The 55,440-nt window shown below is 57.4% G+C and carries 61 protein-coding genes, 6 tRNA genes and 1 riboswitch (1 of these 68 only partly in view); of the genes, 56 read left to right on the top strand and 11 right to left on the bottom strand.

The genetic code is table 11. The features are described 5' to 3' along the window. The 3 genes from B9A13_RS12470 to B9A13_RS12460 all read left to right on the top strand — a co-directional run. Positions 1–396 carry the 3' end of an aldo/keto reductase gene (locus B9A13_RS12470; RefSeq protein WP_084235488.1) on the top strand. Its footprint begins 720 nt before the window's first position, so only the last 396 of its 1,116 coding nucleotides appear in the window; its start codon lies off the left edge, out of view; it ends in the stop codon at positions 394–396. A 34-nt stretch (positions 397–430) separates the two neighbouring features. Continuing rightward, entirely contained in the window at positions 431–814 is a 384-nt protein-coding gene (locus B9A13_RS12465) for a MerR family transcriptional regulator (protein ID WP_084235487.1), read from the top strand. Positions 815–1,260: 446 nt separating this feature from the next. Continuing rightward, complete coding sequence (locus B9A13_RS12460; protein WP_084235486.1) at positions 1,261–1,869, top strand: carboxymuconolactone decarboxylase family protein; 609 nt, start codon at positions 1,261–1,263, stop codon at positions 1,867–1,869. A 204-nt stretch (positions 1,870–2,073) separates the two neighbouring features. Here B9A13_RS12460 and B9A13_RS12455 read toward each other — a convergent pair whose 3' ends face one another. Further along, positions 2,074–2,718, bottom strand: coding sequence for an HAD family hydrolase (locus tag B9A13_RS12455; RefSeq protein ID WP_084235485.1), 645 nt, complete (start codon positions 2,716–2,718; stop codon positions 2,074–2,076). Positions 2,719–2,742: 24 nt separating this feature from the next. Then, on the bottom strand, positions 2,743–3,783 hold the full coding sequence (locus B9A13_RS12450; RefSeq protein WP_084235484.1) for a DUF697 domain-containing protein: 1,041 nt from the start codon (positions 3,781–3,783) through the stop codon (positions 2,743–2,745). 320 nt (positions 3,784–4,103) lie between these two features. On the opposite strand from B9A13_RS12450, the gene acrC reads away from it, so the two are divergent. The 3 genes from acrC (at position 4,104) to B9A13_RS12435 (ending at position 6,656) form a co-directional block, all read left to right on the top strand. Further along, positions 4,104–5,246, top strand: coding sequence for an acryloyl-CoA reductase (acrC, locus tag B9A13_RS12445; RefSeq protein ID WP_084235483.1), 1,143 nt, complete (start codon positions 4,104–4,106; stop codon positions 5,244–5,246). 56 nt (positions 5,247–5,302) lie between these two features. Further along, positions 5,303–6,187, top strand: a complete 885-nt coding sequence (locus tag B9A13_RS12440; RefSeq protein WP_084235482.1) for a MaoC/PaaZ C-terminal domain-containing protein — start codon at positions 5,303–5,305, stop codon at positions 6,185–6,187. Positions 6,188–6,398: 211 nt separating this feature from the next. Beyond that, positions 6,399–6,656: a DUF5104 domain-containing protein gene (locus B9A13_RS12435; RefSeq protein WP_084235481.1), complete on the top strand. Its 258-nt coding sequence runs from the start codon at positions 6,399–6,401 to the stop codon at positions 6,654–6,656. Between the two features lie 386 nt (positions 6,657–7,042). Here the strand turns inward: B9A13_RS12435 and B9A13_RS12430 are convergent. From B9A13_RS12430 to B9A13_RS12420, 3 genes are all read right to left on the bottom strand, one after another. After that, positions 7,043–7,119: transfer RNA gene (locus B9A13_RS12430), tRNA-Pro, on the bottom strand. 170 nt (positions 7,120–7,289) lie between these two features. After that, a complete protein-coding gene (locus tag B9A13_RS12425; RefSeq protein WP_084235480.1) occupies positions 7,290–8,576 on the bottom strand; it encodes an adenylosuccinate synthase in 1,287 nt (428 codons plus the stop codon). A gap of 253 nt (positions 8,577–8,829) precedes the next feature. Further along, positions 8,830–9,546: a DUF3298 and DUF4163 domain-containing protein gene (locus tag B9A13_RS12420; protein WP_084235479.1), complete on the bottom strand. Its 717-nt coding sequence runs from the start codon at positions 9,544–9,546 to the stop codon at positions 8,830–8,832. Positions 9,547–9,687: 141 nt separating this feature from the next. Between B9A13_RS12420 and B9A13_RS12415 the strand changes: the two genes are divergently transcribed. The 13 genes from B9A13_RS12415 (at position 9,688) to B9A13_RS14165 (ending at position 15,847) form a co-directional block, all read left to right on the top strand. Next, positions 9,688–9,975, top strand: a complete 288-nt coding sequence (locus B9A13_RS12415) for a YerC/YecD family TrpR-related protein (RefSeq protein ID WP_084235478.1) — start codon at positions 9,688–9,690, stop codon at positions 9,973–9,975. After that, positions 9,972–10,733: a class I SAM-dependent DNA methyltransferase gene (locus B9A13_RS12410; RefSeq protein WP_084235477.1), complete on the top strand. Its 762-nt coding sequence runs from the start codon at positions 9,972–9,974 to the stop codon at positions 10,731–10,733. The genes B9A13_RS12415 and B9A13_RS12410 overlap by 4 nt, the downstream gene beginning before the upstream one ends. Beyond that, positions 10,723–11,631, top strand: coding sequence for an Hsp33 family molecular chaperone HslO (hslO, locus tag B9A13_RS12405; RefSeq protein WP_084235476.1), 909 nt, complete (start codon positions 10,723–10,725; stop codon positions 11,629–11,631). The genes B9A13_RS12410 and hslO overlap by 11 nt, the downstream gene beginning before the upstream one ends. Before the next feature lie 84 nt (positions 11,632–11,715). Continuing rightward, positions 11,716–11,791, top strand: a tRNA-Val gene (locus tag B9A13_RS12400). Positions 11,792–11,794: 3 nt separating this feature from the next. After that, a tRNA-Asp gene (locus B9A13_RS12395) sits at positions 11,795–11,871 on the top strand. A 4-nt stretch (positions 11,872–11,875) separates the two neighbouring features. Next, positions 11,876–11,951: transfer RNA gene (locus B9A13_RS12390), tRNA-Phe, on the top strand. Between the two features lie 6 nt (positions 11,952–11,957). Further along, positions 11,958–12,033: transfer RNA gene (locus tag B9A13_RS12385), tRNA-Gly, on the top strand. 58 nt (positions 12,034–12,091) lie between these two features. After that, positions 12,092–12,166 (top strand) — tRNA-Cys (locus B9A13_RS12380). A gap of 299 nt (positions 12,167–12,465) precedes the next feature. Then, the gene (locus B9A13_RS13995) at positions 12,466–12,759 is read left to right on the top strand and encodes a hypothetical protein (RefSeq protein WP_143807021.1); all 294 of its coding nucleotides are present in this window, start codon (positions 12,466–12,468) and stop codon (positions 12,757–12,759) included. Between the two features lie 128 nt (positions 12,760–12,887). Then, positions 12,888–13,568, top strand: coding sequence for a metal-dependent hydrolase (locus tag B9A13_RS12370; RefSeq protein ID WP_084235474.1), 681 nt, complete (start codon positions 12,888–12,890; stop codon positions 13,566–13,568). A gap of 237 nt (positions 13,569–13,805) precedes the next feature. Next, positions 13,806–14,726, top strand: coding sequence for an ABC transporter ATP-binding protein (locus B9A13_RS12365; RefSeq protein WP_084235473.1), 921 nt, complete (start codon positions 13,806–13,808; stop codon positions 14,724–14,726). Position 14,727: 1 nt separating this feature from the next. After that, the gene (locus B9A13_RS12360; protein WP_084235472.1) at positions 14,728–15,603 is read left to right on the top strand and encodes an ABC transporter permease; all 876 of its coding nucleotides are present in this window, start codon (positions 14,728–14,730) and stop codon (positions 15,601–15,603) included. Between the two features lie 73 nt (positions 15,604–15,676). Then, a complete protein-coding gene (locus B9A13_RS14165; RefSeq protein ID WP_159448136.1) occupies positions 15,677–15,847 on the top strand; it encodes a hypothetical protein in 171 nt (56 codons plus the stop codon). Positions 15,848–15,979: 132 nt separating this feature from the next. Here the strand turns inward: B9A13_RS14165 and B9A13_RS12355 are convergent, their stop codons facing one another. The 3 genes from B9A13_RS12355 to B9A13_RS12345 all read right to left on the bottom strand — a co-directional run bounded on the left by B9A13_RS12355 (position 15,980) and on the right by B9A13_RS12345 (position 17,480). Continuing rightward, positions 15,980–16,495, bottom strand: coding sequence for a DUF1003 domain-containing protein (locus tag B9A13_RS12355; protein WP_084235471.1), 516 nt, complete (start codon positions 16,493–16,495; stop codon positions 15,980–15,982). A gap of 111 nt (positions 16,496–16,606) precedes the next feature. Beyond that, positions 16,607–17,122, bottom strand: a complete 516-nt coding sequence (locus tag B9A13_RS12350; protein WP_084235470.1) for a hypothetical protein — start codon at positions 17,120–17,122, stop codon at positions 16,607–16,609. Between the two features lie 73 nt (positions 17,123–17,195). Beyond that, positions 17,196–17,480 carry a GNAT family N-acetyltransferase gene (locus B9A13_RS12345; RefSeq protein ID WP_084235469.1) on the bottom strand — a complete coding sequence of 95 codons (285 nt, stop codon included), beginning with the start codon at positions 17,478–17,480 and terminating at the stop codon, positions 17,196–17,198. 335 nt (positions 17,481–17,815) lie between these two features. Here B9A13_RS12345 and spoIIIAA point away from each other — a divergent pair, with 335 nt between their 5' ends. The 24 genes from spoIIIAA to B9A13_RS12225 all read left to right on the top strand — a co-directional run bounded on the left by spoIIIAA (position 17,816) and on the right by B9A13_RS12225 (position 38,324). Next, positions 17,816–18,751 (top strand): stage III sporulation protein AA, encoded by a 936-nt coding sequence (gene spoIIIAA / locus B9A13_RS12340; protein WP_242942860.1) that lies wholly within the window; start codon positions 17,816–17,818, stop codon positions 18,749–18,751. Continuing rightward, positions 18,739–19,245 carry a stage III sporulation protein AB gene (locus B9A13_RS12335; protein ID WP_084235467.1) on the top strand — a complete coding sequence of 169 codons (507 nt, stop codon included), beginning with the start codon at positions 18,739–18,741 and terminating at the stop codon, positions 19,243–19,245. Before spoIIIAA ends, B9A13_RS12335 begins: the two co-directional genes overlap by 13 nt. 15 nt (positions 19,246–19,260) lie before the next feature. Then, positions 19,261–19,455: a stage III sporulation protein AC gene (gene spoIIIAC, locus B9A13_RS12330; RefSeq protein WP_084235466.1), complete on the top strand. Its 195-nt coding sequence runs from the start codon at positions 19,261–19,263 to the stop codon at positions 19,453–19,455. Between the two features lie 4 nt (positions 19,456–19,459). Beyond that, positions 19,460–19,849, top strand: coding sequence for a stage III sporulation AC/AD family protein (locus tag B9A13_RS12325; protein ID WP_084235465.1), 390 nt, complete (start codon positions 19,460–19,462; stop codon positions 19,847–19,849). Between the two features lie 18 nt (positions 19,850–19,867). After that, positions 19,868–20,980, top strand: coding sequence for a stage III sporulation protein AE (locus tag B9A13_RS12320; RefSeq protein ID WP_084235464.1), 1,113 nt, complete (start codon positions 19,868–19,870; stop codon positions 20,978–20,980). Further along, the gene (locus tag B9A13_RS12315; RefSeq protein WP_084235463.1) at positions 20,977–21,459 is read left to right on the top strand and encodes a stage III sporulation protein AF; all 483 of its coding nucleotides are present in this window, start codon (positions 20,977–20,979) and stop codon (positions 21,457–21,459) included. Before B9A13_RS12320 ends, B9A13_RS12315 begins: the two co-directional genes overlap by 4 nt. Before the next feature lie 2 nt (positions 21,460–21,461). Next, on the top strand, positions 21,462–21,995 hold the full coding sequence (locus B9A13_RS12310) for a hypothetical protein (protein WP_084235462.1): 534 nt from the start codon (positions 21,462–21,464) through the stop codon (positions 21,993–21,995). A 94-nt stretch (positions 21,996–22,089) separates the two neighbouring features. Beyond that, complete coding sequence (locus B9A13_RS12305) at positions 22,090–22,641, top strand: SpoIIIAH-like family protein (protein WP_084235461.1); 552 nt, start codon at positions 22,090–22,092, stop codon at positions 22,639–22,641. A gap of 99 nt (positions 22,642–22,740) precedes the next feature. Then, complete coding sequence (locus B9A13_RS12300) at positions 22,741–23,127, top strand: Asp23/Gls24 family envelope stress response protein (protein ID WP_084235460.1); 387 nt, start codon at positions 22,741–22,743, stop codon at positions 23,125–23,127. A 544-nt stretch (positions 23,128–23,671) separates the two neighbouring features. Continuing rightward, positions 23,672–24,145 (top strand): transcription antitermination factor NusB, encoded by a 474-nt coding sequence (gene nusB / locus B9A13_RS12295; protein WP_084235459.1) that lies wholly within the window; start codon positions 23,672–23,674, stop codon positions 24,143–24,145. After that, positions 24,142–25,074: a tRNA (adenosine(37)-N6)-threonylcarbamoyltransferase complex transferase subunit TsaD gene (locus B9A13_RS12290; protein ID WP_084235458.1), complete on the top strand. Its 933-nt coding sequence runs from the start codon at positions 24,142–24,144 to the stop codon at positions 25,072–25,074. Before nusB ends, B9A13_RS12290 begins: the two co-directional genes overlap by 4 nt. 54 nt (positions 25,075–25,128) lie before the next feature. After that, positions 25,129–26,334, top strand: a complete 1,206-nt coding sequence (gene xseA / locus B9A13_RS12285; protein ID WP_084235457.1) for an exodeoxyribonuclease VII large subunit — start codon at positions 25,129–25,131, stop codon at positions 26,332–26,334. A 15-nt stretch (positions 26,335–26,349) separates the two neighbouring features. Further along, the gene (locus tag B9A13_RS12280; RefSeq protein ID WP_084235456.1) at positions 26,350–26,586 is read left to right on the top strand and encodes an exodeoxyribonuclease VII small subunit; all 237 of its coding nucleotides are present in this window, start codon (positions 26,350–26,352) and stop codon (positions 26,584–26,586) included. A 22-nt stretch (positions 26,587–26,608) separates the two neighbouring features. Then, the gene (locus tag B9A13_RS12275) at positions 26,609–27,493 is read left to right on the top strand and encodes a polyprenyl synthetase family protein (protein WP_084235455.1); all 885 of its coding nucleotides are present in this window, start codon (positions 26,609–26,611) and stop codon (positions 27,491–27,493) included. 11 nt (positions 27,494–27,504) lie between these two features. Continuing rightward, positions 27,505–27,948, top strand: coding sequence for a divergent PAP2 family protein (locus B9A13_RS12270; protein ID WP_084235454.1), 444 nt, complete (start codon positions 27,505–27,507; stop codon positions 27,946–27,948). 906 nt (positions 27,949–28,854) lie between these two features. Then, positions 28,855–29,460 carry a hypothetical protein gene (locus B9A13_RS12265; RefSeq protein WP_242942859.1) on the top strand — a complete coding sequence of 202 codons (606 nt, stop codon included), beginning with the start codon at positions 28,855–28,857 and terminating at the stop codon, positions 29,458–29,460. A gap of 125 nt (positions 29,461–29,585) precedes the next feature. Next, on the top strand, positions 29,586–31,445 hold the full coding sequence (dxs, locus tag B9A13_RS12260; RefSeq protein WP_341456035.1) for a 1-deoxy-D-xylulose-5-phosphate synthase: 1,860 nt from the start codon (positions 29,586–29,588) through the stop codon (positions 31,443–31,445). Then, on the top strand, positions 31,435–32,250 hold the full coding sequence (locus B9A13_RS12255; RefSeq protein ID WP_084235452.1) for a TlyA family RNA methyltransferase: 816 nt from the start codon (positions 31,435–31,437) through the stop codon (positions 32,248–32,250). Before dxs ends, B9A13_RS12255 begins: the two co-directional genes overlap by 11 nt. Before the next feature lie 46 nt (positions 32,251–32,296). Continuing rightward, positions 32,297–33,181 (top strand): NAD(+)/NADH kinase, encoded by an 885-nt coding sequence (locus tag B9A13_RS12250; protein ID WP_084235451.1) that lies wholly within the window; start codon positions 32,297–32,299, stop codon positions 33,179–33,181. Beyond that, positions 33,178–33,630: an arginine repressor gene (locus tag B9A13_RS12245; protein WP_084235450.1), complete on the top strand. Its 453-nt coding sequence runs from the start codon at positions 33,178–33,180 to the stop codon at positions 33,628–33,630. Before B9A13_RS12250 ends, B9A13_RS12245 begins: the two co-directional genes overlap by 4 nt. A gap of 71 nt (positions 33,631–33,701) precedes the next feature. Further along, positions 33,702–35,393 (top strand): DNA repair protein RecN, encoded by a 1,692-nt coding sequence (gene recN / locus B9A13_RS12240; RefSeq protein ID WP_084235449.1) that lies wholly within the window; start codon positions 33,702–33,704, stop codon positions 35,391–35,393. Beyond that, a complete protein-coding gene (gene tyrS, locus B9A13_RS12235; RefSeq protein ID WP_084235448.1) occupies positions 35,390–36,616 on the top strand; it encodes a tyrosine--tRNA ligase in 1,227 nt (408 codons plus the stop codon). Before recN ends, tyrS begins: the two co-directional genes overlap by 4 nt. 378 nt (positions 36,617–36,994) lie before the next feature. Further along, positions 36,995–37,405, top strand: a complete 411-nt coding sequence (locus B9A13_RS12230) for a hypothetical protein (protein WP_084235447.1) — start codon at positions 36,995–36,997, stop codon at positions 37,403–37,405. A gap of 547 nt (positions 37,406–37,952) precedes the next feature. Then, the gene (locus tag B9A13_RS12225; protein WP_084235446.1) at positions 37,953–38,324 is read left to right on the top strand and encodes a hypothetical protein; all 372 of its coding nucleotides are present in this window, start codon (positions 37,953–37,955) and stop codon (positions 38,322–38,324) included. A gap of 977 nt (positions 38,325–39,301) precedes the next feature. On the opposite strand, the gene dapB is transcribed toward B9A13_RS12225, so the two are convergent. The 3 genes from dapB to asd all read right to left on the bottom strand — a co-directional run bounded on the left by dapB (position 39,302) and on the right by asd (position 42,129). Continuing rightward, on the bottom strand, positions 39,302–40,063 hold the full coding sequence (gene dapB, locus B9A13_RS12220) for a 4-hydroxy-tetrahydrodipicolinate reductase (protein ID WP_084235445.1): 762 nt from the start codon (positions 40,061–40,063) through the stop codon (positions 39,302–39,304). An 86-nt stretch (positions 40,064–40,149) separates the two neighbouring features. Beyond that, on the bottom strand, positions 40,150–41,037 hold the full coding sequence (gene dapA, locus B9A13_RS12215; RefSeq protein ID WP_084235444.1) for a 4-hydroxy-tetrahydrodipicolinate synthase: 888 nt from the start codon (positions 41,035–41,037) through the stop codon (positions 40,150–40,152). Positions 41,038–41,043: 6 nt separating this feature from the next. Further along, positions 41,044–42,129 carry an aspartate-semialdehyde dehydrogenase gene (asd, locus tag B9A13_RS12210; protein ID WP_084235443.1) on the bottom strand — a complete coding sequence of 362 codons (1,086 nt, stop codon included), beginning with the start codon at positions 42,127–42,129 and terminating at the stop codon, positions 41,044–41,046. Positions 42,130–42,324: 195 nt separating this feature from the next. After that, a riboswitch (Lysine riboswitch) is annotated at positions 42,325–42,503 on the bottom strand. 91 nt (positions 42,504–42,594) lie between these two features. Here asd and B9A13_RS12205 point away from each other — a divergent pair. The 13 genes from B9A13_RS12205 to ruvB all read left to right on the top strand — a co-directional run bounded on the left by B9A13_RS12205 (position 42,595) and on the right by ruvB (position 55,196). Beyond that, positions 42,595–44,253, top strand: coding sequence for a SpoIID/LytB domain-containing protein (locus B9A13_RS12205; protein ID WP_084235442.1), 1,659 nt, complete (start codon positions 42,595–42,597; stop codon positions 44,251–44,253). Positions 44,254–44,445: 192 nt separating this feature from the next. Next, positions 44,446–45,471, top strand: coding sequence for a tRNA preQ1(34) S-adenosylmethionine ribosyltransferase-isomerase QueA (gene queA, locus B9A13_RS12200; protein ID WP_084235441.1), 1,026 nt, complete (start codon positions 44,446–44,448; stop codon positions 45,469–45,471). Positions 45,472–45,499: 28 nt separating this feature from the next. Beyond that, the gene (gene tgt / locus B9A13_RS12195) at positions 45,500–46,639 is read left to right on the top strand and encodes a tRNA guanosine(34) transglycosylase Tgt (protein WP_084235440.1); all 1,140 of its coding nucleotides are present in this window, start codon (positions 45,500–45,502) and stop codon (positions 46,637–46,639) included. A gap of 165 nt (positions 46,640–46,804) precedes the next feature. Next, positions 46,805–47,122: a preprotein translocase subunit YajC gene (yajC, locus tag B9A13_RS12190; protein ID WP_242942858.1), complete on the top strand. Its 318-nt coding sequence runs from the start codon at positions 46,805–46,807 to the stop codon at positions 47,120–47,122. Between the two features lie 81 nt (positions 47,123–47,203). Continuing rightward, a complete protein-coding gene (locus B9A13_RS12185; RefSeq protein ID WP_084235439.1) occupies positions 47,204–47,626 on the top strand; it encodes a TIGR04086 family membrane protein in 423 nt (140 codons plus the stop codon). 115 nt (positions 47,627–47,741) lie between these two features. Next, positions 47,742–47,888, top strand: coding sequence for a six-cysteine ranthipeptide SCIFF (gene scfA / locus B9A13_RS12180; RefSeq protein WP_084235511.1), 147 nt, complete (start codon positions 47,742–47,744; stop codon positions 47,886–47,888). Positions 47,889–48,055: 167 nt separating this feature from the next. Continuing rightward, positions 48,056–49,411, top strand: coding sequence for a thioether cross-link-forming SCIFF peptide maturase (gene scfB / locus B9A13_RS12175; protein WP_084235510.1), 1,356 nt, complete (start codon positions 48,056–48,058; stop codon positions 49,409–49,411). 286 nt (positions 49,412–49,697) lie between these two features. Further along, positions 49,698–50,498, top strand: a complete 801-nt coding sequence (proC, locus tag B9A13_RS12170) for a pyrroline-5-carboxylate reductase (protein WP_143807018.1) — start codon at positions 49,698–49,700, stop codon at positions 50,496–50,498. Between the two features lie 134 nt (positions 50,499–50,632). Next, entirely contained in the window at positions 50,633–51,274 is a 642-nt protein-coding gene (locus B9A13_RS12165; RefSeq protein WP_084235437.1) for a stage II sporulation protein M, read from the top strand. Between the two features lie 296 nt (positions 51,275–51,570). Beyond that, entirely contained in the window at positions 51,571–52,458 is an 888-nt protein-coding gene (gene xerD, locus B9A13_RS12160; RefSeq protein ID WP_084235436.1) for a site-specific tyrosine recombinase XerD, read from the top strand. Positions 52,459–52,893: 435 nt separating this feature from the next. Then, positions 52,894–53,406, top strand: coding sequence for a crossover junction endodeoxyribonuclease RuvC (ruvC, locus tag B9A13_RS12150; protein WP_084235434.1), 513 nt, complete (start codon positions 52,894–52,896; stop codon positions 53,404–53,406). Positions 53,407–53,455: 49 nt separating this feature from the next. Next, positions 53,456–54,058: a Holliday junction branch migration protein RuvA gene (ruvA, locus tag B9A13_RS12145; RefSeq protein WP_084235433.1), complete on the top strand. Its 603-nt coding sequence runs from the start codon at positions 53,456–53,458 to the stop codon at positions 54,056–54,058. A gap of 106 nt (positions 54,059–54,164) precedes the next feature. After that, positions 54,165–55,196, top strand: coding sequence for a Holliday junction branch migration DNA helicase RuvB (gene ruvB / locus B9A13_RS12140; protein ID WP_084235432.1), 1,032 nt, complete (start codon positions 54,165–54,167; stop codon positions 55,194–55,196). The last annotated feature ends 244 nt before the right edge of the window (positions 55,197–55,440 follow it).

Here is a 55,440-nt window from a genome sequence, read left to right as displayed (position 1 = left end):
ATGGTGCTCTCCGGCATGTCCAATCTGGAGCAGATGCTGGACAACACCGCCACGATGCAGGATTTCCAGCCCCTTTCTCCGGAGGAGAGCGAGGTATTGAACCGGGCGAAGGAGATCATCAACCGGTCCATCACCGTCCCATGCACCGCGTGCCAGTACTGCGTCGATGGGTGCCCGAAGAATATTCCGATCCCCAAGTACTTTGCGCTGTACAATACGGAAAAGCAGTGGAATTCCAGGCTTTTCTCCATCCACGCGGCGTATTATTCCAATCTCGCCCAGGCGTACGGCAAGGCGTCCGACTGCATCGAGTGCCGCAAGTGCGAGAAGACCTGCCCGCAGCATATTGAGATCACCAAATACCTCAAGGACGTAGCGGCAACCTTCGAGAAATAGAACGAATTTCGGCCGGAGCCGGGGAGGAAATCCAATGACCATTGCGGAAGTGAGCAAGCAATACGACCTCACCCAGGACACGCTGCGCTATTACGAGCGGGTGGGCATGATCCCCCCGGTGAACAGGACCTCCGGAGGCCTGCGGGATTACACCGAGGGCGACCTCAGATGGGTGGAGCTGGCCAAGTGCCTGCGCAGCGCCGGGCTCCCGGTGGAGGTGATGATCGAGTATCTGAAGCTGACCCAGGAGGGAAACGAAACCATCCCGGCCCGGCGGGAGCTCCTTCTGAAACAGCGGGAGCAGCTTCTGGAGCAGAAGCGGGCTATCGAAAGCACCCTGGAGCGCCTGGATTACAAGATCGGCAGGTATGAAAAGGCCATGGAGACCGGCGTTTTATCCTGGCGGGACGAGGAATAATTTTCAGCCCCTTAAGGAAAACAGCAACAGCGCTCCCTTGGGGGAGCGCTGTTTTGTTGTGTAATGCAGAAAACCACCCGCTAAGCTCGTGGAAGAAAATAGAAAGCGATCCAGCAAGAATGTTATTTCACGAATTAGAATCCCACCACCGCTGAAGCGGTCCCCATCCCTTTGACAAGGGAGGCAAGGACGTAAATAACCTATTTATGGGCGGGTGGGACACGTTTGCATGAGTTGGAGTTCATGTATGGGCTTTCAGACTCGCCGATTTTGATTTCAGGCAGGAAATATACGCCGTAAGGATTATTTTCTCCCCCGGCAGAAATGCGGCGGGAGCGGGAGAGAACCGGCCCCGTTGATTTCAGCTTTTCCGGGTGGTATTATTAGGATGAACCATGACTCATGGTTTTGGCCCGCGTCACGGCGGAAGGAAAGGAAGACCCGGAATGACCGCGAAACAGAACAGCGCCGGACGGAAGCTCTATTCCGTAGGCGAAGCGTATATGATCTTTTTCCGGGCGATGTACACCATCCCGGGGCTTCGGAAAGGACGCAGGGACGGCATGCTGTCGGGCGATTTCATGGAGCGGCTGATGCTTGCCGTGACCGAGGTCAATCAATGCGCCCTTTGCTCATACGCCCATACGAAGATGGCGCTGGAGAGCGGGATGAGCCGGGAGGAAATCGAAGCTTTGCTCTCCGGCGATCCATCCGGCGTCAAACCGGAGGAAATGACAGCGTACCTCTTCGCGCAGCACTACGCGGACAGCCGGGGTAGGCCCTCGGAAGAGGCCTGGAATTCCGTCGTGAGGCAGTACGGCAAAGAAAAAAGCGCCGCCATACTGGGGGCGATCCGCATGATCATGATGGGAAACGCCTACGGGATCCCTCTGGGGAGCTTTCTGGCCCGTTTTTCGGGAAAGGCATCGGATCCGCGCAGCAGCATCTGGTATGAAATCGCGATGCTTGCCACGTTCGCCGTGTTTATCCCCTGCGTGATCGTAAACGCGCTGGTGGCCGCCCTGCTGCGGCTGCCGTTGATCGCTTTCAGCTGACAGAAGGCGGGGAGGGAAGCCGCCGCTAAACCGAACAGGTTTATTTCGTTATAAAAAAACACTCCAGACGCTGCGGCATCGGGAGTGCTTTTTATAAGAAAAGCGCGATTGGGAGCGGGAACGGGATCCACGGTAGACGCAGAAGGGAAAACCGCGGGGCGATGCCTATAAGCGAAAAAAGCGGCAAAACAGCTCCGGCGAAATTTACAGGGATTCGGATAGGTCCCGCAAAACGGCGGGCAGATCCCCCAAGCGGGAGATCGACGGGATACCCGATCCCATGTCCGGGAGCCCCGACTCCCACGCGAACCGGAGCACTTGGATCCCCATTTCCCGGGCCGGCAGGAGATTTTTCATCCTGTCGTCGATAAACAAACAGGCCTCCGGCCGGCAGGCGAGTTTTTCAAGAGCATATTGATATATCCCTGCGTCGGGCTTCCGGATCCCCACGTCGCCGCTGATGACCGAACACTCCAAAAGAGCGTCAAGACCGGATTTTTTCCGCAGATACGCGGACCACGGGCCGATGTCGTTGGAGAGCATGGCCAGGCGGAAGCCGCTTTGCCGGAGGGTTTCGGCCAGGGGAAAGAACGCTTTGTCCGGAGCCGGAAAAGAGGAGAGATAGGATTCCTCCAGGGCTTCCGGGGCGGCTCCGGGGATGCGGCATTTCCACCAGAAGGTTTCCGGGGAGATGAGGCCCAGGCTGGCATCGGAATACAGGGCGTTAATTTCTTCTGAGGTTATATCCGGGTTCCGTGCCTGCACAAAGGGCACCAGAATGTCGTTGGTATCGTCCCCCACGGGGAAGATGACGCCCATGGCGTCGAAGAGGATACATTCCACACGCATGTCTGCTTTCTCTCTTTCATACGATTATACGGACGGCTTTGCGCGCTCGGAAAACTTCTTCTCAAAGGCCTCGGAGATCTTGTTTTTCCCCTTGACGAAGGGACTGATGGTGGCATTTCGCATCGCTTTGAGCAGAGCGTTCGTGATCCGCTTAGAGTTTTCCAGCACGATATCTCCCAGCATAGCGCAGGCCTGCACGGTCGCCGTTTTCCCCAGGGTCTTCGGCTCGGCCTTTACCATGCTGCGGCAGTATTTCTGGGCGATCAGGCCCACTCTCAGGGTGAGGAGAGTATTCAGTCCGCCCTCCAATATGCAGTCGGCCACGAAGGAGCCGATATAGCTGACGCCGGGAACCATGTTTCCCACCGTCCCGCCCAGAAACGCGGACAAAACGGGTTCCAGCTGTTCGGCCATGATGTCGATGTCGTCAATCTGCCGGGCAAGAAGGGCCGTGGCAAACACATTGGAATAGAGCTTTATCAGCTCCCGGACGGCGGGGCGCTGACGATACAGCATGGATACCTGCCATATCAGCTTTATTATGGTGATAAACACGAAAACGCCGTCCAAAGATCCGTTTTGCGAAACGGCTGTGGTGATGAACACGGCGGAGCTGTATTTTTTGATGATGCTCTGGCTTTTCCGGTCCAATTGCCCCAGCGCCTCGTCGACGGATTCCAGATCGGATTTCGCGCCATCCCAGACATAATTCTGGCTTTTGAGATATTTGTTTTTCATAAGCCGCTTTTTCAGTTGGGACAAATAGAGGGAATATGCCGCTTGATCTGTTTCATCCGGTATGGCGAGAGGCTTGTCCAGCTTCAGCAAAATCAGAAGAGTACCCAGCACGGCCGTCAGGGCAAGAAGAAGAAAGAAGATGAATAAGGCCTTCCCGAAAACAGAGTGGACGGACATGGCCAAAGACACAAGCTGGGCTGCCTGATTGATCATGATAATTGCAAAGGAAATGAGGAGAATGGCCGCCACTGCGGTGAGCAGACTGATATAGGGCTTCTTGTCAAAAAGGCCGGCCGTGTCTTCGGCGGTATCTATTTTTTTTGACATAATACGTCACCTTCTTCCTGAATGATTGAAATTTTGACGAAATTTTTCCACATTCCAATCTAATCATACAGGATTCGCCCCGGGAAGGCAAACAACTGGTGCGTTTTTCAGCGGCAGTTTTGTAAAGCGAGTCTTGTAAAGGCCCGGCAGTATAAGATAAAATCAAAGGGAAGACGCGGCACCATTTTCCAAAGGCAGACAGCAAAGCGGCGGATCCGCCGGACCGAACACGGACCGAACGCGTATTTCCGTCTGTAGCGAGGACACACCGGTCTGCAAGAAGCTGTAACCAACGCCCAATATGGAAAGGAGAAAAGAGAATGAACTTCAGTTTGACCGAGGACCAGCTGGCCATTCGGGAGATGGCGAGGGAATTTGCGGAAAAAGAGGTAGCGGTGCGCGCCGCGGCGATCGACAAGGAAAGCGCATTCCCCCAGGATCTGTTCGACCTGATGGTCCGGATGGGGTTTACGGGCCTGTGCGTTCCCGAGAAATACGGCGGGAGCGGCGGGAATCAGCTGGATAAGGTGATCGTGGTGGAGGAGATCGCCAAAAAGTGCGCCGCCACCGCGGCCGTCCTTTCCATTCACATGCTCTTTGCCTTTCTCCTTCTCAAATTCGGAAGCGAGGAACAAAAGAAAAAATATCTGCCCGAGGTGACGTCCGGCGGCTGCCTTGCGGCCTTTGCCCTCACCGAGCCCGGAGCGGGTTCCGACGCCGGCTCCGCCAGAACCACCGCGATTTTGGATGAGGCGTCCGGCGAATATGTCATCAACGGGACGAAATGCTTTATCTCGGGGGGAGGAAGAGCAAAATACGTCGCCCTCATCGCCCTGACCCAGCCGGAGAAAGGGCTGAAGGGTTTCTCCTGTATTCTGGTGGAGCGGGGGACTCCGGGGTTTTCCGTCGGGAAAACGGAGGAAAAGATGGGCCTTCACGGCTCGGAAACGGTAGAGCTGATTTTCGAAAACTGCCGCGTTCCCAGGGAAAATCTTCTGGGAGAGGAAGGAAAGGGTTTCAAGTACGCCATGATCGGCCTGGACGCCGCACGCATCGGCATCGCCGCCCAGGCTCTGGGGATCGCGGAGGGCGCGCTGGAGGAAGCGGTCAAATACATGCACCAGCGGGTGCAGTTCGGGAAGCCCATCGCCGAGCTGCAGGGGCTGCAGTGGTATATCGCGGACATGGCAACCAAGATGGAAGCGGCAAAGTGGCTGACGTACTACGCGGCCTACCTGGAATCGGCGGGACTGCCCCACACGAAGGAGGCGGCCATGGCGAAGTTGAACGCTTCGGAAAACGCCCGCTTCGTGACCAATCTCGCCCTCCAGATCCACGGGGGCTACGGCTACATGAAGGACTATCCGCTGGAGAGAATGTACCGGGACGCCAAGATCACGGAGATTTACGAGGGAACCTCGGAAATCCACAAGGTGGTCATCTCGAGAGCCGTTCTCGGCTGAACCGGGGTTTCCGCGCATCCGACGGAGAAAGCATAAAGAAAAGGGGACGCTACAACATGAGCAGACGGAATTTATCGGAACTTCTCGCGGGCAAAAAGATGGAGCCGCGGTATCTGGAGTACAACTGGCGCGACGTCGCGCTGTACGCGCTGGCCGTGGGAGCCAAGCGGGAGGATCTCATTTATACGTACGAAAAATATATCAAGGCCATCCCCACTTACGGGGCCGTACCCTACTGGGGGACCGTGAACGTGCGGCCTTACCAGTGGATGCCCCTGCCCGCGTCCATGCTGGCGGACGAAATCATCCAGCCCACCGTTTCCTTCCTGAACATGGACCATGAGATCGTCATGCATCGTCCCATCGATCCCATCAAGGGCACCTTCCAGTGGCAGGACGCGATTACCGACGTCTATGACCGCGGAGAAGGGAAGGGGGCGGTGGTGAAAACCCGGGTGATCGTCCGGGACGAGGCGGGAAACAACGTCTGCACCAACTATTCCACCACCTTCTTTCACGAGGCGGGGGGCTTCGGCGGGCCGCCCATGCCCAAAAGCACGGTGGAGATCCCAGACCGCTCACCGGACTATGAAGCCGACGACTACATCAGTCCCGTACAAAACCTGCTGTACCGTCTCACTGGAGATACGAACCTGGTGCACGCGGACCCCGAATATGCCAGGCGGATGGGGTTTGAGACCTCCTTCATGCAGGGCCTGTGTTCCTTCGGCTTTTCCTGCCGCATGGCCATCGCGGCCCTCATCCCCGGCGAGCCCGAGCGCATGACGCGCATGGCGGCGCAGATGAGCTCGGTGCTCTTTCCGGATACTCCGGTGCGCCTGCAGCTGTGGAAAATGGGGGAGGGCACCGCGTATTTCCGGTTTATGAATCTCACAAACGGAAAGCCCGTCCTGAACCGCGGCGTGTTCGAATGGAAATAGGCCGGGAAACGCGCGGAACACAGGGGACAGTTCCATTGATTCATTTTGCTATAATCATAGAATAAAAAAATACGATTCTTCCGGTTCGGGATAAATGTGACCGGAAGAATCGTTTTTTATAGATAACAATGTAAAATAATGGGGAGTTCGTGTATTATATAAGATATAATGGAGGATAGGAAATAGTATTTTCGTTAATTTATAACAGCAGATAAAGTGGATAGAAATAGACAGTTGGTCTTCTGACGGATCAATACAAAACGGGAACAAGTCCCTGATGATTCGTCCAGGTTTTAAAGTCAAAACCAATGAAGAAGAGTATTCATTTTTCGTAATAGATTATAATGTGGACACCATAGACCCTGATAATGAGGGTGTTTATATGTTAGAAGTATCAAAAACATCATATAGTGGCGAATGGGGATCTTGGCAAGATAGAATGCGTGCAGGGATATTTATAGTGGAGTGAATCCATGACACGTTCCGTGAAACTCCTCCCTGTGACACCCGATTACTATGGGACAACTTATATAGATCAAAGTGGTGGAGAAACGAATATAAACCCTTCTGCCCTAATTATTGTACTAATGCCGGATTTCGTTCCAAGCCCCATTCCGGCTCCTGCACCAATTCCTGTTCCAGTATTTCCGTAATATAAGGAGAAGTACAGTTACGGAAAAGAATAGACTTAATGTTAAGGGGGACAAAAATGAAATATTACATGGGTGAATATTGGGCGATGATGAACTCTGGTGATCTAGAAAAAGTGGAAGAAGGAAAGAGTTTATGCCTTCCAAACAAAAATAAAAAGTACCGAAACAGACATAAAAAAGTCCATTTCGATACTTTTTCGATTGGTCCGAGTGACTGGATTCGAACCAGCGGCCTCTTGAACCCCATTCAAGCGCGATACCAAACTTCGCCACACCCGGTTATCAGCCTAAATAGAATACCACAGATTATACCGGGATGCAAGTGGGAAAACTCATAAATTAATCAAAAAGGGAAGGGCAGAGGGGAGACACAATAAAAAGGCGCCGGTAAAAATCCAGGGGATTTTCACCGGCGCCTTTGATGATCGGTTTGTCTGCCTGCGGAGGAGTCAGGAACCGTGCCTGTCGCGGATGATCTCATGGCGCTTCGGGCCGGTGGAGACCAGGATAATGGGGACTTTGATCTGGGATTCTATAAAGTCCACGTAATCCTTAGCTTCCTTGGGCAGCTCTTTGTAGCTGGTGACGCCGCGAATGTTGGTTTTCCAGCCGGGAAGAACGGTATAAACGGGCTTGGCGCGGTTTAAAAGGGGAGTGACGGGGAAGTCTTCGGTGACCTTTCCGTCGATCTCATATCCGGTGCAGACCTTAATCTCGTCCAGGTATCCCAGAACGTCGATGGCCGTGAGGACCACGCCGGTTGCGCCCTGGACACGGCAGCCGTACCGGGAGGCGACGGCGTCAAACCAGCCCACGCGGCGGGGCCGACCGGTGGTTGCTCCGTATTCTCCGGCGTCTCCGCCCCGGCTGCGCAGCTCCTGAGCTTCGTCGCCGAACAATTCGCTGACAAAATCACCGGCTCCAACGGCGCTGGAATAGGCCTTGGTGACCGCTATCACCTCGCTGATATCGCCGGGGGCGACGCCCGCGCCGATGCAGCCGAAGCCCGCCAGGGTGGAGGAGGAGGTGGTGAAAGGATAGATGCCGAAATCCGGGTCCTTCAAAGAGCCCAGCTGGCCCTCCAGAAGGACGCTTTTCCCTTCGGCAAGGGCGTTTTTCACAAAACCAAGGGCATCTCCCACGTAGGGGGCGATCTGATCCCGGGAAACCATCAGCTCGTCAAAGAGCTTGATGGGGTCGAGAAGAGGTTTGTGATACAAATGCTCCAGGAGGACGTTTTTAATACCGCAGACCGTTTTCAGCCGTTCCCGGAGGAGGGCTTCGTCAAACAGCTCGCAGACCTGGATGCCCACCTTGGCGTATTTATCCGAATAGAAGGGGGCGATACCGGATTTGGTGGAACCAAACTGGCGGTCACTCAGGCGCTCCTCTTCGTAGGTGTCCAGCTGGACGTGATAGGGCATCAGAATCTGGCAGCGCTCGGACACGATAAGGCGGGGAGCGGGGACTCCCGCGGCCTTCAGGGTGCTCAGTTCCTTAATGAGAGCGGAGATATTGAGGGCCACGCCGTTTCCGATGATATTGGTGATATGCGGGAAAAAAGCGCCCGAGGGCAGGAGATGAAGGGCAAACTTTCCATAGTCGTTGATGATGGTATGCCCCGCGTTGGCCCCGCCCTGAAAGCGGATGACCACGTCGGAGGTTTCGGCAAACATGTCGGTGATTTTCCCCTTGCCCTCATCGCCCCAGTTTGCTCCAACAATCGCTTTTACCATGTGTGATTCCTCCAAGAAAGCAAAGTCCCGGGCCCTCCGGCAGCTGCGGCAGGAAAGCCTGTCCGGGCGGCGGGAGCGGTCCGACGTCCGAAATGGATTTTCACCGGACGCAAACAACAGAACTATTATATCGTATTTTATCCTCCGGCGCAAGAAATCCGGCAATAAATTAAACCGGCCGAAGGCCGTCGGAGGTTTCAAGCTTCGGAGAGGCTTACAAAAACGGAAAAAAGGGGGAGAGCCTGCCCGAGTTTCAGAGGTCCGCCCGGGCATTTTCCCGGGGACAACGGGGGTGGAAGGGGCCCTCGCTCTCGTCAAAGGGCATGACAAAGGAGACGATGCCCTCCACATAGGGCGCTATGGTATACAGCTGATAGTAAACGGCCAGGCCTTCTGACACGAGATAATAGTTCTGGGAGTTAAAATGCTTGACAAGGAGCTTTTTATAGTCGTCAAAATACATGGATTCGCCGGAGGCGATCCCCGCCTCCGCCTGTTTCGCGGCGCCGGCAATCAACCGTTTGCGCCAGGGCGCGCCATGGGGAAAGAAGGCGGTAATCGGAAGAGGGTAGCCTGTATTCAGATCCCATGTGTCCGCGTAACGGACGGTGTTCCCGTGGGCGCCGTCGGTATACTCGTAACTGTCGGTATAGAGGCTCAGGACGCAATCCTGGTTCCAGGTGACGGTATAGGTAAAGACGGCGTCGAATTTCCGGAAGGGGAAGCTGTTTGCCAGAGCACCTTCGAACTCCTCCACAGCGAGCTTGAACAAGTAGGTTTCGCAGTAATGCAAAAACACTTTACATGCATGCTGATAATAACGGTTGATGCGTTTTGCCGCGGCGGGGCGCACAGGACGGACGATCCTGGGGACGCTTACGGAGACGGAGAGGACGGGAATCCCCTCATGGGTCATCTCGCGCTTGAGGGAAACCGTTTCCAGCTCCACCGAGGTCTGGTTTCTCAGCAAACCGATCAGCTCCTTTCGCGGCTATGGGCTATAACAGTGTATGCGCGCGAGAGGGGATTGTGAAGGGAAAAGGATTTTTTATTCCGCTATTTACTTCCATACTGTAGTGTGTTAAAATACGGGTATCGGGAGGTGCCGGACATGCCTAAAGATTTGAAAAAGCCAAGAAACGAGCAGCTGTACGAAGCGATTCTCAAGCTCGAGACCCTGGAGGAATGCCATCGTTTTTTCGACGACCTGTGCACCGTGGCGGAACTGCGGGCCATGGAGCAGCGGTTTGAGGTGGCCCTGTTGCTGGACGAGGGGATGATCTACAACGACATCCTCAAGAAAACGGGGGCCAGCAGCGCCACCATCAGCCGGGTGAACCGGTCGCTCAATTACGGCGCAAACGGTTACCGGGTGGTTTTTGACCGGATCCGGAAATGAACACATACCGAGGCCTTGCCCGGCACTACGACACTCTGACGGCGGACGTGGACTATCCCGGATGGGCGGACTTCCTGGAAAAGCTGTTCAAACGGAGCGCAATTCCGGTACACACCGTGCTGGACCTTGCGTGCGGAACGGGAAGCCTTACGGCGATCCTGGCCGAGCGGGGGTACGAGACCATCGGAGCGGACGCTTCTGCGGAGATGCTGGCGCAGGCTGCGGGGAAGACCCTGGGGATCACGGGCATCCGTCCGCTTTTTATCCGGCAGGGCATGACGGAGCTGGACCTTTACGGGACGGTGGACGCAGTTGTCTGCTGCCTGGACAGCGTCAATCATCTGAAAGGACCGGGGGAGCTTTCGAGTATGTTCTCCCGGGTAAAGCTGTTTTTGGCGCCCGGAGGGGTCTTTATTTTTGACGTCAATTCGGCGGAAAAACTCAAGGGGCTGGACGGAGAGCTGTTTTTGGACGAGCGGGAGGACCTCTTCTGCGCGTGGCGGGGAGAGTACTCTAAAAGCAGCAGAACCTGCCGCCTCTGGTATGATATTTTCGAGCGGGACGGGGAATGCTGGATCAGGAGCGACGATACCGTCGAGGAATACGCTTTCGAGGTTCCGGAGATTACAGGAGCCCTTGCTGCGGCGGGCTTCGAAGACGTCCGCACTTACGGGGACCGGAAGATGCGGCCGCCGAAGCCCGGGGAGGACAGAATTTTTTATTGTTCCAAAAGGGGAAACAACTTCAATGGCAGATAAAATCGTTAAAGCAATCGCCGGAGACGGATATGTAAAGGCAATTGCCATTACATCTACCGAGCTTACGGAGCGGGCGAGAAAAATCCACAATACGACCCCCCTTGCCACCGCGGCCCTGGGAAGGGCACTGGCGGCTGTGTCCATGCTGGGCAGCATGCTGAAGGAGGAGGCAGGATCCGTCACCCTGCGCATCAACGGAGGAGGACCCCTGGGGACCATTCTGACGGTATCCGATTCCGGAGGCAACGTCCGGGGCTACCTGCAGAATCCGGATGCGGAGCTTCCCCTGAAGCGAAACGGCAAGCTGGACGTGGGCGGGGGAGTGGGAACCGACGGGTCCGTCACGATTTCCCGGGATCTGGGGCTGAAAGAGCCTTACGTGGGAAGCGTACCCCTGGTCAGCGGGGAGATCGCCGAGGACGTGGCGGCGTATTTCGCGGAAAGCGAGCAGACGCCCACAGTGTGCGCCCTGGGTGTTCTGGTGGACGTGGATCACCATGTGCTGGCGGCGGGAGGATATCTCATCCAACTCCTGCCGGGCGCGGAGGAAGACCTCATCGACACAATTGAGCAGGCGGTTCGGGAAGCAGGACCGGTGACCTCCATCCTGACCAACGGGGGCAGCGCGGAGACGCTTCTGGAGCGGGCGCTGGCGGGACTCAATCCGGAAATCCTGGAGTCATTTCCGATGGAGTACCGATGCTACTGCACCAGGGACCGGGTGACCCGGGCGCTCATCAGCATGGGGAGACAGGAACTTTATGACCTGGCGGAAGAACAGGGGGGCGCGGAGCTCACCTGCCAGTTCTGCGACAGGGTGTACGACTATACCAAGGAGGAAATCCTGGGACTCGCCGATTCCGCAAGGCTGAAATCCCGAAGAAATGAGGCTCCGTAAAAAAGTTCAATTTTCATTTTTTTGATGTTGACAGACGCAAAGTCGTTTAGTATAATTAACTTCGCTGCTTGAGGGAGCGATGACGGGAGCATAGCTCAGCTGGGAGAGCGCATGCCTTACAAGCATGATGTCACAGGTTCGAGCCCTGTTGTTCCCACCATGTGGCCCAGTAGTTCAGTTGGTTAGAACGCTAGCCTGTCACGCTAGAGGTCGACGGTTCGAGCCCGTTCTGGGTCGCCAACATGCCTCTGTAGCTCAGTCGGTAGAGCAGAGGACTGAAAATCCTCGTGTCGTTGGTTCGATTCCGACCGGAGGCACCATTTTATGCGGGCGTAGCTCATCTGGTAGAGCGCCACCTTGCCAAGGTGGAGGTAGCGAGTTCGAGCCTCGTCGCCCGCTCCACTAAAGAAATAGGAGCGCATATTGCGCTCCTATTTCCACAGGAGCAAGCTCCGGCCGCGGCGCCATAGCCAAGTGGTAAGGCATAGGTCTGCAAAACCTTGATTCCCCAGTTCGAATCTGGGTGGCGCCTCCAAAAAGAAAGAACAGGCATTTGCCTGTTCTTTCTTTTTGGGTTCCGCCGCCCTGTGGGCGGCTCCACCCGAATTAATTGGATCGCGACGGCGGGAGTGAATCCCGCCTGCGGCAATTCTCCGCTACGCTGCGAATTGACGGCGCACTCGCGCCGCCCCGCCGGAGGCGGGGTTTAAGAACAGGCAAATGCCTGTTCTTTCTTTTTGGGTTTCGCCGCCCTGTGGGCGGCTCCACCCGGCTTGATTAAATCGCGACGGCGGACTACAATTGATATAAATTGAATTTTCAGGAGGTAATTCGATGAACAAGCAGCTGCTCTGCCTGCGATGCAGTGAAACAATGCGGTATGTGAAGAACGAAAAATTGCAGCTGGGTCAGGCAGGCTGGATTCTGGGGACTCTGCCCAATCTGCTGTCGGGGGCAATGGAGGTTGCGGTTTATGTGTGTCCGGTTTGCGGAAAAATTGAGTTATTCCAATCCCAAAGCGATAATTGCTCAGAAGGGATCGCACAGAAAAAATGCCCCGTATGTGGTAAAAGTCACGATCTGGATGATCCTGTCTGTCCTTTTTGCAGGCATAAATATTACGAATAACAGATGCCTTTTGCGGGGAAATACGGTATACTGAAGACAAGACACGCGGGACCGTAGGAATTTTGAAAAACGGGAACCCTTGATTCCAGATACGAGCGGGCACCAAAGAAAAAGGAGGGATCCGAAACATGAAAATCACGTATTACGGACAGTCTGCATTTCTTCTGGAGACGGGGCCTGAGTTCCGGGCTCTCATCGATCCGTTTTTAACGGGCAATCCGCTGTGTCCTGTCTCCGCAAAAAGCATCAGCGGCATTACCCATATCTTCGTGACCCACGGACACGGCGACCACCTGGGGGACACGGCGCCTATTGCCAAGCGGTGCGGCAGCCTGGTGGTCACCAATCATGAACTGGGCGACTTTCTGGCAAAGCAGGGGGTAAGGGTGCACACGATGCATATCGGCGGCAGGGTGCGTATGGATTTCGGCAGGGTTAAGATGACTCCCGCCCTCCACGGCTCCGGAATTTCCACGGCGGAGGGAATGAAAGAGGGAGGAAACCCGTGCGGCTTTCTCATCGAGACGGGAGGAAAGAAGATTTACCACGCGGGGGACACCGGCCTTACCATGGACATGAAGCTTCTGGAGGCGGAGAGTGTGGATCTTGCCATGCTTCCCATCGGGGGGAATTTTACCATGGACATCGACGACGCGGTGCGGGCCGTCTCTTTTATCCGGCCGAAGCTGGTGGTCCCCATGCACTATAATACGTTTGACGTGATCCGTGCGGACCCGGAGGAATTTAAAGCGAAAGTTCAGGACGCTCAGGTATTAGTTCTGAAGCCGGGCGAATCCATGGAGCTGTAATCGGCAATTTGCATGATAGATTATAAGAGCGTCTCAGATGTCAATGACATCTGAGACGCTTTTAATCATACGATTCCCACGGGCAATGGTTTTCCGGGAAGGTTCGTTTTCCATTAAATTTACATTAAATTCCCGGGAGGACGATTTACAGGAAGAAGGAGTGTGGTATTATGGGAAAGTGAATCCTGTATTTTCCAATCCCAAATGAGCGGAAAAGATTTTACGCGGAGGTGGAACATGGAACCGATAATCCGGGTGGAAGGACTCGTGAAAAAATATGGGGAGCTGACCGCGGTGGACGGCGTGAGCTTCCAGGTGCGGCAGGGAGATTTTTTTGCCTTTCTTGGGCCCAACGGAGCGGGAAAGTCCACGACAATCAGCATTTTATGCACGCTGCTTGTTAAAACGGCGGGCAGCGTCACGGTGGCGGGGTTCGACGTGGACAGCGGAGGAAGGGGGGTGCGCGAGGCCATCGGCATCGTATTTCAGGATAACGTTCTCGACCCGCTTCTGACCGTAAAAGAAAACCTTCTGACCCGGGGCGGCCTTTACGAAAAAGACCGGAAGGCCCTGAAGTTCCGGCTGGACGAGGTGACACGGACCATAGGACTCGGAGAATACCTGAGCCGGCCCTTCGGAAAGCTATCAGGCGGACAGAAGCGGCGGGCGGAAGTCGCGCGGGCCCTCATGAGCAGACCGAAGCTGCTCATCCTGGACGAACCCACCACCGGGCTGGATCCTCAGACCAGAAAGACCGTGTGGGAAGTGATCGCGAAACTGCAAAAAGAAGAAAAGCTCACGGTGTTCTTCACCACGCATTATATGGAGGAAGCGGCCGGGGCGGATATGGTGGCGGTGATCGACCGGGGGAAAATCGTGGCCTCCGGGACGCCCAACGAGCTCAAGGAACGCTACTCCAGCGACATCCTGCGCCTGGCGCCCAGGCACATGGGGGCCGCGGAGCGGTTCCTGTCCGGCCGCGGGTACGCTTTTGAAAAGACGGCGGATATGCTGACCGTCCGGCTTCCCACCACGCTGGAGGCCTATGGGCTTTTAAAGGAGATGGAGGGCGGATTCGACGCTTTCGAGGTGATTCGGGGGACCATGGACGACGTGTTTGTGAACATCACGGGGCGTTCCATCCGGGAGGGCGACTGATATGACGGCTGTTACGACGATGATAGAAAGAAACATCAAGGTCTTTTTCCGGAACAGGGCCAGCGTGTTCTTTTCCCTTTTATCCATGCTCATCATCATCATGCTCTACGCGCTCTTTCTCGGGGATCTGAACGTACAGTCCATACAGGCGACCACCGGAGATGTGGAGGGAATCCGCTGGTTGGTGGACACCTGGATCATGGCGGGGATCCTGGTGGTGAATTCGGTGACCGTGTCCATGGGCGTTTTCGGGATCATGGTGCAGGACAGGGAAGAAAAGCGGCTCCAGGCCTTTCTGGTTTCCCCGGTTTCCAGGGGCAGGATCGTTCTGGGGTATGTTCTGTCGGCATGGATCATCGGGGCAATCATGACGACCATCACTTTTCTCGCGGCAATTGCCTACATCGTGGCGGGCGGGGGAGAGGTTCCGGACGCCTTTACGGCGGCGCGGATCTTCGGACTCATTCTGCTGAACGTCTTTTCGGGAACGTGCTTCGTGTTTTTCCTCGTGAATTTCGCCCGCTCGTCCAACGCGCTGGGGGCTATGGCGACCATTCTGGGCACTATGATCGGTTTTGTCACGGGAATTTATATCCCCATCGGCGTACTGCCCGAGGGAGTGCAGACGTTTACCAAGCTGATTCCCGCGACCCACGGGACCACGCTCATGCGGCAGGTGTTTACGCAGGCAGCGGCGGACAAGGTGTTCGCAGGCGCTCCCCAGGCCGTGCGGGAGGCGTTTTTCAAGGAAATGGGCATCACCATGTACTGGGGAGGAAGCCCGGTGCCGGACTGGATCATGCTGTTGGTACTGGCAGGTTCGGGCCTTCTGTTTTTGGGCCTATCCGTGCTGGTGCTTCGGAAGAAGCGGGACTGATACATACTCCGGCGAGAGCCGGTGCATATACAGACAGTCGCTTTTTTCCCAAAAGCGGGAAAGATACGAGGCAATGAAAAAGCGCCGCCCGAACCGGTTTACCGGCTTGAGCGGCGCTTTGAACCGTCGAAAAACCCTGTTTTCCGACGGGAACGGGGGGAAGGACCGCGCCTTTGCGAAGGCGCGCAAAGTATGCCTTGCGGAAAGTGAATTCCCGCAAGGCATTGGTATTTCAGCTTTTTGAATTTTGGTCACGGAACGCAACACAAAATCCAAAAATCTTTTCGCCGTTGGCGAAAAGGACAATGGCATTTTTTTGACAAGCTGAAGCGCCGCCCAAACCGGCTTTCCGGTTTGAGCGGCGCTCATGGTTTTATTATTCCGACGGGGGAGAAGCCGGTGTCCGGGGGTCTGCGGCAGCAGTATTCTTCTGCTGGTTTTCCAGGATCTGGTCCAGCTTTGCGTGCAGATCCTGAATGATGATCTCCGCCTTGAGATTGACTTTGTAGTCGTTTTCGGCCCGCTCCCGGTCCTTGGCCTCCTGGCGGTTCTGGCTCATCATGATGAGAGGGGCCTGGATCGCGGCGATGCAGGAGAGCACGAGATTTAAAAGAATGAAAGGATAGGAGTCAAAGGCGCGGGTCGCCAGAATTACGTTTATGACAATCCAGGTGCACAGGACAACGGAAAACCCGATGATAAAGGTCCAGCTTCCGGCGAAGGAGGCGAAAGCATCCGCTGCCTTCTGCCCGGGGGTGCTGCTGCTTTTCTGCTGCGGTTTCTGCGAGATCTTTTTTTCCAGCACAAGATGTATGATTTCCTCGTCCAGGAGTTCGTCGTCCATGTCGTCGATGATGTTTTTTACAATGTCCGACTTTGTCAGTTTTTCCATTCAGATCATCTCCCGATTCCCATCAGATTTATAAGGGAGGAAAGACCGCCGTGCCGGCGTGGCGGGAATAAACCAGGGCCGCGCGGTACATTTTTTCCGAGAGCATAAAGCTTATACCAGATCCAGAATCTCTTTCAGAACGGCGGTGCGGGGGAAGGACTCCTCCTGATCGGTGACGGTCAGCGCGCTGATGGTGATGGTAAAGGTGCCGGTGGCGCCGGTGGGGCCAAACTGGGTGAGAACGTCCTTGTTTTCGGTCAGAACGGGGTCCAGAACGACTTCTATATCCGACTCAGAAAGAGCAGGAATTTTGGCCATGGAGTCCTCGTCCAGATTCAGGGTGATGTATTCCCCCATGAGCCCCGAGGAGTCGGAGGACCAGGTTCCGCTGATGGTGACCTCTCCTGAAAATTTCACGGAGGTATAGTCCTCCGACTTTTCCACCGAGGAAACGGTCATTGCTCCGTACTGTTCGCCCTCCCGAACGGTGTCCATGGAGAACAGGTTTTCCGGCAGGGGTTCTCCCGTGGGAGAGGGAGAGGCTGTGGGCGCGGAAGAAGAGTTGCAGCCCGAGACCAGGACGAAGAGAAGGGCGGCGCTCATGACGAGGCAGGCGATTTTTTTCATTCGATTTTCAACTCCGATTCGGATTCCGGTTCGCGGCGGAGGGCCGGATTGCCGGGAATGACCTGCACTGGTTTCAGCAGCGGGACTCGGAACACAGATCGCTGTGCTCCGGGTGCTGGGAAAACCAGCGCACGGCGTACGAGCAGGTGGGGTAAGCCTTCTTTCCCTCGGCCCTGAGCTTTTCCACCAGAGCGAGGAGGAGCCTGTCCGCCACCTTTTGCCCCCTCAGCGAGGGAGACACATAAGTGTGGCAGATATTCACCATATTGTTTTCCATCGCGGGGAAATCCACTTCCGCCACGGTCTGTCCTTTTTCGTCCCGCAGCGTTATCGCATCGTTTGAAACATGAAAATCCAAAAAAACGACCTCCCTAATCTGCGCCCAACCTTCGTATGTGAAACCGGAAAGGGGGGGCGCTCTTTATTCTATCAAGGATAGCTTGCCCATTTTGCGTTCGCCGAACCGCATACGCGGCTGAGACGGAGCCAAAGGCTTTGGCTTTGCGGATATTATAGCACGAAGCCATTCTTCCGGCAATGGGTATCGAATCGGCGGCCGGAAAGTACAATTTTTCCGGCGGATAGGGAATAACCGTGGACAACCGTTAATACAATGAGGTAGACATGCCGGGAAGGCGGAGCCGGAACAGACCGGCAAAGCCGAGGCCCCGGACGGGGAGGGGGAGCGGACCGTTGTCCTGTGAAGAGTACGAAGCCAGGCGCTATGAGCTGGCCGCGGAGCTTCTGCCCCGGCGTCTGCGAAACGTGGCCCTGGGGCTCGACCCCGCGCGGCGGGGCACGGCCGAGGAATTCCGGCTGCGGGCCGGGCGGCCCCTCACCGCCGTATTTCCGGAAGGGGAGGAGGAACTACCCGGGGGAGCGGAAAGAGTGGTGCAGGGCAGCGACCTGAACCTTACCCTGGACATTGCCACCCAGCTTTCCGCCTATTCCAGCGTGGAGACCCTGCGAGCGGGGTATATCACGGTGCCCGGGGGATTTCGCATCGGCGTGTGCGGCACGGCGGTACTCAAGGACAGGGAGGTGAGCAACATCAAAAACGTCTCCTCTCTGGCCCTCCGGATTTCCCGGGAGCGAAAGGGAACGGCGGAGGAAGTGCTGGGGGCGCTGCGGGAAAACGGGCGGTTTCAAAGCACTTTGATCCTGTCTCCTCCGGGAGGGGGAAAGACCACCCTCCTGCGGGACCTGGTGCGGCTTCTCTCCGACGGGAGCACGGGAATGCCCGGATACCGGGTGGCCGTGGCGGACGAGCGGGGGGAAATCGCAGTATGCTACAACGGGACGCCACAAATGGATGTGGGAGCGCGGACGGACGTGCTGGATGCCTGCCCCAAGGCGGCGGGAATGATGATGCTCCTGCGGGCCATGAACCCCCAGATCATCGCAGCAGACGAGATCACGGCGCCCGAAGACATCAAGGCACTGGAGGCTGCGGCAAACTGCGGGGTGAAGCTGGCCGCCACAGCCCACGCCGAGGGGATACCGGACCTTCTGAGCAGGCCGGTGTACCGGAGCCTTTTATCGCTGGGCATCTTCAAAAAAGCGGTGGTGATCCGCATGGTGGAGGGGAAACGGCTCTTTACCGTGGAGGACGTGCCATGCTGCGGCTGATGGGAGCGGCCCTGGTGGCGGGGGGCGGCGCCATGGCGGGGTTTCTCGCCGTTTCGCGGCTGCGGGAACGGGTGCGGACCATTTCCTCGTTTCTGGGAGCGCTGGAGCTCATGGAGTCCGAAATCCGGTTCCGGCTGACGCCCATCCCGGAGCTGATGGAATTTCTGGCACAAAAAACGGGCGAGCCCGCCGCCTCTTTTTTCCGCACCTGCCGGCGGGAATGGGAGAAGCGGGAAGAGGAGAGCTTTTCCCGGATCTGGCAGAAGGGTCTGGAAACCCTGCTCCCGGCGGCGCCGGAAAGGGAAGTGCTGGACCAACTGGGAGAAATCCTGGGGCGGTACGACGTGGAAGGGCAGAGGCAGGCCATCGGATATGTCCGGCGCCGGCTGGAGGGCCTTCTCCGGCAGGCGGAGGAAGAGAGGAAGACCCGGGGCAGGGCCTATTTTGCCTCCGGATTTGCCGTGGGACTGTGTCTGGCCGTGATTTTACTGTAGTTGGGGATGGATTCGATGGATGTTGATCTGATTTTTCAAATCGCAGCAATCGGAATTCTGGTTTCGGTGCTCAATCAGGTGCTGATCCGCTCGGGGCGGGAGGAGCAGGCCATGATGACCACCCTGGCGGGTCTCGTGGTGGTGCTCATGATGCTGGTGCAGCAGATCAACCAGCTGTTCGGCATGGTGAAGACCCTGTTCGGATTTTAAGGATATGGAAGAAGTCCTGAAGGTGGCGGCAATCGGGGTCGCCGGCGCAATCTGCGCACTGGTGCTGAAACGGAACAGCCCGGAACTGGGGCTTGCCGTTACCCTGGCGGTGGGGGTGGTCATTCTCCTGGCGGCCCTGTCGGTGATCATGGGGATCGTGGAGTTCATCGAGGTGCTGGCGGACACGGCGGAGCTGGACAGCGATATCCTCGCGCCCCTCATGAAGACGGTGGGCATTGCCATCATCACCAAGGTGGCGGCAGAAATCTGCCGGGACGCCAAGGAAAACGCCATCGCATCCTTTGTGGAGACGGCGGGAAGCGCCGCCGCCATCTTTGTCGCCCTGCCGCTTTTAAAGTCGGTGCTGGAAATGATCACGTCGCTGATATCCTGAAATACATAGGTGAAGAAGATGAAACAGCTCATTGCGATTTTCGCCGTCCTCTGCCTGCTCACCACGGCGGCAGCCGCGGAGGGTTTCGACGATGCGGCCCGGCAGTCCGGAGCGCTGGACACCGGGACGCTGGAGGAGGCGGTGCCCTCCGGGGCGCAGGATCTTATGGACGGCGCGGAGATCGACCAGGGAGAGGACCTGGGCGGAGGCATCGCGGGGATCCTCCAAAACGCGGGGCGGGAACTGGAGAGCATTCTGAAGGGGAGCCTGCGCAGCGGGGTGCTCCTTTTATCGGTGGTGCTTCTGTGCGCGGTGGCCGGGAGCCTCTACGAGGGGACGGCTTCCAAAACGGCGGCCAATTTCGTGCCCACGGCGGGGACCCTGGCGGTGACCGCCATCGCGGTGGGAGATATCCACACTCTTATCGGACTGGGTTTGGAGACCATTTCCCAGATTGAAAACTTCTCCAAGGTGCTGCTTCCCACCCTGGCGGCGGCCACGGCGGCCAGCGGCAGTGTGGGCGGGGCGGCGGCGCGGCAGATGGCAACGGTTCTGTTCTCCGACGTGGTCTTAACGGCCATCGACCGGCTTCTCATGCCCCTGGTGTACGCCTATATCGCCGCCCAGGCGGCCAACGCGGCCATAGAAAATAACCTTCTGGGCCGGGTGGCGGGGATGCTTAAATGGGCGGTGACCACCATCCTAACCATGCTGCTGATCTGCTTTACCGGATATCTTACGGTGAGCGGAGCCATCGCGGGGACGGCGGACGCCGTGACCATCAAGGCGGCGAAGTTCGCCATGTCGGGGGCCGTCCCGGTGGTGGGGGGCATCATATCGGACGCCGCGGAAACGGTATTGGTGGGCGCGGGGGTCCTGCGAAACACCGTGGGCGTATTCGGGATGCTGACCATCCTCGCCATCTGCATCATCCCCTTTCTGCGGCTGGGCGTGCAGTACCTGATGTACAAGCTCACCGCCGCCATGGCCGGCACCGTGGGAGACGACCGGGTGGTACGGCTCATCGACGGGATCGGGGGCGCCTTCGGGCTGGTACTGGGAATGACGGGGGCCTGCGCCCTGATCCTGCTTATTTCCATTGTTTCCTCCGTGAAGGCGGTGACAGGATGACGGAGCTCCTTAGAAGCTGGTTGCTGGGGATCACCTGCGCCGCCGTGATACTGGCCCTGGCAAACGGGATCATGCCCGAGGGGGGCGTGAAAAAGATGGCCAGACTCACGGGAGGGCTTATTCTGATGCTGGCCATCTTAAAACCCGTTCTCACCCTGAAAACCGGAAGCCTGCCGGAGTATTTTCAAAATTACCAGGAGACGATGCAGGAATACGAGCTGGAGCTGGAGGAAGGGAACAGCATTCTTCTCGCCGACATCATAGAAGAGAAGACCGAAGCATATATATTGAAAAAAGCGGATGAGCTGGGGGTCGCCTGTGAGGTGAGGGTCCGGACGGAAACGGGAGAAGACGGGATCCCCTATCCCTACCGGGCGGAAATCGACGGGGACTGGAACGAGGCGCTCTCCGAAAGCATCGAGCAGGAGCTGAATATCCCGGCCTCCCGTCAGACGTGGAGCGGGAAAAAGGATGGTTGAACATGAAGCGGTTTAACTGGGGAGAGGGGCAGAAGCAGTTCGCCCGCCTCTTCGATAAGCTCAAATATGTCCTTCTGGTAATACTGGCGGGCGTTATTCTGATGATCGTGCCCTTCGGGAGCGGAGGAGACACGAAAAAGACGCAGGATTCCCAGGAGGAGAGTTTTTCCCTGGAGGAGACCGAACGGCGGATCGAGAAAGCCCTCTCCCAGATCCAGGGGGCCGGGGAGGTGACTTTGGTTCTTACAGTAAAATCGGGAACCGAGCGGGTGCTGGCCCAGGACGAGGAGATCTCCTATCAGGAGACGGGGGAGGACAAGGAGCTCAAGTCCTCCGTTACCAACGTGATCGTATCCCAGGGGTCTGGGGCGGAAGACACGGTGGTCACCAAGAGCATCCATCCGGAATACCAGGGAGCGCTGGCGGTGTGCCGGGGGGCGGGGGACGCGAAGGTCCGCCTTCAGGTGACCGCGGCCATCGCGGCCCTCACAGGCCTGGGGACGGACAAAATATCGGTGGTCCAAATGGAAGGGTAAGCAGGATAAAGGGTAAGCCCCGGCGGGTGTTCCGGGCGGGGATGGGCCGAAGAATAAAATTAGCCGGCCAATCCGGCGGAATGGAGAGAGAAGTATGTTCACAATCTGGAAACGAAACGCAGTGGTGATCACCGTTCTGGTCTTCGTGTGCGTGGCGGTCTATCTCAACTGGTCTTATACGCGGCTGGGGGATTCCCAGACGGGAAAGACGCTGGGCGAGGCGACACTGGTGGACGGAGAGGACGCGGGAGGCGCGGTGGACGAAGCCGACGTCTACGCCGACACCGACCTGGCCGACTATTTCGCCACCGCGCGGCTGACCCGGCAGCAGGCCCGGGACAGCGCCCTGGCGCTCCTCAACGAAACCGCCGCGGCGGATAACGCGGCCCAGAGCGTCCGTGACGAAGCCAACGAGAGCATCCAGGCCATGGCGGCATACACCCTGGCGGAGGCGCAGATCGAGAACCTTGTGACTGCCAAGGGATATGCCGACTGCATCGCCTTCATCAGCACGGACGGCATCAGCGTGGTGGTGGCACCGCCGGAGGGAGGGCTCACCACGGCGGACGTGGCCAAAATCACCGATATCATCACCGATCAGACCAGCTTTGCCACCGAGCAGATTAAGATTGTGGCGGCCAGCTGACGCAAGTTTCAGTCGGAAGGGCATAATATTCGCCGGGGGATTGTTTTTTGGGGAAGGTGTGGTAAAATAGGGGTACTGACGAAAGGAGCGTGGTCTCAGGTGGCCGACAACAAGGAATATATCTCCCAGCCAGTGGAAATGGGAAGTATCAATATATCTGAAGACGTAGTGGCGACCATCGCGGCGGCAGCCGCGGCGGAGGTGGAAGGCGTGAGCGGGCTTGCCGCCAACATCGGGAGCGATCTGGCGGAGCTCCTGGGGAAGAAGAACCTGTCCCGGGGGATCAAGCTTCAGATCACGGAAAACACCGTTTCCATCGATGTGCACGTGCTGGTGAAGTACGGGCAGATCATCCCCACCATTGCCAAAAGCATTCAGGACGCCGTGATGAGCAGCGTGGAGGCCATGACGGGCCTTACCGTTTCCGGCGTCAACGTGCACGTGGGCGGCGTCACCTTCGACAAGGAAAAACGTTCCGGCGACTGAGTCCCGATTGGCCGTACAACCCCTTTGCCCCGGGGCAAAGGGGTTTCCTGTTGCCATACGGAACCGTGATTTCACACGGGGCGGACGGCGCGGCGCACAGAAGGTTTTTGACATTCCGGGCCGGATTTTGTCAATCCGGAGGTTTATTTTTGCCGGAATATTGTTTATAATAATGTCTGATGGCTAAACCGCTCTGCGGTTTAGCCATGGGGCATAAGCTCCAGATTTCTCCGTACGCAGCGGCAAAGCGCCGTATACGGAGAAAATCGGGCATCGGTATCCATGCGTATCCGCCCTGAAGGCTCCTGCCCTTAAGGGGACGTGCAGGATTTTTGAACGAAAACGCTCAAGATTCCTGCGAATGAACAAAGCCGGTTTATCTTGGAGGCCTTGGCTTTCATAACTTGCGGCTTTGATCCGTACGCATTATAATACAGTTTATCGGATATACCCATCAAATTCCCGGCCGAAAGGCCCGCAGAGCCCGGCTTCTTCGGAAGGCCGGAGCCGGACAAGCTCCCGACGGGGAAGCGGAGGATATGGAATGACAAGAACGACCGCCCGAGAAATCGCGATCCACCTGTCCTATGAACTGGGATTTTCCAGCCTTACGGCGTCGGAGCTTATGGATCTGCGCCTGGATCCGGAAGTTTTCCGGACCCTGGAAGAGGAGGATGAGATTTACCGGGAGATGCCCAACGAAAAGCAACTCAAGTACATACGGCAGCTGGTCACCGGTGTGGGAGAGCACAGCGCGGAGCTGGACTCCTACATCGGGAAATACGCCGTGGGCTGGAGTTTTTCCCGCATTTCCCGGGTGGCCTCGGCCATCATGCGGGTGGCGATGTACGAGATCCTGTACATGCCGGAAATCCCTACCGGGGCGGCCATCAACGAAGCGGTGGAAATCGCCAAGAAATATGAGGAACCCGAGGTGGTCTCCTTCATCAACGGCATCCTGGGCACCTTTGTACGAAGAGAGTGCAACGAGTCCGGCCCGGAGGAAAACCGGGAATGAAGGCCTGCCTGGGATTGGACACCAGCAATTACAGGACGTCGGCCGCTCTTTTCGGAGCGGAGGGGCACAGGCAGGCGGGGCGCCTGCTCCCCGTGCCGGAGGGCGATCTCGGCCTGCGACAGTCCGACGCACTTTTCCTGCATCTGAAGGCCCTGCCGGAGGTGCTGGAAGAGCTCTTGGGAGCGGGGTTCCCCAAAGAGATTCGGGCCGCGGGAGCCAGTACGCAGCCCCGGCGGGCGGAGGGATCCTACATGCCCTGTTTTCTGGCGGGGGAAACCCTGGGACGGGGGATCGCCCTTTCCATGGGCATCCCGTTTTTTTCGTTTTCCCATCAGGAGGGGCACCTTGCCGCCGCCGCCTGGTCATCGGGACACGAGGAACTGCTGGACAGGCCGTTTCTCGCCTGGCATCTGTCGGGAGGCACCACGGAGCTTCTTTATGTGACGCCCCGGGAAGCGGCAGTGTCGGCGGAGCGGATCGGCGGAACGGAAGACCTGGCGGCAGGCCAGCTCATCGACAGGACGGGAAAACTCCTGGGAATGCGGTTTCCCGCAGGGCAGGAGCTGGACGCTTTGGCCGAAGCGGCTGAAAAGGATATATACTTTACGCCGAGGCTCCGAGGGCTGGAGTTTTCGCTATCGGGACTGGAAAACAAGGTCCATGAGCAGAGGGAGGCAGGGCGGAAGCCGGAGGAGATCGCCCGGTTTGCCGTTTCCTCCGTCGCCGCGGCGGCGGAGGCGGCCACGAAGGAGGCCCTTCGCCGGTATCCGGGGCTGCCGGTGCTTTTTTCCGGCGGCGTTTCCTCCAGCCGGGTGCTGCGGGAGAGACTCCGGGAAATCCCGGGAGCGATCTTCGCTCCGGCGGAGTTCAGCGGAGACAACGCCGCGGGGATCGCGCTGCTTTCTAACCGCGCTCTTGCGCGGGGATGAACCGGCCGCGGGGTATCCCACAGAGATTTATAAGGAAAGGAAGGGAGGGCCGGGATGCAGACGGGAAGGATTTACGAGGTATCCGAGGTCAACGAACATATCAAGGCCCTTCTGGACGAGGACGCGGCGCTGGCGGGAATATTCGTGCGGGGGGAGCTGTCCAATTATAAAATCTATCCTTCGGGACATCATTATTTTACGCTGAAGGATCCAGAGGGGACGCTGCGGAGCGTGATGTTCAAAAGCGCGGCGTCGAAACTGCGCTTCCGGCCGGAAAACGGGATGAAGGTGATCGCCTTCGGCCGGATCACAGTTTTCCCGAGAGACGGGCAGTATCAGCTCTACTGCAATGAGCTGACCCCGGACGGAGTGGGGGACCTTCACGTGGCCTTTGAGCAGCTGAAGGAGAAGCTTTTCAAGGAAGGCCTTTTTGACCAGCAGCATAAAAAGCCCCTGCCGGCCTACCCGGAGAGGATCGCCCTTATCACTTCCTCCGCGGGGGCCGCGGTGCGGGACATGATCCGGGTGCTGGGAAAACGGTATCCTCTGGCCAAGGTGATTGTCCTCCCCGTGCGGGTACAGGGGGAGGAGGCGCCGCCGGAAATCTGCGGGGCGCTGCGGTACGTAAACCAGTGGAAGCTGGCGGACCTCATCATCACGGGGCGGGGCGGGGGCTCCATCGAGGACCTCTGGGCCTTCAACGACGAGCGGGTGGCCCGGGCGATCTTCGCCTCCGGGATCCCGGTGATCTCCGCCGTGGGGCACGAGCCGGACGTGACCATTTCCGATTTCGTGGCCGACCTGCGGGCGGCGACACCCTCCAACGGGGCGGAGCTTGCGGTGCCGGACATGGCGGAACTGCAGATCCGGCTGCGGAACATGGAAACCAGAGCCGCCCAGGCTCTGGACCGGAAAATCAAGCTTGGCCGGGAGCGGCTGGAGAGACTTCGCCAGACCCGGTCGATGCTAAGTCCGCTCAACTATATCCAGGACAGAAGAATGGTGCTGGACTTTGACCAGGAACGGCTGGCAAACGCGATGCGAAACGCCGTGCACGGGCACCGGGAGCACTATGGGCGGCTGGCCGCCGCGCTGGACGCACTGAGTCCTCTGAAGGTGCTGGGCCGGGGATATTCCATCGCCCGGGGCCCGGCGGGAGAGATTTTAAAAGAATATACGCAGGTACACGAGGGAGACACCATCACCGTCACGCTCCAGCGGGGCAGGCTGGGCTGCACCGTGACGGAGCGGAAGAAATAGAACGGGGAGAAGACTATGGCGGAAAAGAAACTGAGCTTCGAGGATTCCATCACCAGGCTGGAGCAGATTGTAAAGCTCCTGGAAAAGGGGGACGCCCGCCTGGAGGATTCCTTGGCCCTCTTTGAGGAGGGAACGGGACTGCTCCGGCGGTGCGGCACCATGCTGGATAACGCCGAGCAAAAGGTGGTGCGCCTGATGAAGAGCGCCGACGGCACGCCCGCGGAAACCGAATTTCCTAAGGAATCAGTCTGATTAAAGGCAGTGAAAAGTATCAATGGAATATGAAGAGCGACTCCTGGAATACGGCAGGAAAACGGACGAAGCCCTGCGCGGCTGCTTTTCCAACAAGCCGGCCCACTGCGGGCTTTTCGAGGCTATGGAATACAGTCTTATGGCGGGGGGAAAACGCCTGAGGCCCGCACTGACTTTGGAATGCTGCCGGGTGTGCGGGGGCGAGATGGAAAAGGCGATTCCCTTTGCCTGCGCTGTGGAGCTTATCCACACCTATTCCTTAATTCACGACGATCTGCCGGCCATGGACAACGACGACTTCCGCCGGGGCAAGCCCACCAACCACCGGGTGTTCGGGGAAGCAGGCGCTATTCTCGCGGGGGACGCGCTGCAGACGGCGGCCTTCGAGGTTATGCTCCGGCCGGAGAGCGGGAGGGGCCTTCCGCCGGAGCGGGTGATTGCGGCGGCCAATACCCTGGCAAAGGCCGCCGGGGCCGAGGGCATGGCCGGAGGGCAGAGCATGGACGTGGCCTGCGAGGGACGCGGGCTTACCATAACGGACGTGAAGCAGATCCACCGGCTGAAAACGGGAGCCATGATCCGGGCCTCGGCGGAGATGGGCTGCATCATCGGCGGCGGCGGGGAAAAAGAGCTTGCCGCTCTGGGCCGGTACGCGGAAAAGATCGGCCTTGCCTTCCAGATCCGGGACGACATGCTGGACGTGGAGGGAAACGTCGAGACCCTGGGGAAAACCGCAGGATCGGACCGGGCAAACGAAAAAATCACATTTGTCACCCTCCTGGGCCTGGAGGAATGCCGGCGCCAGGTGGATCAATGCACTCTGGAGGCCAAGGACGCCCTCCGCGAGCTTCCCGAAGCGGGGTTTTTATGCTGGCTTGCGGACAAGCTGGCAAAACGGAACAAGTAGGACGTGACGGCATGAACTATGTAGCGTACTTCACATGCAACAAAATTCTGAATCTGGCCATTCTGGCATGGGTGGTGGCGCAGATCCTGAAGGTGCCGATCTACCGCTACACGGACAAGCGGTGGGACATCAAGATGGTTTTCGGCAGCGGAGGAATGCCAAGCTCCCACTCCGCCTTCGTGGTGGCCTGCGCCACGTCGGTGGGGAAGCTCTACGGCATCTCCTCGCCGCTGTTTGCCATTTCGGCGGTGGTGGCCGTGGTGGTGATGTACGACGCGTCCAACGTCCGGAGGGCGGCGGGAGAACAGGCCAAGGTCTTAAATTACATGATGGAGCACTGGTCGGAGATGAAGCCGGAGATCCTGGAAAAGGAACTGAAGGTAATGCTGGGGCACACGCCTTTCCAAGTGGCCGCGGGAGCCGTGCTGGGCCTGCTCATCGGGCTGCTGGCATAGCTGACCGCGGGAGGCGGACGATTACAAGCTACATAGAACGCTTGTAGAAGAAACAAAGACAATACTATCCAGGGACGCAGAGAACCCAGGAATACAGCGGATCGCCAAAAAGCGGGCGCGGAGAGGTAAAATCGCCTGAAATTGGCTTTTTCCTCCCTTGAATAAAACCGGATTCTATGGTAACATATCATAATACATAACAGCGGCGCAGTATCCTAGTCAGAGCTGCCGTCTTCTAAGAAGGGCCTAAAAATCCTTTTAAGGGCACATCGATGAAGTCTCTGGTGCCTGCTTTATACGCCCAGTATAGGGTGGGTGCTGGAGGTTAAGGCTTCAGGGCGATTTACAACGGCATGTGAAGCCCGACCCTGTTGCCGTGGAGACCTGTTCTTGTGGCCGGCCAGACTTCCAAGAGAATTTGTGAGACCGGGCACGAATCAGGGTTAAACCTGCAATGCGGTGCAAGTCAGCGCTGTGTGCAGAGTAGCCTGCCTTGAGTGGGTATGGCGGATGGAAGAGTTACGCACCTGCGGCCCCGGCCAGGGCAACGGGTGACATTGCTTCCTGAAACCATGCCTGCAAAAGAGGCTAAGAGACGGTTTGCCTGTTGTGGAAAACACCTAGGCTGTCTTTTTAAGGGCAGTGGAGGGATTACAGTGCGGACTAAGTGGCAGTCGGGTCTTGCCGGTGGCAACACGGCAGTCCGGAGTTTAATGGGAAACCGCCTGATCGGCAACGAGAGGCACTCCGGGGGGAAATCCAACCCAACCTAAGCCGTAAGATTTACCTCCATTGCCGCCACTGTTACTATTATGACGATTTATCCGCGGGAGGAGCGCTGCGCTCCTCCGCCGCGGGTTACGAAAGCGGCCCGACAGCTTTGGGAAATTCGACGGAGGATTCGTTTTGAAAAAGGACGACGGAGAGATTCAGGCCAAGACCGGAGGGAAGAAAAGACGAAAGCCTTCTCCCGGGACCATTCTGAAAAAAACGGATGTCCGCTGGATTATCAGGATTGTTCTTTTTTCCGTCGCCATGTCGGCCATATTGACCCTATTATCTGCGGAGGCTCTGGAGAATGCCGGTTATATACTGGCATTTACTGTGCTGGCCGCATTTATTTTGCTCGGTATTCTTTTCGACATCATCGGCGTGGCCGTGACGGCGGCGGACGAGAAACCCTTTCATTCCATGGCGGCCCACAAGCAGCCGGGTGCCATCGAATCTCTGCGCCTCATCCGCAACGCGGAAAAGGTTTCCAGCTTCTGCAACGACGTGGTGGGAGACATCGCCGGCATCATCAGCGGAACCACGGCGGCCATCATCGTGACAAAGCTGCAGCATGATCTGGCGACTCAGAACATCGCCATTTCCCTGGCGGTGTCGGGGGCGGTTTCCGGCCTTATGATCGGCGGCAAGGCGCTGGGAAAGACGGCGGCCATCAACAACAGCACCAACATCGTATATTTCGCGGGGCGCGTGACGCGGTTTTTCACCCACTGGGGGGACTGAAGCCTTTCCGGCGGGTCTGACGCAGCATGACGCCAGACTGATTTTATAGATTATTATCGGGATTCCTCCCGGTTCGGCGCAGTTTCAGAAAGCGAAATTTAAGCGCAAACCGGGACGGGAGGTGTATTACCATCATTCTGGAACAGATTCATTCGCCCGAAGACGTTAAACGGCTGGACGACAAGGAAACGGAAGCCCTCTGCAGAGAGCTGAGGGAGTTTTTGATTGAGAACGTGTCCCACACGGGGGGTCACCTGGCCTCCAACCTGGGAGTGGTAGAGCTGACGGTGGCGCTGCACAGGGTTTTCGATACCTGGAGGGACCGCCTGGTTTTCGACGTGGGGCACCAATGCTATATCCATAAGATCCTCACCGGAAGGAAGGACACTTTCGGGACGCTCCGCTCTTTCCAGGGCGTAGCCGGGTTCCCAAAGCCGGCGGAGAGCGAGCACGACGCCTTTATCGCGGGGCACGCCTCTACCTCGGTGTCGGTGGCGCTGGGAATGGCCCGGGCCAGGACCATCCGGGGGGAGCATTATTCCGTGGTGGCGGTGCTGGGGGACGGAGCCCTTACGGGAGGCCTTGCCTACGAAGGTCTCAACGACGCCGGGGAGTCGGGGGAGCCACTCATCGTAGTGCTCAACGACAACGGCATGTCCATCACGGAAAACGTGGGAGGCATCGCCAGCCACCTGGCGCGGCAGAGGGTGAAGCCCCAGTATTTCGAGTTCAAGAAGACTTACCGGCGGATCATGGGCGTGATTCCCGGCGGAAAACGGATCTACCGGGTCACCCATCGGGTGAAGACGGCGGTGAAGAAAGCTCTCTGGCCCTGCAGCATGTTCGAGGACATGGGCTTTACCTACCTGGGCCCCGTGGACGGGCACGACATCAAGAAGCTCACCTATCTTCTCCAGTGGGCAAGGCAGATCAACACCACAGTACTGATCCATGTACGCACGGTGAAGGGGAAGGGGTATCCCTTCGCGGAGGAGCATCCCAATGAGTTCCACGGGATCTCCCGGTTCCAGATCGAAACCGGAGAGCCCATATGCGCTTCCGGAAAGAGCTTTTCCGGCGTCTTCGGGGAGACCATGCTGAAGCTTGCCGAAAAAGACCCCCGGGTGTGCGCGGTGACCGCCGCCATGCAGTCGGGCACGGGACTGGACGAATTCTCCTCCCGGTATCCCAAGCGCTTTTTCGACGTGGGGATCGCGGAGGGCCATGCCACGGCGATGTGCGCCGGTATGGCCAAGCAGGGGCTGCTGCCCGTCTTTGCCGTTTACTCCAGCTTTCTGCAGCGGGCTTACGACATGCTGCTCCACGACGTGGCTATTTCCGGGCTCCACGTGGTTTTCGCGGTGGACCGGGCTGGGCTCGTGGGAGAGGACGGAGAGACCCATCAGGGGGCTTTCGACGCGTCCTTCCTTGCCCAGGTGCCGGGTATGACCGTTTTATGCCCTGCAAGTTACGGAGAATTATCCTCCATGCTGGAATACGCCCTGTTTGAATGTTCCGGCCCCGTGGCGGTGCGCTATCCCAGGGGCTGCGAGGGGAATTACCGGGGCAAGTGGGGCCGGGGAACCCACGCGGTTCTGCGCCGGGGTAAGGACATCACCCTGGCGGGGTACGGCGTTATGGTCAATGAACTGACGGAGGCGGCGGAGCTTCTGGAAGCCGAAGGAATCTCGGCGGAGGTTCTCAAGCTGGATTCTATCGCACCTCTGGATTATGACGCGGTCCTGGATTGCGCACTTCGAACGGGGCGGCTTCTGGTGGCGGAGGAGTCCATTCAGGAGGGCTCCGTGGGAATGCGCATCGGAGCGGAGGCGGCTAAGCGGGGCATCTGCCTGAAGAATTTTGCCCTGAAAAATCTCGGCAACGTATTCATTCCCCACGGCTCGGTGCCGGAGCTTCTGGCCATGTGCGGCCTGAACGGGAAGGGCATCGCCGAAACGGCAGGGGAGATGTGCCATGACAGATAAGGTCAGGCTGGACGTTCTCCTTTGCTCCCGGGCCCTGGCGGAGAGCCGGGAGAGGGCGCGGAGCACCATCATGAGCGGCCTTGTATACGTAAACGGCCAAAAGTCGGACAAGCCGGGAACGCTGGTTTCCGAGACCGCCCAGGTGGAGGTGCGGGGGAACCCGATCCCCTTTGTGAGCCGGGGAGGGCTCAAGCTCCAAAAGGCGCTGGACTATTTCGGCGTCGATCCGAAAGGACTTACGGCGATCGACGTGGGCGCCTCCACGGGGGGCTTTACCGACTGTCTTCTGAAGCGCGGCGCGGAAAAGGTTTTCGCCGTGGACGTGGGATACGGGCAGCTGGCCTGGAGCGTGCGCACCGATCCGCGAGTGGTGCCCATGGAGCGGACCAATATCCGGTACCTTACCCCGGGAGCTCTGGGAGGGGCCCCGGACCTTGCGGTGATCGACGTGTCTTTTATTTCCCTGCGCCTTGTGCTTCCGGTTGCGGCGAAACTTTTAAAGCCCGGGGGGCATGCCCTCTGCCTTATCAAGCCTCAGTTTGAGGCGGGAAAGGAAAAGGTAGGCAAAAAGGGAGTCGTACGGGATCCCGAGGTCCATCTGGAGGTGTTGGAAGGATTTTTGAAAAACGCCTCCGAGGCGGGTTTTTCAGTCCTTGGCATCACCCATTCTCCCATCCGGGGGCCGGAGGGGAATATCGAGTACCTGGGATACCTGTCTCTGGGTTCGGGAGAGCCCTTCGCGGGCGATCTGAAAGCTTTGGTCCGGCAGTCCCACGACGAAACGGGAATGGACGCCGGATCATGACGGACGCAGGTTTAAAAAGTAAAGTGAAGGCGGGGAGGTTACCGGTTTGAATCCGCTAAAAAAAATAATTCTCTGCCCCAACCCCTTCCGGGATAGGGGCCTGAAGGCGGCGCTGCAGGCCGCCGAGATTCTGGGAAATGCCGGCATAGGAACCGCCGTGTGTCTTCCGTTTCCGGTCAACGGGGAGGCGGGGCTTCCGGAAGGGGTTGTAATTCAGCCGCTTCCGACGGCGCTGCGGGGAGCCGATCTCATCATCTGCTTCGGGGGAGACGGGACGATTCTCCACGTGGCCAAGGAGGCCGCGAATCACCGGATCCCGGTGCTGGGCGTCAACATGGGAAGCATCGGCTTTATGGCGGAGCTGGAGAGCGGGGAACTGCACCTGCTGTCAAAGCTGGCCCGGGGGGAATGCCGCCGGGAGGCCCGGATGATGATCGACATCCAGGTGCTGCGGGCAGGAAAACGGGTGTACCAGAACATCGCACTCAACGACGCGGTGATCACCAAAGGCGCGATCGCGAGGATCATCGAGCTTTCGGTTTTCAGCAGCGGAGCGCTTATTTCTTCTTTTTCCGGTGACGGAGTGATTATTTCCACTCCAACAGGCTCCACGGCCTATTCCATGTCGGCGGGAGGGCCCATCGTGGAGCCTACGGCGGAAAACATCCTGGTGACCCCTATCTGCGCCCACACCCTGGCGGCGAAATCCTTCGTTCTGTCCCAGGACAGGGCGGTGAAGACGGTGGTGGGCGCGCTGATGCACAAGTCCGCCTATCTGTCGGTGGACGGAGGCCGGGCCTTCCGTCTTTATTCCAGCGATGAGGTACTGATCCGCAAATCCGACAAGCAAACGACCCTCGTCTGTCTGTCCGACAACAGTTTTTACGAGGTAATCAAACGAAAATTCAGCAAACAGGGGGAGCCGGTATGAAATCTGAGCGGCAGGCCAGAATTCTGGACATCATCGAGAGCGAGGAAATCGAGACCCAGGACCAGCTTTTAGAGAGACTGCGGGAAAACGGATTCAGCAGCACTCAGGCAACAATTTCCAGAGACATCAAGGCCCTGCACCTGGTAAAGGAGCTGACGGGACACGGCACGTACAAATACGCCGTTTCCGTACGGAAAAATTCCCTCAACTTCGCGGGGAGGCTGCGCACCATCTTCCGGGAGAGCGTCACCTCTTTTGACAGCGCCCAGAATATCGTGGTCATCAAGACCATGCCGGGGCTTGCTTCGGCGGCATGCGCCGCCCTGGATTCCATGGAAATCGGATATATGGTGGGAAGCCTGGCCGGAGACGACACGGCTCTTCTCATCATGCGGGACGCCGCTTCTGCCGCGTCCTTCTGCGAAGATATCAAGAGCATGATTGAATAATCCCGCCGGAACCGGCGCAAAGACCGCGGAGCGGACGGTCCGGGAGGAATCGTTCTCAGGGGGGTGAGGGAATGCTCTCGCTGCTTCATATCGAAAATATCGCCGTCATCGAGCGGGCGGACATCCTGTTCGAGCCGGGGTTCAACGTACTTACCGGCGAGACCGGAGCGGGAAAGTCCATCGTTATCGACGCCATCGGCGCGGTCACCGGGGAGCGGGCTTCCCGGGACCTGGTGCGCACGGGAGAGAACTGCGCATCGGTGAGCGCCGTGTTCTGCGCCCTGCCCGAAAATCCCTTTTTCCGGGAAATCGGGGCGGAGAGCGACGAGGACGGGAACCTCTTGCTGCAGCGGGAAATCTTCGCCGACGGGCGGAACGTGTGCAGGATCAACGGCCGTCCCGTGACGGTGTCTCAGCTTCGCGCCCTGGGGAGCTTTCTCATCCAGATCCACGGGCAGCACGAGGGACTGAAGCTTTTAAACGAGCAGAACCACTTGGGGTATCTGGATCTCTTCGGGAAGACGGATAAAGAGCTTTCGGAATACCGGGCGCGGTATGAAGCCCTCGCCGCCATTGAGGGGGAGATCCGTGCCCTCCATATGGACGAGGCGGAAAAGGCTCGGAGGACGGACCTGCTGCGCCATCAAATCGCGGAGCTGGAGCGGGCGGAGCTTCAGGCCGGGGAGGAAGAGGGGCTGGAAGCCCGGAGAAATATCCTGCGGAACGCCGAAAGGATCACCGAGGCGGTGGAAACCGCCCACGCGTGCCTTTCCGGGGACGAGGACACCGGAGGAGCGGCATCCCTTCTTGCCGAAGCGGAGCGGGCCTTCACGCCGGCCGCCCGGGTGAACGGGGAGATGGCGGCGCTCTCGGAAAAGCTAACGGAGCTTCGATATTTGGCCCAGGACGCGGCCGAGGAGATCCGGGATCTGAAATACGGACTGGAATTTTCCCCCGAGGAGCTGAACCAGCTGGAAGGACGGCTGGCCCTTCTGGGAAAACTGAAGAAAAAATACGGAGAAACCTCGGAGCAGATGCTCGCCACTCTGCAAAAGCGCAGGACCGAGCTGGAGGAAATCGAGTTTGCCGACGACACGGTACGGCGGCTGGAGGAAAAACGGGAAAAAGCGGCCGCTCTCGTCAAAGAAGCGGCGGAGGCTCTTTCCAAAGTCAGAAGGAGCGCGGCGGAAGTTCTGGAAGGACGGATCTTATCCGAACTTTCGCAGCTGGACATGCCGAAGGTGCGCTTTGAAGCGGAGTTTTCCGCCAAAGAGCCGGGCGCGGCGGGGTGGGACGAGGTGCGTTTCCTGATGTCCGCCAACGTGGGGGAGGCCCTGCGGCCCATGAACAAGGTCGCTTCCGGCGGGGAGCTTGCCCGGATCATGCTGGCGATGAAAAACGCCCTGGCGGACGGGGACGGGGCGACGCTCATCTTCGACGAGGTGGATGCGGGCGTGAGCGGACGGGCGGCCCAGCGGGTGGCGGAAAAGCTCTTTCAGGTTTCCCGGGGCAGGCAGGTGCTGTGCGTGACCCATCTGCCGCAAATCGCCGCTATGGCGGACAGCCATTTCTCCGTGGAAAAGGGCGAAGCGGGAGGCCGGACCCAGACAGGGGTTTCTCTTCTGGACAAGGAGCGGCGGAAAGAGGAGCTGGCCAGGATCACGGGAGGAGCGCAGATCACCGATATCACGCTCTCGGGAGCGGCTGAGCTTCTGGAGGCGGCAGAAGCATATAAAATCAGAATAGAGAGGGAAGCAAAATGACCGTATTCGACGAGCTGAAGGTAAGGGGCCTCATCGCCCAGATGACCGACGAGGAGGAGACGAGAGACCTCATCAACAGCGGGAAGGCCATATTTTATATCGGGTTCGACCCCACGGCGGACAGCCTCCATGTGGGCCATTTTATGGGCCTTTCCATCATGCGCCGTCTGCAGCTGGCGGGAAACAAGCCCATCGCCCTCATCGGCGGGGGAACCACCATGGTGGGAGATCCCTCGGGCAGGACCGACATGCGCCAGATGATGACCCTGGAGCAGATCGCCGTTAACGCGGAACGGTTCAAGGTCCAGATGGAACGGTTCATCGACTTCTCTAACGGCCGGGCGCTGATGGTGAACAATGCCGACTGGCTTTTAAACCTCAACTATGTGGAGTTTCTCCGGGAGATCGGGGTGCATTTTTCCGTCAACCAGATGCTCACGGCGGAATGTTACCGGGCGAGGATGGAAAAGGGACTTTCCTTCCTGGAGTTCAATTATATGCTGATGCAGAGCTACGACTTCTACTACATGCACCAGAAGTACGGCTGCAACCTCCAGTGCGGAGGGGACGACCAGTGGTCCAACATTTTGGGAGGAACGCGGCTGATCCGCAAAAAAACGGGTGACAATGCATATGGCTTTACATTCACTCTGCTGCTTACGTCTGAAGGGAAGAAGATGGGAAAAACCCAGTCGGGAGCCGTATGGCTGGATCCCAACAAAACGCCGCCCTACGACTTTTATCAGTACTGGCGCAACGTGGACGACGCGGATGTCATCAAATGCCTTAAGCTTCTGACCTTCGTGCCCCTGGAGGAGATCGACGCCCTGGCCGCCCTGGAGGGAAGCGGACTCAACCGGGCCAAGGAGGTGCTGGCCTACGAGCTCACCAGCCTCATTCACGGGGAGGCCGAGGCCAAAGCAGCCCAGGAAACGGCCCGGGGGCTTTTCTCCGGTGGCGGTGACCTGGAGAACATGCCCACTACGGAATTGTCCGAAGAGGATTTCAAAGATGGCAGCATCGACGCGGTGAGCCTGCTCCTCAAGTGCGGCCTTGCCGGGACCCGGAACGACGCCAAGCGGCTGATCGAGCAGGGAGGCATTGAGGCTGAAGGAGTAAAGTTAAACACCTTTACTGAAAAATTTGGCAAAGAAGTCTTCTCCGGTGACGGAATGATAGTGAAAAAGGGGAAGAAGATTTTCCACCGGGCGATATTGAAATAAGATTTTTCATGTAGATAGAAATTACCCCGGGGCTTCGGCTCCGGGGTAATTTTATTTTTTAATATACTGACTATCGGCAGTTTCTAACGCATGGACAGTCCGGTGGCAAGCACTCTGTTTTTGAGCCCATGATCGGAACTTCCCGTATCCTGGGTTGTGAGACTCAATTTGTCTGCTAAAAAGTGCTCTTTGCGGCGTTTGAGAAGATGAAGGTACTGTACCTTTCCGGCGCGGGAGAAAGCGGTTGCGATATCACAGAACGTGGGTTATACTGGGAATAGAAGGTAATACTGGATTTTGTCCAGCGGAGGATTGCCGGATTCCGGAGCGGCTGCAGGAAGAAAAAATACGATCTGCCATAAGAAATGGAGGCGTTTTATGTCGATTCAACAGGGGCTTGCGCCATTTATCCTCGCCGCCGGATTCATAGCGGCCGGCCTGCTCATCGTGTGGGTTGTTAATAGAAAGATGGACGCCTCCCAAGCGGACCGATTTGGGGGCATCGGCCATTTCTTAGCGGTATTGGGTACTTTCTTCGGGTTTCAATTGCGAATTCCCGAGTACAAGCACGGAAACGACTCGCTGCCCGGGCCCGTATTATTTTCTCTAATGTTCGGCATATATGTATCGCTGTATGTTTTGGTCAGTACCTATACGCAATACCGGAAAAATCGCGACGATGCGCAGCTTGCCCAAAAGCTGATCAAAGAATCGGTCGTAGGTTTTCTTGGCTCAGCATTCGTTTTTGTTTTGTCTATAGTTTGGGAATTTATCCAATGTTCAACGTAATACGCAGGCGCATACAGGGCGCAGCGGCGGCGGGTCTTTACAGGCCTTGGGTAGCTGCTATTTGACAGAGACTGCACAAACCGTCCCTCGTTCAAGGGGGCGGTTTGCCTTATTGCATTTAAGACTTGATTTACAAGGGGGTTGGAAGGAGTACGCGCTCCGCTGGGGTGCCTTTTCCGTTTTGGGAAAAGGCACGAAAAGCAAACCAAGGGGGCCGCGGCCCCTTTGGATCCCCAGGGAAGGATCCTCCGGCAGGCGCTCTTAATGAGTAATTTACTTTTGGCAGTCTTGAACGCATGGACAGCTCTATGGCAAGAGGCCTGTTTTTCAGCCCACGATCGGGACTCTCCGGGTTTTGGCCTGTGGGGCTCAATGAGTCTGCGAAAACGTACTCTTTGCGACATTTGAGAGGATGGGCTGATTATCCCTTTTCGGCGACTGCCAGCGTGGGGAAGACAGTTGCGATGGCGGAGGGATTGGGCTATACTGGGATAGAAAGATAATATTGGATGTCACGAAAGCGGAGTATTAAAAAAAGGGGGGTATTATGGTCCTTTTTATTGTTTTCGGCGCGGCTATGCTGGCGGGAATACTGATCCTGAATCTTATGATGGACACAGAGCGGATCAGGCTTTACGAACTGCTTGTCAGGGCGGTCTGCGGTGTCGGGATGGTGGTCGGACTTAACCGGGACTTCTCTTCCGCCCTTCGTGCCGGGGGCGAACCCGATTATGTGCTTTTTTTGCTGTTGACGGGGCTGCTGATCTTCCCGCAGTTTCTGGCAAGCGATTACATACAGTACCGGAAGAAGCCGGACGATATTAAAATGGCTCAACATACAGTACGGATGGCGGTCGCATGGGTGGCGACGACTTTGGGGATGATCGCCGTGACTATTTGGTTTCATCTTGCTTTTTGATATCGGATGTTTGGCATAATTTGCCCAGGAGTTAACCCCTGGGCATTTTCTATTTTTTATATACGAAAGGTTTGGACGGAGGCTCCGCGTTTCCGACCAAGCCTTTCGGAATCAATCTTTCCAGTAATAGTTTTAAAGGAGAACGAGTATTACGCGCCTCCGGCGGGGGTTCCTTTTTCCACTCGCCGGGAAAAAGGAACTAAAAAGCGGCGCCAAGAGGCTCCGGCCCCTTGGATTCCCATAGAGGGCTTTGCGGCAAGCGCGCCTCCGAAAGAACCGAGCCATTGGCAGGAAGAACCGCCCGGACAACTCAAAATACAGAAATTCTCAATTTCAGCCCGCGACCGGCCCTCCGAAAACCGGTCTCAGCGGCTCAGAAAATTTGCAATAACCTACTGATTGCAATGTTGAAGAAGAACTGCACATCAAACTTCATTCCTGACAAGTTGACATAACATTAAAAACAGCGAAACAGAGCATTTTTATCCTAAAATGTCCCTAAATCGGAAAACCCAGAAGAAAGCCAATCCTCTTAAACGCGCACAAAGCAAGTTTTCGCAGACTCATTTAGTCCTAAAATCTTCAATACGGAGAGCCCCGATCGCGGGCTGAAAAAAAGACCTCTTGCCATAGAGCCGTCCGTGCGTTCGAAACTGCCAATAGTCAATTACTCATTAAGAGCGTCCACAGAAGCACCCTCCCCGGAGATCCAAGCGGTCGAAGCCTCTTGGTCTGTTTTTGGTGACTTTTTGAAGAAACAAAAAGTTACCCCCAGCGGGGAGCGCGCTGCTCTCGTCCAAGATTTTCGGAATCATTTTCCAATAAAGATTTTAAAGAGGACGAAAGGTATACAGATTTTGAATGTAGGTTAGACCTACGCGGGGTAACTTATGATTCCAACGGATTATTATTAGGAGAAAACAATAGCCCCCGTCCTTTTCGGACGGGGGCGCTGCTGTTGGGACAAATAGACCGAATTATACGGAGGCCACCAGGTCCTCCATGGTGTAAAGGCCGGGGTGCTTGCGGGAAGCGAGGAAGGCGGCGGCGCGGACGGCGCCGGCGGCGAAGACCTCCCGGGAGAGGGCAGAATGCCGGATCTCGATGATCTCGTCGCGGCCGGCGAAGAGCACCTCGTGATCCCCCACGATGGTGCCGCCCCGCATGGCGCTGATGCCGATCTCCTGTTTTCCACGGGGATGGCGCACGCTGTGCCGGTCGTAGACGTACTCGGGCTCGTAGGGGAGAGCTTCGGAAAGGGCGTCGGCAATCATAAGGGCGGTGCCGCTGGGGGCGTCCACCTTCCGGTTATGATGCCGTTCCAGCACCTCGATGTCCCAGCCGGAGCCCACGATTTTCGCGGCCCGGCGGACCAGATCCAGAAGGATATTCACGCCCAAAGACATGTTGGCGGATTTGAAGACGGGAATGGTCTCCGCGGCCGCGCGGATCTCGTCCAACTGGTCGGCGGAGTAACCGGTGGTGCAGAGGACCACGGGAAGCTTGCGCTTGACGCAGTAAGCCAGCAGGGGAGTGAGGGCGGAGGCGTTGGAGAAATCCACCACCACGTCGGCGCTGCCCTGATATTCCATGGGAGCGGCATAAACCGGATAGGAGGAGCGCTTGGCGGTATTGACATCAAAGCCGGCCACCGCAGTGATCCCTTCCTCCGCCTCGCAGATGGAGGTGACCACCTGGCCCATGCGCCCGTTGCAGCCGGAAATAACGACCTTCAGCATTGTTACACCTTCTTTTACAGTTCTTTGGTTAGGAAGAAGCGGGGAACCGCGTGTTTTCGGCTCCCCGCGCTGTTTTCGTTAAAATTTCAGAATTTTACGCCGTAATTCTTCATGGCGTTTACCAGCACCGGAAGGTTCTTGGCGGTCATTTCGCAAAGAGGCAGGCGCACTTCGCCCACATCCATGCCCATGAGGTTCATGGCGGCTTTGATGGGAATGGGGTTAACCTCCACAAAGAGTGCGTCGATGAGGTCCATCATACGGATCTGCATGGCGGAAGCCTCGGCAAATTTGCCCTCCAGGCACAGATGGGTCATCTGGGCCATGTCGGCGGGGAGCATGTTGGCCACCACGGAGATGACGCCCTTGGCGCCCAGAGACATGAGGGGGACCACCTGGTCGTCGTTGCCGGACCAGATGTTCAGTTCGTCGCCGCAGAGAAGGCGGGTGTGGGCGGCCAGCGAGAAGTTCCCGGAGGCCTCCTTGACGCCGTTGATCAGGGGATGCTTGGACAGCTCCCGATAGGTGTCCGCGGTGAAGGACAGGCCGGTGCGGGAGGGAACGTTATAGAGGATAATGGGGATGTTCACCCGATCGGCTATGTAAGTAAAGTGACGGACAAGGCCCGCCTGTGTGGTTTTGTTGTAATAGGGGGTGACCATGAGAAGAGCGTCTGCCCCGGAGGCCTCGGCATGCTGAGAGAGGTAGACGGCGGCCTTGGTGTCGTTGCTTCCGGTGCCGGCGATCACCTTGACCCGGTGATTGGTGTGCTCCACGCAGAACTTTATAACCTCCAGATGCTCCTCGATGCTCTGGGTAGAGGCCTCGCCGGTGGTGCCGCAGATCACGATGGAATCGGTCCCGCCGTTTATCTGGAAGTCAATGAGTTCGGCAAGCTTGGAATAGTCCACGCCTTCTCCCCGGAAGGGAGTGATAATGGCAACGCTGGATCCTTCAAATACTGGTGTTTTCAACGGTAATTACCTCCTTGCAATATAGCCCTCGGCGCACAGCAGTTCCGCCAGAAGGACAGCGCCTCCTGCGGCGCCGCGGAGGGTGTTGTGAGACAGGCTTACAAATTTGATGTCGTACTGCGTGTCGGGACGCAGGCGGCCGACGGAAATGGCCATGCCTTTTTCCAAATCCCGGTCCAGCCTGGTCTGGGGTCTCGATTCCTCTTCAAAGTAATGGATGAACTGTTTCGGCGCGGTGGGAAGGGAGAGCTCCTGGGGACGGCCTTTGAATTCCTTCCAGACGGAAAGGATCTCGTCGATGGGCGGCTTTTTGGCAAAGGTGGCAAAGCAGGCCGCCATGTGCCCGTCGGAGGCGGCCACCCGGAGGCACTGCGCCGTAATGGCGGGGGAGGCGGCCGGCACGATGACGCCGTCCTTCACCGTTCCCCAGATCTTCATGGGCTCGCGCTCAGACTTTTCTTCTTCTCCTCCGATATAGGGGATGACGTTGTCCACCATTTCGGGCCAGGTGGCGAAGGTTTTACCTGCGCCGGAGATGGCCTGGTACGTGCATACCAGGAGCTTTTCCGGAGAGAAGGCGCGCAGGGGATGAATAGCGGGGACATAACTTTGCAGGGAACAGTTGGATTTGACCGCGATGAGCCCGCGCTTCACCCCCAACCGTTTTCGAAGGGCCCCGATGACATCCAGGTGTTCGGGATTGATCTCCGGGATCACCATAGGCACGTCGGGGGTGAACCGGTGGGCGCTGTTATTGGAGACTACAGGGCATTCCAGCTTCGCATACCGCTCTTCCAGCGCCCGGATTTCTTCCTTTTTCATATCCACGGCGGAAAAGATGAAATCCACCTCTTCCGCAATCCGCTCGGCATCCTCCACTGCGTTTTTCACCATAAGATTTTCTGCGCACGCGGGGATGGGAACGGACATCGCCCAGCGGGCTTCCACGGCTTCGCGGTAAGTCTTTCCGCTGGAGCGGCCGCTTGCCGCCACCACCTTGAGATCAAACCAGGGATGGCCGTCCATCAGGGTCACAAACCTCTGGCCCACCATTCCCGTCGCGCCTACGATACCCACCTTGAGCTTTTCCATACCAAACGACTCCTATCTGTATCTATATCAATACTATATTGAGCAGTACCGGATTATGACACGCCCGATTTCCGGCGGGCGGACAGGTCCCCCGGAGGGGACGGTAAAAAAATAAATCAGCGGGTTGAAAAACCAGCTGATTTTGTAATATAATGTCGGAGGAAGGACGGCGCCCTTGCCGGCACGATATTCACAAAAGCAGATAGCTCTCCATCAAACCCTGATGACAGTTGCCGGGCTGTTCACACGGCACCCAGAGAAGACGACCCCGGTATCGCCCGCTCTTCGGCAACCGTCCCTTTCGCAATCGGTTCAAGGGGCCTATCCGGAGCCCTCCCCGCGCTAATATTGAAGGTTGCGCCTCTATCCTGCATCTATTTGCTCAATCCTACCACACTTTTTTTTTGAAGTCAACCCTGCCGGCGCAAGAGGGCCGGGCAAAACGGAGGATTCTGGAGGAGAATCATGAGAAAATTTGTGCAAATTGCGGCGGCTGTCGGGGCTATTCTCGCCTGCCTTACCGTTTCCGCAGCTGCAGTGGACGACAATCCCACCGTTAAAGTCGGCCTGTATTATGGGTCCAGCGCGCTGTTTTCCGCGAACCTGCAAAATTTTGCGGGAAGCGGATACCAGTTCGGATATTATGATTCCGGCAGGAATTTTGTGTCTCTGGGCTCCACCGCGGAAACCAAGATCTCCATGACCTGCGACACCAATATCTATGTTTCCGGCGGAACCTATTATGATACGGTGCCCACATACAGCTACTCCGTCATCGGGGCTTATCACATCCAGCTGCCCCAGGTCTACGGGACCTTCGCGGAGGCGCAGCAGGCTGCGGCGGCCATCACCGCAGTGCCGGCCTTTCCGGCTTACGTATCCGGGAGCTTTTACGTCAGGGCGGGAAATTACCAGACTGCGGACGCGGCCAACGCCGCCATGCTGTCCTTGGGGGTCACGGGAGGCACGGCGGTGGGAAACAGCTCGACGGGCATCACGGTGACCCGGACCACCACCACCACGATTCTGTTTGAATACGACGGCGGGGGGAACACCCAGCTGGCGGTTCTGCCCAACCTGGATTCTTCGGTGAAGGCGGTCACCTGGTTCAAGAACATCAAGTATTACGGGGGCTTCGAGTATAGACGGGTCTCCGGCGGGTATATTACGGTTATCAACGTGCTGCCCATGCAGGACTACATCAAGGGGGTCATCCCCTATGAGATGAGCCCCTCCTGGCCTCTGGAGGCCCTGAAGGCTCAGGCGGTCTGCGCCCGCACTTACGCCGTGAAGAGCAATTCCAAGCACGCCAAGGACGGGTTCGACCTGTGCAACACCACGGACTGTCAGGTATACAAGGGAACCAACTCGGCAAACGCCGTCACCGATCAGGCGGTGGACGAAACCTGTGGAATGTTCGTCTGCTATGGCGGGAGCCTAGCCGAAACGGTGTACTTCTCCTGCGACGGGGGAGCCACGGAGGACGTGCAGAACGTCTGGGGTACCAGCTATCCCTATCTCATGGGAGTGGAGGACCCATTTGAGCCCGTGGAAAAAATATCCGGATACTACTGGAACGTCACCTATACACTGGACCAGCTCACGGCGCTTCTGAAGGAAAAAGGCTACACCACCGGAAACATCACCGACGTCTACGTGTCGGAATACACCGCCATGGGGAATGTCCTGTCGGTCACCTTCCGGGACGACTGGGGGAAGAGCTACACCTTCTACCGCTCCGGGGCCAAGAGCATATTCTACAGCTCTTCTCTGGGAAAATCTCTTTCCAGCCAGCGCTTTTCCATAGCGCCCGCCGACGGGAGCGTTACGCTCTATGTCAACGGAGGCACCGATACTCTTGGGACTGTTGCTGAAACCTACGCTCTCCGGGGGGACGGGACGGTGGGGAAGCTCAGCGGGAGCGGTTCCAGCACCTATGTGCTATCTTCCACGGGACTCTCCACCCTCTATACGCAGGGCACCGCCAGATCCTTCACGGTGAGCGGAACCGGAAAGGGACACAACGTCGGCATGAGCCAATGGGGGGCTTACGGCATGGCGAGCCAGGGCTATACATATGACCAGATCATCGGGTACTACTATTCCGGCGTCAATCTGGACTGAACCGCCCAAGGCCCTGTTTTTCAGCGGGCACGGGCAACAGCCGCATTGCTGCAATAACGCGGATATTCAATCAGGTACGCTGTAATGATTTTATTTTTCGGATTTTGAACCATTCGCAGCGCAAAATCCGAAAACTTTTCGCCGGCTTTGATCCGGACGCGGAAACTAAAAAGACAGGAAACGATTGCATTCATGAAGACAAGCGATTTTCACTTCGACCTGCCCCCGGAACTCATCGCACAGACGCCGATAGCCAACCGGGACCGGTCCCGCCTCATGACCCTTGACAGGGAAACCGGCGAGACCGGACATTTGTTTTTTTACGAGCTCCCGGGGCTTCTCCGGTCGGGAGACTGCTTGGTGCTCAACGATTCCCGGGTTCTACCCGCACGGCTTCTGGGACATCGGGAACCGGGGGGAGGCGCCGTGGAGCTGGTGCTGCTCACCGATAAGGGAGAGGGACTCTGGGAATGCCTTTCCCGGCCGGGACGGAAGACCCGGCGGGGGACCGAGCTTTCTTTCGGAGACGGGATGCTGCGGGCCCGGGTAGAGGAGGAGCTTCCCGAGGGGAACCGCCTGGTGCGTTTTTTTCACGAGGGGATTTTCCTGGAGGTATTGGAGCGACTCGGCACCATGCCCCTGCCGCCGTACATCCGGGCGGAGTTAAAAGACCCGGAGCGGTACCAGACGGTGTATTCCCGCCAGCTGGGATCGGCCGCCGCGCCCACGGCGGGACTTCATTTTACAAAGGAGCTGCTGGGCCGGCTGGAAGCGAGGGGGATCGGACTGGCCTATATCACCCTCCACGTGGGGCTGGGCACCTTCCGCCCGGTTAAGGTGGAGGACGCCACAAAGCACCACATGCACTCGGAATACTGCCAAATCCCCGCGGAGACCGCCCGGAAGGTAAACGAAACAAGAGCAAGGGGCGGACGGATCCTCTGCGTGGGCACCACCTCCTGCCGGACCCTGGAGAGCTTCGCGGCGGAGGACGGGAGCCTTTCCGAAAGCTCGGGCTGGACCGATATCTTCATCTATCCGGGATACCGGTTCAAGGCGACCGACGGGCTCATCACCAACTTTCATCTGCCGGAGAGCACATTAATCATGCTGGTGTCCGCTTTCGCGGGACGGGAGCACACCCTGGAGGCATACCGCCGGGCCGTGGAGGCGCGATACCGCTTCTTCAGCTTCGGGGACGCCATGCTGATCCTCTGAAAAACGAAAAACCGACAAGGGAGAGACTATGTTTACACTGAAGGGGAAAGAGGGGAGAGCCCGGCGGGGAAGTCTGCAGACGCCGCACGGGAAGGTGGAAACCCCTGTTTTCATGAACGTGGCCACTCAGGCCGCCATCAAGGGCGGTCTGGATGCCCACGATTTAAAAAAGGTGGGCTGCCGGGTGGCCCTTTCCAACACCTACCACCTGCACCTGCGGCCCGGGGACGAGGTGATCCGGGAACTGGGCGGGCTGCACCGGTTTATGGGCTGGGACGGACCGAGCCTCACGGACAGCGGGGGATTCCAGGTTTTTTCCCTGGCGGGGCTCCGGAAAATCTCCGAGGAGGGGGTTCTCTTCGCCTCCCATGTGGACGGACGGCGGATCTTTATGAGCCCGGAGGACAGCATGCGCATCCAGGCCAATCTGGGGGCGGACATTGCCATGGCCTTCGACGAATGCGTGGAAAACCCTTCCACCTATGAGTATGTCCAGGCTTCCTGCGAGAGGACCTACCGGTGGCTTCTGCGATGCCGGGACGAGCACCTGCGGCAGCGGGAGATACCCGGAGCCGTGAACCCCGGACAGCTGCTTTTCGGCATCAACCAGGGAGGGATCCACGAGGACCTGCGGATCGACAACATGCGGAAAATCGCGGAGCTCGGACTGGACGGATACGCCATCGGAGGGCTTGCCGTCGGGGAGCCCACGGAGACCATGTACCGGGTTATTGACGCGGTGGAGCCCTTTATGCCGGAGGACAGACCCCGGTATCTCATGGGAGTGGGGACGCCGGAAAACATTCTGGAGTGCGTCCACCTGGGCATCGACTTTTTCGACTGCGTGATGCCCGCCAGAAACGCCAGACACGGCAAGCTCTACACCTGGCAGGGAACGATTAACATCAAAAACGAGGCTTATAAAACAGATTCCTCTCCGGTGGATCCGGAATGCTCCTGTCCCCTGTGCAGAAACTACAGCAGAGCGTATCTTCGGCATCTGTTCAAGGCGGAAGAGATCCTGGGGCTGCGCCTGGCGGTGCTCCACAACCTGTATTTTTACAACAGTTTTCTGGAACGGATCCGCATGGCGCTGGAGGCGAAGGCCTTCGAAAAATTCCGGGCGGAGCACGCCGGCCGGTGGACCCGGGGGGACAGCAGAGCATAAAAACGCACCACGCGGGAGCGCGGCGGGGAGAACAGGGCCGATTGCCATCCCAGGAGCCGTCTTTGACTGATTTTGCGGCAATTTGGAATTTGTCCCGAAATCTGTTGCAAAATCGGAAGATTGTATTATATAATAATTTTTACGAGTTAACGGAGGTGACACTACTTGAATTTACAGTATTTTTTGGTTCTCGCGGTATTTGTGGTCGGTTTTTATTTCATAGCGGTCCGCCCGGAAAACAAGCGGAGAAAAGATGTGGAAACCATGCGCCGCGAACTTACCGTGGGCGATGAGGTAACCACCATCGGCGGCATCGCGGGCGTCGTCTGCCAGATCAAGGACAACATGATCACCATTGAAACGGGCGCGGACCGGGTCCGGATTCAGCTTGCGAGATGGGCGGTCTCCACCAAGGGATTCCAGACGACGGAGGAAGCTCAGAAAGGCAAAAAAGAAAAAAAGGACAAAAAAGCAGATAAATAATGGCATGGTTTATCCTCCCCCCGAATATGCTTCAATACAAGCATAAGCCCATCCGATATCGGATGACGGGGGAGGATTATCATGCGTAAAAGCGAGGAAGAACAGGGAACCAAAATTGTTCACAGCATGCTGGGTATCCTTCTGGGGGGCGTCGTGGGCTTTCTTGTCTGCGTTGCCTTACTTGCCGTGTTTTCGCTGCTGATCGCCCGGGGACTGCTCGACGAGGACCTGATGTACCGGATGGCCGTCGCGGGCTGCTTTGTGGGCGCCCTGGCGGGAGGGACCGTAAGTGTTCGCCGGGCAAAGGGAAAACGTCTGTTTATGGGGATGGCGGCCGGAGCGGCGATGTTTCTTCTGATGCTGATTTTGGGCGCCTTTCTCTATTCGGGTTTTAATCCGTCCGACGGCGGGCTGGGCCTTCTGATTGCAAGCCTGGCGGGGGGCGCGGCGGCGGGCATCCTGGGGTCCCGTTCCCGGAAAAAAAGGCGAAAATCGTTGAAATAAGACGGCGTCTGTGATACAATACCTGCAAACCGGCGCGGATCCGGCGGCACGCAGCAACAGGAAACGCCCGGAGGTTACGAAAGAATATACGGCGGAAAGCCAAGGAGGATACATCATGAAACACATTAAAACGCTCAACGGTCCCACGCTGAAAAAAAGCGCCGCAAAGGGCGGCTGCGGCGAATGCCAGACCTCCTGCCAGTCGGCGTGCAAGACCTCCTGCACCGTGGCCAATCAGAAGTGCGAGAATAAAAATAAGTAAAATCCGATAGAAGCAGCCTATAAAGAGGGTGGGTGTTAACCCACCCTTTGCGGCGTTTTACGCCGAAGGGCGGCGGGGATACTTCACCGCCGCAGCGCATTTTACTGGAATCCGGCGCGCCGGCGGCCGAAACGGGCGGCATCCGCGGAAAGCGGAGGAGAGCAAAAATGGTACATACATTTTCCGCACTGGGATATCAAATCGCGGTGGACGTCAACAGCGGGGCGGTCCATCTTTTAGACGACGCGTCGTTCCGCATTCTGGGCCTTGCCGAGGGACCGCTGGGAGAGGCACTTCCGGAGAGTCTCCGGAGAGCGCTTCCGGATTATACCCGGGAGGAGCTGGAGGAAGCCTGGCGGGAGCTTCTGGAGCTTCAGGGGAAGGGAGAGCTTTTTTCCAGCGACGACTATGTGGACCCGAACCGGTCCGTGCCCCGGGGAGCGCCGGTGAAGGCTCTGTGCCTGCATGTGTCCCACGACTGCAATCTTCGCTGCCGATACTGCTTTGCCGCCACGGGGGATTTCGGCACGGGACGGAAAATCATGGATTTTGAAACGGCGAAAAAGGCCATCGATTTCGTCGTCCGGAAATCCGGAGCCCGGCGGAACATCGAGGTGGATTTCTTCGGGGGAGAGCCGCTCATGGCCATGGACACCGTTCGGAAGACGGTGGAATATGCCAGGAGCATCGAAAAAGAGGCGGGCAAAAACTTCCGGTTCACCATAACCACCAACGGGATGCTGCTCAGCGACGAGACCATCGAGTACATCAACCGTGAGATGGACAACGTGGTTCTGTCCCTGGACGGGCGGCGAGAGATCCATGACGCGATGCGGATTACTCCGGGGGGAAAGGGAAGCTACGACGTTATTGTCCCCCGGTTTCAAAAGCTGGTTAAGTCCCGGGGCGACAAGGACTATTACGCCAGGGGAACCTTCACCGCGCGGAATCTGGATTTTACCCAGGACGTGCTGCACATGGCGGAGCTGGGGTTTGAGTCGATTTCGGTGGAGCCGGCCACCGGTCCCAAAGGCGATCCTTTCGCCGTAGGCTCGGCGGAGCTGCCCAGGGTGTTCGAGGAGTACGAGCGTCTGGCGGAGGAGATGAAGGATCGGGAGGATTTCCGGTTTTTCCACTTCAACGTGGATCTCAGCCAGGGACCCTGCGTCATCAAACGCCTGAGAGGGTGCGGCGCTGGATGCGAATATGTGGCAGTGACGCCGGAGGGGGATATTTATCCCTGCCATCAGTTTGTGGGAAAACCGGAGTACAGACTGGGAAGCGTTCACGATGGGTCCTTCGACATGGGGATTTCCGACGTATTCGCCGGACTGAATATTTATACAAGAGAAGACTGCCGGGACTGCTGGGCGAAATTTTACTGCAGCGGAGGCTGCAGCGCTGGGAATCTGCTTGTCACCGGAGACATAAGAAAGCCGAATTCCGCCGCCTGTGAAATGGAACGGAAACGGCTGGAGTGTGCAATAGCACTAAGGGCCGCCGAGAGCGAAAGGGAAGACTGAGAAGCCAACTTTGAAATTATACAAATGGTAATCTTGACGAATCAATTGCGGCTGCTTGGGGATTCAACATATAGTCCCTGAGCAGCCGTTTTGCACACAACATATGGGAATTTAGCAGCCGCGGGAAACCGCGGCCTTCTTTTGTTGCTCGGGTTGACATAATGATATTTACATAATATATAGGCATAATAAACAAAAATGCAAAAAATCGTTGCTTTTCCTTGATTAAAGCGAAAAGGTAGATTATAGTAATAATACTCAGGTACTTTATCGGGAGATGAAATGATTGGAAGAACTTCGCTTGGGCGTGATCGGCGGAGGAAATATGGCGACGGCCATCCTCAGCGGCGTGATCAAAAAGAATGTATTTCCGAAGGACAAAATTACGGTTTCGGACAAGGATACAACGAAACTGGAAAAAATCCGGGAAATGGGCTGCCGGACAACGGAAAACAATCAGGAAGTTCTGAAACAATCGGATATCATCGTTATCGCCGTAAAACCGCAGGTAATAGACGCCGTGCTGGATGAACTGGCGGGCAAAACGAAAGATAAATGCATCGTTTCCATCGCGGCGGGTATTTCAAAAAAATATATTATTTCAAAACTTTCTACTGACAAAGTGATACGGGTAATGCCGAACACTCCTCTGCTGATCGGAATGGGAGCGTCCGCTCTGACGGGTAGAGGTACGATCCCGGAATATATATACGAAAAGGCGGTGTCAATATTCTCCGCCGCGGGATTTGTTACGCAGATCGAAGACGAGCAGATGAACGAGATCATCTTCTTAAACGGCACAAGCCCGGCATTCTTCTTCCGAATGGCGGGAGCCATGGTGGAAGCGGCGAAGGAACAGGGGATTGACGAAGAGAAGGCGCTGCAGCTGGCTGCAAAGACCATGGAGGGAGCGGCAAACATGCTGCTTTCGTCCGGTAAGACGCCGGCGGAGCTGACGGCCCAGGTTACGAGCCCCGGCGGAACCACTCTGGCGGCGCTTACGGCATTTGACGAGTTTCGATTTGAAGAAATGATTCGGGAAGCGGCCAAGCGCTGCACCGGAAGAGCTTATGAAATCGGAAGATAAGCGCGAAGTCTTTTAACGGGACGGAAAACAGAAATGCCCTGACGGGAAACGCGAAGAGCACCTTTCGGCCAGGCCAATATACCGATTCTAATTTGTCCCATGGGCTCATACCTTTAATTGAGGTGAGCCGGGGAATGAGACTGAGCAGGACGTTCCGGAGAATCTGGACGGTACCCGTGGACGGTATGGCCACGGGGCTGCTGATTCTGTCCGTTTTATTCGCGGCAGGGGCCGTTGCCGGACACATGATCCCGTTTTATATCGGAGACGCAGGGGACGAGGAACTCAAACGATACATAGCGGGTTATCTTGCCCTCAGCCGGCAGGACACCCTTTCCGTGCCGGATGTCTTTACGGTATTTCTGAATTTCTACAGGTATCCGCTGATAGCGTTCTTTTTTGGTTTCACCTCTCTGGGCGTCGTGGGTATTCCGGTGTTGGCGGCGGTGCGCGGTTTTTTTCTCTCGTTTGCCGTGTCCTGTTTTGCGAAAGTGTTCGGCTCGGAAGGGATCGCCCTCGCGGCGGTGGCTTTCGGCGTACAATGCCTCGTGACACTGCCGTGCTTTTTTCTCATTGCGGCTCAGGCTTTCTCCTCTTCAGCAAGAATCGCTTCCGTGACAGCGGGCCGGAAGCGGCGGGGGAGAGGGGAGCTATACGGCAACGGATATTTTCTGCGCTGCGCAATCTGCGCGGGCATCCTGCTGGGCGGCGCACTGGCGGAGATTTTTATCACGCCGTGGGTACTGTCTCTTATGGCGGGCGGCATGTCCATTTGACGCCCGCAGATCAAATTTGATTTGAGAACCGCAATCGCCAAAGCGCAAAAAGTGCGCTTTGAGCGGCAAAACGGACTGTTTTGCCGTTTTCAGATACGCTGATTAATTGTCTGGTTTGATCTAAAACCATGGTTTCCAATCAAACGCGCAGGATTCAGCGGCGGACGCCGCGACCATCCTGCGCATGAACAACCGGAAAAGGCGCCGAAAGCCGTTTTGCGGCGGTGCTTGTGGGCTGTTCAGCAGACAGTATATAAATCCGTTTCCCCGAAACAGAGGAGGAAGGTTGTCGGACGATGGAAGATTTCATCAAGGGGTATGAAACATACTTGACCAATCGCAAGCATTCTTCCGTTAATACCCTCAGTTCCTACCTGAGGGATGTGTCCCAATTCCAGCGCTATCTGAGCGACAGCGCGTCCCGTTCCCTGGAGGAAGCGACGCAAAATAATATCGAAAGCTACCTCACGTGGATGCTGGGAAAGGGAAAATCCGCATCTACGGTGACGCGCGCCCTGGCCGCCCTGAAGAATTTTTACGGATATATGCAGACGGAGGGCTTCGCTGCTTCCAATCCCGCTAAGAGCGTCGTTCCCATCAAGGCGGAGAGGAAACTTCCCCAAATCCTCACCGGCAAGGAAGTGGAGCTGTTTCTGGAGCAGCCCCAATGCACCGATCTTAAGGGATACCGGGACCACGCGATGCTGGAGCTTCTATACGCCACCGGAATCCGGGTGACGGAGCTCATTTCCCTGAATGTGGACGACTTAAACCTCGCTGCGGGGTTCGTCCGGTGCATCAGCAAGGAAAAGGAGCGGGTGATCCCTCTGTATCCGGCGGCGGTGCGGGCCCTTTCGGATTATCTGGAAAACATCCGGCCCCAGATGGTGGGACGGGCCATGGAGCCGGCCCTCTTCGTCAACATGAGCGGGGAGCGGATGAGCCGCCAGGGGTTCTGGAAGATCATCAAGTATTACCAGGAAAAGGCCCAGATCAAAAAGGAAATCACGCCCCACACCCTGCGGCACTCTTTCGCGGCCCATCTGCTGGAAAACGGGGCGGATCTCCGGTCCATCCAGGAGATGCTGGGGCATGCGGACATCTCTTCTACCCAGATATACACCCACCTGGTACGGCAAAAGCTCAAGAGTGTTTACAACAAAGCCCATCCACGGGCACTGTGAGAATATTCTCCGAGGGTAGTAAAGCGCGGCGGAACAATCCGCCGCGCTTTGCATTTTTTACGAGGCCACCTGCGAACGGAGGATGAATAATTATGCATTGGGCAGAAAGGGCATACAGGACACCCTCCCGGGGTGTGTTTCAGAGCTTGTGAAAAACAACGGGGCGCTGTTATCAAAACCGCATCTCGTTACGGAGAATGCTGCCGCGAATGACCTGCCGCAGGAGAAAGGATCTCTTTTTATACGCGGAAGCCCCGAACTCGGGGGATGCGAGAAAGACCTCGTTCAGACCGGGAAGAGAATAGAAGGCGGAGAGGCGGCGGACGTTTTTTGCTGTTGCCTATATTGGAGGCACCGTGATACAATACGTTTTGTAAGGCAAGGATAAAGCACCAGAAAGGGTTTGCGAAGCCCGGCCTCAAAGGGGGGAGCGGCATGGTCATTCTCGGGCTGGACCCCGGCATTGCAACCGTGGGCTTCGGCGTGGTGAATTCGGAACGAGACCGGCAGACCGTGCTGCGATACGGGACCATTACAACCCCGGCGGGTCTTCCGCTGAGCACCCGGCTTCTGCAGATTGCTACCGACCTGGAGGAGCTTGTCTCCGGCTTCCGGCCGGACGAGATCGCCGTTGAGGAGCTATTTTTCAATACAAACGTGAAAACGGGCATAGCGGTGGCCCACGGGCGGGGCGTTCTGCTTATGACAAGCGAAAAATGCGGCATTCCCGTCTTCGAGTACACACCGCTCCAGGTCAAGCAGGCGGTGGTAGGGTACGGCCGGGCGGAAAAGCAGCAGGTAATGGAAATGACGAGGCGGCTGCTGCAGCTTCCCCAGATCCCGCGGCCGGATGACGCGGCGGACGCCCTTGCAGTGGCCCTGTGCCACGCGCGTTCCGCCACATCGCTTCTGCGCCGGGAGACACGGCTGCCGTCGGACCGAACGTAACGGGCGGACCGGGAATTTTTCCGAGATACGGAATAAAGGGAGAGAATTCATGTTTTATTATCTGGAAGGCACCATTGCCCATATGGAGCCATACCTTGCCGTTCTGGACTGCGGCGGGGTGGGCTTTGCCGTTCACACCACGGCGACAACCCTGGCCGCCCTGAAGCAGGGGGAGAAGGCACGGCTTTACACCTACCTGCACGTGCGGGAGGAGATGCTGGACCTCTACGGTTTCAAAACGGTTTCCGAGCGAAACAGCTTCAGGATGCTCATCGGCGTATCGGGAGTGGGGCCGAAGGCAGCCCTGTCCATCCTGTCGGCGGGTTCCCCGGAGGCGCTGGCCACCGCCGTGGTCACGGGAAACGAAAAGGCCCTTACCGTCGCTCCGGGGATCGGGAAAAAGATCGCACAACGGATAATTCTGGAACTCAAGGACAAGCTGGCAAAGGGTCAGCTTTCCGGAGAGGCCTTTTCCGGGGAGAGTTTCGGCGCACCCGGAGACAAAGCCGGGGAAGCGGCGGCGGCTCTGGCCGTCCTGGGATATTCCAGGGAGGAGATCGCGAAGGTCATGGTCCGGATGGACATCGGGAGTCTTACCACCGAGGAGATCGTCCGGCAGGCGCTCAAGCGCCTTTCGATCCAGCAGGCATAATCTGGAAAACCGGGTCATACGCTGATTTTTATAAGCGTGTCCTTTTTCCGGCGAGAAAGGATCCGACTGCGCACATCCCATGTCGCCGGAGAAACGGAAGCCGTTTATGAGCATCGATTACGGAGACGGGCAGATGGAACCCATCATCAGCACTTCTTTTCTCAAGGAGGACGAGAACGAGCGCTCCCTCCGGCCCCGGACGCTTTCCGAGTACGTGGGGCAGGAGAAGAGCAAAGGCAATCTCTCCGTCTTCATACAGGCGGCAAAGGGAAGAGGAGAGCCCCTGGACCATGTCCTGCTTCACGGACCGCCCGGCCTGGGGAAAACCACCCTGGCGGGAGTCATCGCCAACGAGATGGGGGTCAATATCCGCATCACCTCCGGGCCCGCCATCGAAAAAGCGGGGGATCTTGCCGCGCTCCTCACGAATCTAAATGAAAACGACATCCTCTTCGTGGACGAAATCCACCGGCTGAATCGTTCGGTGGAGGAGATTTTATACCCGGCCATGGAGGATTACGCCATCGACATCATCATCGGAAAGGGCCCCTCGGCCAACTCCATCCGGCTGGACCTGCCACGCTTCACCCTCATCGGAGCCACCACCCGCTCCGGGCAGCTTTCCGCCCCGCTCCGGGACCGGTTCGGGGTGACGCTGCGCCTGGAGCTCTACTCTCATGAGGAGTTGGGGAAGATTGTGACCCGGAGCGCCGGGATTCTGAATGTTCCCATTGAGCCGGAGGGGGCCTGTGAGATTGCCTCCCGTTCCCGGGGAACCCCCCGGATCGCCAACCGTATGCTCCGGAGAGTGCGGGATTTCGCCCAGGTATGCGGCAGCGGCGTCATCACCCGGGAGCTGGCCGACCAGGCGCTCAACGCCCTGGAGGTGGATTATCTGGGACTGGACGCTTTGGACCGCAGGATGCTCTTATCCATCATCCGGAACTACGGCGGCGGGCCGGTGGGATTGGAGACCCTGGCCGCCACGGTAGGGGAGGAATCTGTGACTCTGGAAGACGTCTACGAGCCGTATCTGCTGCAGACGGGGTTTCTGACGCGGACTCCCCGGGGCCGGTGTGTCACGAAGCAGGCTTATGACCACCTCCATATCGAGTATCTGGGCCAGATGGAACTGTAAAGGGATTTTACATTCGTTCCCCGCCCCGGGCGGGGAGCGCATTTTTCCTGTCCGGAATGACGAGGCGCGCTTTGAACCGGCACCGAGACACGGCAACCGAAAAGGCGGACAAAAACCTCCCATGCGGGGAGGCCATTTTAATCAGTTTATACGCATATGGCACATGGGAGGTTCGTGTGATATTCACACGAACCACATAAGATATTAGTCCCATTTTCTCGCCGCTTCGCGGCAACCGAAAATG

The organism is Papillibacter cinnamivorans DSM 12816, assembly GCF_900176335.1.
Taxonomy (GTDB): Bacteria; Bacillota; Clostridia; order Oscillospirales; family Oscillospiraceae; genus Papillibacter; species Papillibacter cinnamivorans.
This window is presented reverse-complemented; position numbering and strand designations above follow the sequence as displayed.

What these genes read in the sequence shown, in the direction of transcription:
- B9A13_RS12270 (WP_084235454.1), top strand. Translation starts at nt 27,505, where the DNA reads ATGAACTATGTAGCGTACTTCACATGCAACAAAATTCTGAATCTGGCC.
- scfA (WP_084235511.1), top strand. Translation starts at nt 47,742, where the DNA reads ATGAAACACATTAAAACGCTCAACGGTCCCACGCTGAAAAAAAGCGCC.
- B9A13_RS12205 (WP_084235442.1), top strand. Translation starts at nt 42,595, where the DNA reads ATGAGAAAATTTGTGCAAATTGCGGCGGCTGTCGGGGCTATTCTCGCC.
- B9A13_RS12335 (WP_084235467.1), top strand. Translation starts at nt 18,739, where the DNA reads ATGCTGCGGCTGATGGGAGCGGCCCTGGTGGCGGGGGGCGGCGCCATG.
- acrC (WP_084235483.1), top strand. Translation starts at nt 4,104, where the DNA reads ATGAACTTCAGTTTGACCGAGGACCAGCTGGCCATTCGGGAGATGGCG.
- ruvC (WP_084235434.1), top strand. Translation starts at nt 52,894, where the DNA reads ATGGTCATTCTCGGGCTGGACCCCGGCATTGCAACCGTGGGCTTCGGC.
- ruvA (WP_084235433.1), top strand. Translation starts at nt 53,456, where the DNA reads ATGTTTTATTATCTGGAAGGCACCATTGCCCATATGGAGCCATACCTT.
- B9A13_RS12185 (WP_084235439.1), top strand. Translation starts at nt 47,204, where the DNA reads ATGCGTAAAAGCGAGGAAGAACAGGGAACCAAAATTGTTCACAGCATG.
- B9A13_RS12440 (WP_084235482.1), top strand. Translation starts at nt 5,303, where the DNA reads ATGAGCAGACGGAATTTATCGGAACTTCTCGCGGGCAAAAAGATGGAG.
- B9A13_RS12165 (WP_084235437.1), top strand. Translation starts at nt 50,633, where the DNA reads ATGAGACTGAGCAGGACGTTCCGGAGAATCTGGACGGTACCCGTGGAC.
- B9A13_RS12230 (WP_084235447.1), top strand. Translation starts at nt 36,995, where the DNA reads ATGTCGATTCAACAGGGGCTTGCGCCATTTATCCTCGCCGCCGGATTC.
- queA (WP_084235441.1), top strand. Translation starts at nt 44,446, where the DNA reads ATGAAGACAAGCGATTTTCACTTCGACCTGCCCCCGGAACTCATCGCA.
- B9A13_RS12275 (WP_084235455.1), top strand. Translation starts at nt 26,609, where the DNA reads ATGGAATATGAAGAGCGACTCCTGGAATACGGCAGGAAAACGGACGAA.
- asd (WP_084235443.1), bottom strand. Translation starts at nt 42,129, where the DNA reads ATGGAAAAGCTCAAGGTGGGTATCGTAGGCGCGACGGGAATGGTGGGC.
- B9A13_RS12315 (WP_084235463.1), top strand. Translation starts at nt 20,977, where the DNA reads ATGACGGAGCTCCTTAGAAGCTGGTTGCTGGGGATCACCTGCGCCGCC.
- B9A13_RS12255 (WP_084235452.1), top strand. Translation starts at nt 31,435, where the DNA reads ATGACAGATAAGGTCAGGCTGGACGTTCTCCTTTGCTCCCGGGCCCTG.
- B9A13_RS12355 (WP_084235471.1), bottom strand. Translation starts at nt 16,495, where the DNA reads ATGGAAAAACTGACAAAGTCGGACATTGTAAAAAACATCATCGACGAC.
- B9A13_RS14165 (WP_159448136.1), top strand. Translation starts at nt 15,677, where the DNA reads ATGAAAAAGCGCCGCCCGAACCGGTTTACCGGCTTGAGCGGCGCTTTG.
- B9A13_RS12370 (WP_084235474.1), top strand. Translation starts at nt 12,888, where the DNA reads ATGAAAATCACGTATTACGGACAGTCTGCATTTCTTCTGGAGACGGGG.
- B9A13_RS12245 (WP_084235450.1), top strand. Translation starts at nt 33,178, where the DNA reads ATGAAATCTGAGCGGCAGGCCAGAATTCTGGACATCATCGAGAGCGAG.
- B9A13_RS12365 (WP_084235473.1), top strand. Translation starts at nt 13,806, where the DNA reads ATGGAACCGATAATCCGGGTGGAAGGACTCGTGAAAAAATATGGGGAG.
- B9A13_RS12455 (WP_084235485.1), bottom strand. Translation starts at nt 2,718, where the DNA reads ATGCGTGTGGAATGTATCCTCTTCGACGCCATGGGCGTCATCTTCCCC.
- B9A13_RS12305 (WP_084235461.1), top strand. Translation starts at nt 22,090, where the DNA reads ATGTTCACAATCTGGAAACGAAACGCAGTGGTGATCACCGTTCTGGTC.
- tyrS (WP_084235448.1), top strand. Translation starts at nt 35,390, where the DNA reads ATGACCGTATTCGACGAGCTGAAGGTAAGGGGCCTCATCGCCCAGATG.
- B9A13_RS12320 (WP_084235464.1), top strand. Translation starts at nt 19,868, where the DNA reads ATGAAACAGCTCATTGCGATTTTCGCCGTCCTCTGCCTGCTCACCACG.
- B9A13_RS12280 (WP_084235456.1), top strand. Translation starts at nt 26,350, where the DNA reads ATGGCGGAAAAGAAACTGAGCTTCGAGGATTCCATCACCAGGCTGGAG.
- B9A13_RS12410 (WP_084235477.1), top strand. Translation starts at nt 9,972, where the DNA reads ATGAACACATACCGAGGCCTTGCCCGGCACTACGACACTCTGACGGCG.
- hslO (WP_084235476.1), top strand. Translation starts at nt 10,723, where the DNA reads ATGGCAGATAAAATCGTTAAAGCAATCGCCGGAGACGGATATGTAAAG.
- B9A13_RS12360 (WP_084235472.1), top strand. Translation starts at nt 14,728, where the DNA reads ATGACGGCTGTTACGACGATGATAGAAAGAAACATCAAGGTCTTTTTC.
- B9A13_RS12310 (WP_084235462.1), top strand. Translation starts at nt 21,462, where the DNA reads ATGAAGCGGTTTAACTGGGGAGAGGGGCAGAAGCAGTTCGCCCGCCTC.
- xseA (WP_084235457.1), top strand. Translation starts at nt 25,129, where the DNA reads ATGCAGACGGGAAGGATTTACGAGGTATCCGAGGTCAACGAACATATC.
- B9A13_RS12425 (WP_084235480.1), bottom strand. Translation starts at nt 8,576, where the DNA reads ATGGTAAAAGCGATTGTTGGAGCAAACTGGGGCGATGAGGGCAAGGGG.
- B9A13_RS12290 (WP_084235458.1), top strand. Translation starts at nt 24,142, where the DNA reads ATGAAGGCCTGCCTGGGATTGGACACCAGCAATTACAGGACGTCGGCC.
- recN (WP_084235449.1), top strand. Translation starts at nt 33,702, where the DNA reads ATGCTCTCGCTGCTTCATATCGAAAATATCGCCGTCATCGAGCGGGCG.
- xerD (WP_084235436.1), top strand. Translation starts at nt 51,571, where the DNA reads ATGGAAGATTTCATCAAGGGGTATGAAACATACTTGACCAATCGCAAG.
- B9A13_RS12325 (WP_084235465.1), top strand. Translation starts at nt 19,460, where the DNA reads ATGGAAGAAGTCCTGAAGGTGGCGGCAATCGGGGTCGCCGGCGCAATC.
- B9A13_RS12450 (WP_084235484.1), bottom strand. Translation starts at nt 3,783, where the DNA reads ATGTCAAAAAAAATAGATACCGCCGAAGACACGGCCGGCCTTTTTGAC.
- ruvB (WP_084235432.1), top strand. Translation starts at nt 54,165, where the DNA reads ATGAGCATCGATTACGGAGACGGGCAGATGGAACCCATCATCAGCACT.
- nusB (WP_084235459.1), top strand. Translation starts at nt 23,672, where the DNA reads ATGACAAGAACGACCGCCCGAGAAATCGCGATCCACCTGTCCTATGAA.
- B9A13_RS12415 (WP_084235478.1), top strand. Translation starts at nt 9,688, where the DNA reads ATGCCTAAAGATTTGAAAAAGCCAAGAAACGAGCAGCTGTACGAAGCG.
- B9A13_RS12465 (WP_084235487.1), top strand. Translation starts at nt 431, where the DNA reads ATGACCATTGCGGAAGTGAGCAAGCAATACGACCTCACCCAGGACACG.
- spoIIIAC (WP_084235466.1), top strand. Translation starts at nt 19,261, where the DNA reads ATGGATGTTGATCTGATTTTTCAAATCGCAGCAATCGGAATTCTGGTT.
- B9A13_RS13995 (WP_143807021.1), top strand. Translation starts at nt 12,466, where the DNA reads ATGAACAAGCAGCTGCTCTGCCTGCGATGCAGTGAAACAATGCGGTAT.
- tgt (WP_084235440.1), top strand. Translation starts at nt 45,500, where the DNA reads ATGTTTACACTGAAGGGGAAAGAGGGGAGAGCCCGGCGGGGAAGTCTG.
- dapB (WP_084235445.1), bottom strand. Translation starts at nt 40,063, where the DNA reads ATGCTGAAGGTCGTTATTTCCGGCTGCAACGGGCGCATGGGCCAGGTG.
- B9A13_RS12460 (WP_084235486.1), top strand. Translation starts at nt 1,261, where the DNA reads ATGACCGCGAAACAGAACAGCGCCGGACGGAAGCTCTATTCCGTAGGC.
- B9A13_RS12350 (WP_084235470.1), bottom strand. Translation starts at nt 17,122, where the DNA reads ATGAAAAAAATCGCCTGCCTCGTCATGAGCGCCGCCCTTCTCTTCGTC.
- scfB (WP_084235510.1), top strand. Translation starts at nt 48,056, where the DNA reads ATGGTACATACATTTTCCGCACTGGGATATCAAATCGCGGTGGACGTC.
- B9A13_RS12225 (WP_084235446.1), top strand. Translation starts at nt 37,953, where the DNA reads ATGGTCCTTTTTATTGTTTTCGGCGCGGCTATGCTGGCGGGAATACTG.